At 68.1% G+C, this 55,582-nt stretch carries 59 protein-coding genes, 1 pseudogene and 1 riboswitch (2 of these 61 only partly in view); of the genes and pseudogenes, 28 read left to right on the forward strand and 32 right to left on the reverse strand.

Annotated elements, in window-relative coordinates; all coding sequences use genetic code 11:
* The 21 genes and pseudogenes from O9271_RS04610 to O9271_RS04710 all read right to left on the reverse strand — a co-directional run.
* Positions 1-624 carry the 5' portion of a flagellar biosynthetic protein FliR gene (locus O9271_RS04610; RefSeq protein WP_298266504.1) on the reverse strand. It extends 201 nt beyond the left edge of the window, so 624 of the gene's 825 nt are visible here — the first part of the coding sequence; it begins with the start codon at positions 622-624; the stop codon falls past the left edge of the window.
* Positions 625-649: 25 nt separating this feature from the next.
* Positions 650-919: a flagellar biosynthesis protein FliQ gene (gene fliQ, locus O9271_RS04615; RefSeq protein WP_291260267.1), complete on the reverse strand. Its 270-nt coding sequence runs from the start codon at positions 917-919 to the stop codon at positions 650-652.
* Between the two features lie 294 nt (positions 920-1,213).
* Positions 1,214-2,974, reverse strand: a complete 1,761-nt coding sequence (fliP, locus tag O9271_RS04620) for a flagellar type III secretion system pore protein FliP (RefSeq protein WP_298266506.1) — start codon at positions 2,972-2,974, stop codon at positions 1,214-1,216.
* 48 nt (positions 2,975-3,022) lie between these two features.
* Complete coding sequence (gene fliN / locus O9271_RS04625) at positions 3,023-3,463, reverse strand: flagellar motor switch protein FliN (RefSeq protein ID WP_298266509.1); 441 nt, start codon at positions 3,461-3,463, stop codon at positions 3,023-3,025.
* An 11-nt stretch (positions 3,464-3,474) separates the two neighbouring features.
* Positions 3,475-4,482, reverse strand: a complete 1,008-nt coding sequence (locus O9271_RS04630; RefSeq protein ID WP_298266511.1) for a FliM/FliN family flagellar motor switch protein — start codon at positions 4,480-4,482, stop codon at positions 3,475-3,477.
* Positions 4,483-4,508: 26 nt separating this feature from the next.
* On the reverse strand, positions 4,509-5,072 hold the full coding sequence (locus tag O9271_RS04635; protein ID WP_298266513.1) for a flagellar basal body-associated FliL family protein: 564 nt from the start codon (positions 5,070-5,072) through the stop codon (positions 4,509-4,511).
* 368 nt (positions 5,073-5,440) lie between these two features.
* Positions 5,441-6,961, reverse strand: coding sequence for a flagellar hook protein FlgE (locus O9271_RS04640; RefSeq protein WP_298266515.1), 1,521 nt, complete (start codon positions 6,959-6,961; stop codon positions 5,441-5,443).
* Positions 6,962-6,974: 13 nt separating this feature from the next.
* On the reverse strand, positions 6,975-7,631 hold the full coding sequence (locus O9271_RS04645) for a flagellar hook capping FlgD N-terminal domain-containing protein (protein ID WP_298266517.1): 657 nt from the start codon (positions 7,629-7,631) through the stop codon (positions 6,975-6,977).
* A 179-nt stretch (positions 7,632-7,810) separates the two neighbouring features.
* Positions 7,811-9,883, reverse strand: a complete 2,073-nt coding sequence (locus O9271_RS04650) for a M15 family metallopeptidase (protein ID WP_298266519.1) — start codon at positions 9,881-9,883, stop codon at positions 7,811-7,813.
* A complete protein-coding gene (locus O9271_RS04655; protein WP_298266521.1) occupies positions 9,880-10,530 on the reverse strand; it encodes a hypothetical protein in 651 nt (216 codons plus the stop codon). Before O9271_RS04655 ends, O9271_RS04650 begins: the two co-directional genes overlap by 4 nt.
* A 33-nt stretch (positions 10,531-10,563) precedes the next feature.
* On the reverse strand, positions 10,564-11,040 hold the full coding sequence (gene fliJ, locus O9271_RS04660; RefSeq protein WP_298266523.1) for a flagellar export protein FliJ: 477 nt from the start codon (positions 11,038-11,040) through the stop codon (positions 10,564-10,566).
* A 10-nt stretch (positions 11,041-11,050) separates the two neighbouring features.
* Positions 11,051-12,439 (reverse strand): FliI/YscN family ATPase, encoded by a 1,389-nt coding sequence (locus O9271_RS04665; protein ID WP_298266525.1) that lies wholly within the window; start codon positions 12,437-12,439, stop codon positions 11,051-11,053.
* A gap of 12 nt (positions 12,440-12,451) precedes the next feature.
* The gene (locus tag O9271_RS04670; RefSeq protein WP_298266526.1) at positions 12,452-13,102 is read right to left on the reverse strand and encodes a FliH/SctL family protein; all 651 of its coding nucleotides are present in this window, start codon (positions 13,100-13,102) and stop codon (positions 12,452-12,454) included.
* A gap of 10 nt (positions 13,103-13,112) precedes the next feature.
* Positions 13,113-14,153 carry a flagellar motor switch protein FliG gene (gene fliG, locus O9271_RS04675; protein ID WP_298266528.1) on the reverse strand — a complete coding sequence of 347 codons (1,041 nt, stop codon included), beginning with the start codon at positions 14,151-14,153 and terminating at the stop codon, positions 13,113-13,115.
* A 15-nt stretch (positions 14,154-14,168) separates the two neighbouring features.
* Entirely contained in the window at positions 14,169-15,089 is a 921-nt protein-coding gene (locus O9271_RS04680; protein ID WP_298267236.1) for a flagellar M-ring protein FliF C-terminal domain-containing protein, read from the reverse strand.
* 84 nt (positions 15,090-15,173) lie between these two features.
* Positions 15,174-15,800, reverse strand: a pseudogene (fliF, locus tag O9271_RS04685) (flagellar basal-body MS-ring/collar protein FliF); the annotation flags it as partial.
* A 13-nt stretch (positions 15,801-15,813) separates the two neighbouring features.
* Positions 15,814-16,125, reverse strand: a complete 312-nt coding sequence (gene fliE, locus O9271_RS04690; protein ID WP_298266530.1) for a flagellar hook-basal body complex protein FliE — start codon at positions 16,123-16,125, stop codon at positions 15,814-15,816.
* Positions 16,126-16,152: 27 nt separating this feature from the next.
* A complete protein-coding gene (locus tag O9271_RS04695) occupies positions 16,153-16,533 on the reverse strand; it encodes a hypothetical protein (protein ID WP_298266532.1) in 381 nt (126 codons plus the stop codon).
* Between the two features lie 135 nt (positions 16,534-16,668).
* Positions 16,669-17,292 (reverse strand): flagellar basal body rod protein FlgC, encoded by a 624-nt coding sequence (locus O9271_RS04700; protein ID WP_298266534.1) that lies wholly within the window; start codon positions 17,290-17,292, stop codon positions 16,669-16,671.
* Complete coding sequence (locus O9271_RS04705; protein ID WP_298266536.1) at positions 17,292-17,591, reverse strand: hypothetical protein; 300 nt, start codon at positions 17,589-17,591, stop codon at positions 17,292-17,294. The genes O9271_RS04700 and O9271_RS04705 overlap by 1 nt, the downstream gene beginning before the upstream one ends.
* A gap of 259 nt (positions 17,592-17,850) precedes the next feature.
* Complete coding sequence (locus O9271_RS04710; RefSeq protein WP_298266538.1) at positions 17,851-19,353, reverse strand: sigma-54 dependent transcriptional regulator; 1,503 nt, start codon at positions 19,351-19,353, stop codon at positions 17,851-17,853.
* Positions 19,354-19,614: 261 nt separating this feature from the next.
* Between O9271_RS04710 and O9271_RS04715 the strand changes: the two genes are divergently transcribed.
* Together O9271_RS04715 and O9271_RS04720 are read left to right on the forward strand one after the other, a co-directional pair.
* Positions 19,615-20,526: a flagellin gene (locus tag O9271_RS04715; RefSeq protein WP_298266540.1), complete on the forward strand. Its 912-nt coding sequence runs from the start codon at positions 19,615-19,617 to the stop codon at positions 20,524-20,526.
* A gap of 5 nt (positions 20,527-20,531) precedes the next feature.
* Entirely contained in the window at positions 20,532-21,026 is a 495-nt protein-coding gene (locus O9271_RS04720) for a flagellar assembly protein FliW (RefSeq protein WP_298266542.1), read from the forward strand.
* A gap of 155 nt (positions 21,027-21,181) precedes the next feature.
* Here O9271_RS04720 and O9271_RS04725 read toward each other — a convergent pair whose 3' ends face one another.
* On the reverse strand, positions 21,182-22,618 hold the full coding sequence (locus O9271_RS04725; RefSeq protein WP_298266544.1) for a tetratricopeptide repeat-containing glycosyltransferase family protein: 1,437 nt from the start codon (positions 22,616-22,618) through the stop codon (positions 21,182-21,184).
* 408 nt (positions 22,619-23,026) lie between these two features.
* Between O9271_RS04725 and O9271_RS04730 the strand changes: the two genes are divergently transcribed.
* From O9271_RS04730 to O9271_RS04800, 15 genes are all read left to right on the forward strand, one after another.
* A complete protein-coding gene (locus O9271_RS04730) occupies positions 23,027-23,794 on the forward strand; it encodes a flagellin (protein ID WP_298266546.1) in 768 nt (255 codons plus the stop codon).
* Between the two features lie 89 nt (positions 23,795-23,883).
* Entirely contained in the window at positions 23,884-25,944 is a 2,061-nt protein-coding gene (gene fliD / locus O9271_RS04735) for a flagellar filament capping protein FliD (RefSeq protein ID WP_298266548.1), read from the forward strand.
* A gap of 67 nt (positions 25,945-26,011) precedes the next feature.
* Positions 26,012-26,416, forward strand: a complete 405-nt coding sequence (fliS, locus tag O9271_RS04740) for a flagellar export chaperone FliS (RefSeq protein ID WP_298266550.1) — start codon at positions 26,012-26,014, stop codon at positions 26,414-26,416.
* Between the two features lie 32 nt (positions 26,417-26,448).
* Positions 26,449-26,910 carry a hypothetical protein gene (locus O9271_RS04745; protein ID WP_298266553.1) on the forward strand — a complete coding sequence of 154 codons (462 nt, stop codon included), beginning with the start codon at positions 26,449-26,451 and terminating at the stop codon, positions 26,908-26,910.
* Between the two features lie 10 nt (positions 26,911-26,920).
* On the forward strand, positions 26,921-27,190 hold the full coding sequence (locus tag O9271_RS04750; protein WP_298266555.1) for a hypothetical protein: 270 nt from the start codon (positions 26,921-26,923) through the stop codon (positions 27,188-27,190).
* Positions 27,191-27,305: 115 nt separating this feature from the next.
* The gene (locus tag O9271_RS04755) at positions 27,306-27,593 is read left to right on the forward strand and encodes a flagellar biosynthesis anti-sigma factor FlgM (RefSeq protein WP_298266557.1); all 288 of its coding nucleotides are present in this window, start codon (positions 27,306-27,308) and stop codon (positions 27,591-27,593) included.
* Positions 27,594-27,654: 61 nt separating this feature from the next.
* Positions 27,655-28,026, forward strand: coding sequence for a response regulator (locus tag O9271_RS04760; protein WP_298266558.1), 372 nt, complete (start codon positions 27,655-27,657; stop codon positions 28,024-28,026).
* Positions 28,027-28,036: 10 nt separating this feature from the next.
* Positions 28,037-28,702, forward strand: a complete 666-nt coding sequence (locus O9271_RS04765; RefSeq protein ID WP_298266560.1) for a hypothetical protein — start codon at positions 28,037-28,039, stop codon at positions 28,700-28,702.
* A gap of 199 nt (positions 28,703-28,901) precedes the next feature.
* The gene (locus O9271_RS04770) at positions 28,902-30,260 is read left to right on the forward strand and encodes an ATP-binding protein (RefSeq protein WP_298266562.1); all 1,359 of its coding nucleotides are present in this window, start codon (positions 28,902-28,904) and stop codon (positions 30,258-30,260) included.
* Between the two features lie 172 nt (positions 30,261-30,432).
* Entirely contained in the window at positions 30,433-31,017 is a 585-nt protein-coding gene (locus tag O9271_RS04775; RefSeq protein WP_298266564.1) for a hypothetical protein, read from the forward strand.
* A 3-nt stretch (positions 31,018-31,020) separates the two neighbouring features.
* Entirely contained in the window at positions 31,021-31,275 is a 255-nt protein-coding gene (locus O9271_RS04780; RefSeq protein ID WP_298266566.1) for a hypothetical protein, read from the forward strand.
* Positions 31,275-32,657: a TIGR01777 family oxidoreductase gene (locus tag O9271_RS04785; protein WP_298266568.1), complete on the forward strand. Its 1,383-nt coding sequence runs from the start codon at positions 31,275-31,277 to the stop codon at positions 32,655-32,657. The genes O9271_RS04780 and O9271_RS04785 overlap by 1 nt, the downstream gene beginning before the upstream one ends.
* An 81-nt stretch (positions 32,658-32,738) precedes the next feature.
* Positions 32,739-32,999 carry a hypothetical protein gene (locus O9271_RS04790; RefSeq protein ID WP_298266570.1) on the forward strand — a complete coding sequence of 87 codons (261 nt, stop codon included), beginning with the start codon at positions 32,739-32,741 and terminating at the stop codon, positions 32,997-32,999.
* Positions 32,983-33,954, forward strand: a complete 972-nt coding sequence (locus O9271_RS04795) for a prohibitin family protein (RefSeq protein ID WP_298266572.1) — start codon at positions 32,983-32,985, stop codon at positions 33,952-33,954. The genes O9271_RS04790 and O9271_RS04795 overlap by 17 nt, the downstream gene beginning before the upstream one ends.
* 8 nt (positions 33,955-33,962) lie before the next feature.
* On the forward strand, positions 33,963-34,463 hold the full coding sequence (locus O9271_RS04800) for a hypothetical protein (protein ID WP_298266574.1): 501 nt from the start codon (positions 33,963-33,965) through the stop codon (positions 34,461-34,463).
* A gap of 42 nt (positions 34,464-34,505) precedes the next feature.
* Here O9271_RS04800 and O9271_RS04805 read toward each other — a convergent pair whose 3' ends face one another.
* The 5 genes from O9271_RS04805 to O9271_RS04825 all read right to left on the reverse strand — a co-directional run bounded on the left by O9271_RS04805 (position 34,506) and on the right by O9271_RS04825 (position 38,250).
* Complete coding sequence (locus O9271_RS04805; protein ID WP_298266576.1) at positions 34,506-35,570, reverse strand: dihydrodipicolinate synthase family protein; 1,065 nt, start codon at positions 35,568-35,570, stop codon at positions 34,506-34,508.
* 1 nt (position 35,571) lies between these two features.
* Positions 35,572-36,600, reverse strand: a complete 1,029-nt coding sequence (locus O9271_RS04810) for an NAD(P)-dependent oxidoreductase (RefSeq protein WP_298266578.1) — start codon at positions 36,598-36,600, stop codon at positions 35,572-35,574.
* A gap of 58 nt (positions 36,601-36,658) precedes the next feature.
* A complete protein-coding gene (locus O9271_RS04815) occupies positions 36,659-37,438 on the reverse strand; it encodes a lysophospholipid acyltransferase family protein (RefSeq protein ID WP_298266580.1) in 780 nt (259 codons plus the stop codon).
* Between the two features lie 9 nt (positions 37,439-37,447).
* Positions 37,448-37,696, reverse strand: coding sequence for a CDGSH iron-sulfur domain-containing protein (locus O9271_RS04820; protein ID WP_298266582.1), 249 nt, complete (start codon positions 37,694-37,696; stop codon positions 37,448-37,450).
* Positions 37,697-37,812: 116 nt separating this feature from the next.
* The gene (locus O9271_RS04825; protein ID WP_298266584.1) at positions 37,813-38,250 is read right to left on the reverse strand and encodes a SufE family protein; all 438 of its coding nucleotides are present in this window, start codon (positions 38,248-38,250) and stop codon (positions 37,813-37,815) included.
* 75 nt (positions 38,251-38,325) lie between these two features.
* Between O9271_RS04825 and O9271_RS04830 the strand changes: the two genes are divergently transcribed.
* From O9271_RS04830 to O9271_RS04840, 3 genes are read left to right on the forward strand one after another with little or no spacing between them, the layout of a single operon-like run.
* Positions 38,326-39,297, forward strand: coding sequence for an HlyD family efflux transporter periplasmic adaptor subunit (locus O9271_RS04830; RefSeq protein ID WP_298266586.1), 972 nt, complete (start codon positions 38,326-38,328; stop codon positions 39,295-39,297).
* Positions 39,294-40,055, forward strand: a complete 762-nt coding sequence (locus tag O9271_RS04835; protein ID WP_298266588.1) for an ABC transporter ATP-binding protein — start codon at positions 39,294-39,296, stop codon at positions 40,053-40,055. The genes O9271_RS04830 and O9271_RS04835 overlap by 4 nt, the downstream gene beginning before the upstream one ends.
* Entirely contained in the window at positions 40,052-41,185 is a 1,134-nt protein-coding gene (locus O9271_RS04840; RefSeq protein ID WP_298266590.1) for an ABC transporter permease, read from the forward strand. The genes O9271_RS04835 and O9271_RS04840 overlap by 4 nt, the downstream gene beginning before the upstream one ends.
* A gap of 32 nt (positions 41,186-41,217) precedes the next feature.
* Here O9271_RS04840 and O9271_RS04845 read toward each other — a convergent pair whose 3' ends face one another.
* Positions 41,218-42,201 carry an aldo/keto reductase gene (locus O9271_RS04845; protein ID WP_298266591.1) on the reverse strand — a complete coding sequence of 328 codons (984 nt, stop codon included), beginning with the start codon at positions 42,199-42,201 and terminating at the stop codon, positions 41,218-41,220.
* A 120-nt stretch (positions 42,202-42,321) separates the two neighbouring features.
* Here O9271_RS04845 and msrP point away from each other — a divergent pair, with 120 nt between their 5' ends.
* The 4 genes from msrP (at position 42,322) to O9271_RS04865 (ending at position 48,091) form a co-directional block, all read left to right on the forward strand.
* Positions 42,322-43,245, forward strand: coding sequence for a protein-methionine-sulfoxide reductase catalytic subunit MsrP (gene msrP, locus O9271_RS04850; RefSeq protein WP_298266593.1), 924 nt, complete (start codon positions 42,322-42,324; stop codon positions 43,243-43,245).
* 10 nt (positions 43,246-43,255) lie between these two features.
* Positions 43,256-43,888 carry a protein-methionine-sulfoxide reductase heme-binding subunit MsrQ gene (locus tag O9271_RS04855; RefSeq protein ID WP_298266595.1) on the forward strand — a complete coding sequence of 211 codons (633 nt, stop codon included), beginning with the start codon at positions 43,256-43,258 and terminating at the stop codon, positions 43,886-43,888.
* 101 nt (positions 43,889-43,989) lie between these two features.
* Positions 43,990-46,839 (forward strand): EAL domain-containing protein, encoded by a 2,850-nt coding sequence (locus tag O9271_RS04860; protein ID WP_298266597.1) that lies wholly within the window; start codon positions 43,990-43,992, stop codon positions 46,837-46,839.
* A gap of 22 nt (positions 46,840-46,861) precedes the next feature.
* On the forward strand, positions 46,862-48,091 hold the full coding sequence (locus tag O9271_RS04865; RefSeq protein WP_298266599.1) for a hypothetical protein: 1,230 nt from the start codon (positions 46,862-46,864) through the stop codon (positions 48,089-48,091).
* Here O9271_RS04865 and O9271_RS04870 read toward each other — a convergent pair.
* Genes O9271_RS04870 through pnuC form a run of 3 tightly spaced genes read right to left on the reverse strand, consistent with a single transcriptional unit; the run spans position 48,076 to position 49,715 of the window.
* Positions 48,076-48,516: a DUF6526 family protein gene (locus tag O9271_RS04870; protein ID WP_298266601.1), complete on the reverse strand. Its 441-nt coding sequence runs from the start codon at positions 48,514-48,516 to the stop codon at positions 48,076-48,078. The two genes, O9271_RS04865 and O9271_RS04870, sit on opposite strands and share 16 nt — an antisense overlap.
* A gap of 15 nt (positions 48,517-48,531) precedes the next feature.
* Entirely contained in the window at positions 48,532-49,077 is a 546-nt protein-coding gene (locus tag O9271_RS04875) for an ATP-binding protein (protein ID WP_298266603.1), read from the reverse strand.
* A gap of 8 nt (positions 49,078-49,085) precedes the next feature.
* Positions 49,086-49,715 carry a nicotinamide riboside transporter PnuC gene (gene pnuC, locus O9271_RS04880; protein WP_298266605.1) on the reverse strand — a complete coding sequence of 210 codons (630 nt, stop codon included), beginning with the start codon at positions 49,713-49,715 and terminating at the stop codon, positions 49,086-49,088.
* 26 nt (positions 49,716-49,741) lie between these two features.
* A riboswitch (TPP riboswitch) is annotated at positions 49,742-49,847 on the forward strand.
* On the opposite strand from pnuC, the gene O9271_RS04885 reads away from it, so the two are divergent.
* Positions 49,839-52,004: a TonB-dependent receptor gene (locus tag O9271_RS04885; RefSeq protein ID WP_298266607.1), complete on the forward strand. Its 2,166-nt coding sequence runs from the start codon at positions 49,839-49,841 to the stop codon at positions 52,002-52,004. (Overlaps the previous riboswitch by 9 nt.)
* 99 nt (positions 52,005-52,103) lie before the next feature.
* Entirely contained in the window at positions 52,104-53,651 is a 1,548-nt protein-coding gene (locus O9271_RS04890; RefSeq protein ID WP_298266609.1) for a M20/M25/M40 family metallo-hydrolase, read from the forward strand.
* A gap of 37 nt (positions 53,652-53,688) precedes the next feature.
* Here the strand turns inward: O9271_RS04890 and O9271_RS04895 are convergent, their stop codons facing one another.
* Positions 53,689-53,862 (reverse strand): DUF2256 domain-containing protein, encoded by a 174-nt coding sequence (locus O9271_RS04895; RefSeq protein WP_298266611.1) that lies wholly within the window; start codon positions 53,860-53,862, stop codon positions 53,689-53,691.
* Positions 53,863-53,900: 38 nt separating this feature from the next.
* Between O9271_RS04895 and O9271_RS04900 the strand changes: the two genes are divergently transcribed.
* Together O9271_RS04900 and O9271_RS04905 are read left to right on the forward strand one after the other, a co-directional pair.
* On the forward strand, positions 53,901-55,220 hold the full coding sequence (locus tag O9271_RS04900) for a GAF domain-containing sensor histidine kinase (RefSeq protein ID WP_298266613.1): 1,320 nt from the start codon (positions 53,901-53,903) through the stop codon (positions 55,218-55,220).
* A 39-nt stretch (positions 55,221-55,259) separates the two neighbouring features.
* Positions 55,260-55,582, forward strand: partial view of a 2-oxoglutarate dehydrogenase E1 component gene (locus tag O9271_RS04905; protein WP_298266615.1) — the 5' end (the start) only. Its footprint extends 2,452 nt past the window's final position; 323 of the gene's 2,775 nt are visible here — the first part of the coding sequence; the start codon lies at positions 55,260-55,262; its stop codon lies off the right edge, out of view.

The following is a 55,582-nucleotide window of genomic DNA, read 5'->3' on the forward strand; positions in this document are numbered from 1 at the left end:
GAGCACGGCCAGCGCGATGTTGGTCAGCAGGATGGCGGCGATGATGGGCGCGGCGAACTGCAGGCCACTGGCGAAGATCTGCGCGCCCGCCTTCACGAGCGGCAGGAGGCCGCGATCGAGGGCGAGCGGTCCGCCGAGCGGCATCACGTGGAAGCTCTTCGCCACGGCCTCGATCATCAGCAGGTGTCCGCCGGCGAGCAGCAGCAGCGTGACGGCGAGCAGCTGCATGAAGCTCGCGAACAGCGCGCCCTGGGTATTGCTGAGCGGGTCGAAGATCGCCGCGCCGGAGAGACCGATGGTGTTGGTGGCGAGTTCCCCTGCAAACTCGACTCCGGCGACCACGAGGGCGGCCGCGAACCCGAGCGCGAACCCCACGACCGTCTCCGCGAGAAACGTGGCAGGGGTGATCGCGAGCCCCGTGGGATCGGCAGATTCAAGTGCCGCGGGCAGCAGGAGCACGGCGAACATCACGATGAGTGCCGCGCGCAGTCGCATGGGCACGGACTTGGCCGACCAGGCGGGTGCCACCAGCAACAGCCCACCCACGCGTAGCGCCGTCAGCACCGTGGCGGTCGCGACGCCGGGCGCGAAGAGGTCGGGGAGGCCGAAGATCAGCGAGTTCACGGGCCGGTCGACGGGTGGAGACGGCTCAGGCGACCATCGCGGGAATCCCGCGGATGATCGAGGACGTGAACTTGATGAGGATCTGGAGCAGCCACGGCATGCCGACGATGAAGGCGCCACCCACCAGAATGAGCTTGGGCACGAACGTGAGCGTCTGTTCCTGGATCTGCGTGACGGATTGCATGATCGAGACGACGAGCCCGACCCCCAGCGCAATGAGCAACAGGGGGGCCGCGATCATGAGGGCGGTCATGATGGCGTCGCGGGTGAGATCGATGACGAGTTGATGGGACACAGGCGGTCGGGCTTCAGGAGTCGAGCGAGGCTGCCGAGACCACCTTGTGCAGGGATGGTGCCAGCATGGTGATGAGCCCGCGGGAGTGCGTATCAGCTTGTATTGCAATGTGTTACGAGATCGCTGGCGACGCGGATCCAGGCGCGGTGTCCCGGCAAGTCTTGCCGGGTCTGATGCATCGCGCCGCGCCTACCAGACGGCGGACGGTAATTGCTGCACGGTGTGCACCCGGCCTCGGGGCCCGTCGGGCACCCCGCCCGGGCGCAGCCCCGTCCGGGGCGCGGTGGGAGCGGGCTACTTGAAGCTCTGTACCAGGCTCGTGATGGTGAGGCTCCATCCGTCGACGAGCACGAAGAGCAGCAGCTTGAACGGCAGCGAGATCATCGCTGGGGGCAGCATGAACATGCCCATGCTCATGAGTACGCTCGCCACCACGGTGTCGATGATGATGAACGGCAAGTAGATCGCGAAGCCAATCTGGAAGGCCGTACGCAGTTCGCTCGCCACGAACGCGGACATCAGGACATGCAGCGGCACGTCGTCCACAGTGGCGGGGCGCGGCAGGCGACTCAGTTCGACAAAGGTCCGGACGTCGCTCTCCCGCGTCTGCTTGAGCATGAAGGTGCGCATCGGCTTCACGCCTGCCGACATCATTTCCACCTGGGTCATCTTGCCATCAAGCCAGGGCGTGATGGCCGTGCGATTCATCTCGGCGAGCGTGGGCCCCATGACGAAGCCGGTCAGCAGCAACGCCATGGCCGCGAGCAGCTGGCCGGGCGGCGCGCTCTGTGTACCCATGGCCTGCTTGAGGAACTGCAGCACGATGAGAATGCGGGTGAAGCCCGTCATCATGAGCAGCAACGTCGGGAGCAGCGTGAGCAGCCCCATCATGATGACAATGCCAACGGTGCCGTTCAGGCGCAGTCCCCCGTTTTCGGCGTCGCCGCCCAGCTGGACATCCATCTGCGGCATCATGCGCATGATGGCCTCATCAGCGGCGATGGGCGCCGGTGACGCGCTCTGGGCCTTGGGTGGCACGTCGGTGGCGCTGTCCAGCACCACGCGGTTCATGGGCTGACGGGGCGCGGTGGCCTGCGCCGTCACGGCGGCCCCATTGCCTGGACGTGGAACCGGCGGCGGTTGGGTGGCGGGCCCGATGGCGCGGGGGGTCGTGAGGCGCGCGGCCGGGCGCGGCGGCGCGGCCGGCGGCTGGCCGATCGTGATGGGGACGAGCGGCGCGAGGTCGAGCTTTGGTATGTCGATCACGAGCGGCGCGGTCGCCGGGGTCGCCGTACGGATGGCCGTGGGGGGCGTCGAGGCGGACGCCGGCGGCACCACGGGCGGCTGCACCACGGGCGGCTGCGTCGCGGGGGTCTGGGCCACGAGCGTCGAGGCGGACGCCATCGTGACGCCGGCGAGCAGGGCCGCCACTCGGGCGGCCCCACCCAGCGACAGGTCGAACAGAGACCCGAAGTCACGAGCGGCGGACGACCGTCGGACGGGCGACGCGTACGTCAGCGGGGTCCCACGGCTCGTGGTAAGGGGCGCCGTGAGAAAGCGCGGGATCTCGGCGCGCTCGGTGAGGGACAGGGGCGCGAAGGCCGGGCCCCCCACTGGCGCCGCCGTGTCGGGGCGCGCCACCTCGTGAGCAGGGCCAGCCTCCGTCTCGAGCTGTTGGCCAAGCAGGCGCCCGAACTGGCCGGCAAAGAAGGCCGGCACGAGCGGGCGGTACGCGGCCGCCGCCTGAGCGCTCGACCGGTGCGGCACCGGCACGGCGCTACTCGCAATCACCTGCTGCCGATCACGCTCGTCGAGCTCGAAGAGCGTGGTGACCCCGCCTTCTCCCACGGCAAGCGCCACGACCTTTTCGCCGACGCGCACGACGGTCAGCCCGGTCTTCGGCCCCAATGGGACCCGCTGGACCACTTCCACGGGAACGCGCGTCTTGGCCGACAGGGACCCCATGCCCCAGCGCTTCAGCGCCCACAGGCACACGGCCCCGAGGCCGAGGACGAAGGCGAGGGCGGCGATCACCCCGAGTGACGCGATCAGCATGGACGGCCGAGATTCAGGTGGGAAGGTGAACGACGACGGTCATGCGCCTCAGGCCGCGCTCGCGGGAGCGGCGGTCGCGGCAGCGCTTGGCGTTGCCAGGATGCGCGTGATGCGCACCCCGAAGTGCTCGCCGAGCACCACGACCTCGCCCTCGGCAAAGCGACGATCGCCCACGAAGATGTCGATCGGTTCGCCGGCGAGGCGGTCCAGCTGGATGACCGAGCCCCGGCCCAGGCGCAGGATCTCCTGCACCATCATGCTCGTCCGTCCGAGTTCGATGGAGACGGGCAGGGTGAGATCGAGCAACATGCTGATCGGCACCTCGGTGCCACCCAGCATGGTCTGCTTGAAATCGGCAAATTGGGGCGCGTGCATAGCCGGCGCGACGGTGGCCGCGCCCGCGTCGGGCATGATAGTCGAGATCGGCTGCCCGGCAGCCTTGGCGGCCTGCGCGCTCGCGACCAGGGCATCAATTTCGGCGGTGTTCATCGGCAGAGGGGTCAGGAATTCGACGGGGGAGAGGGGAGCGCGTCCAGGATGCGCACCGCGAGATTGCCGTTCACGCGTCCGGCGTGCCCGATGAAGCGGTCCTGCGTACCGGCGCGTACAATCACGCGCGCGTCCTTCGGGATACCCGTGGGGATGATGCTCCCCTCGATGATCTGCGACAGGTCGCGCATGCTGAGCCGGAAGTCGGGCAGGCGCGCCGTGAGCGGCACCTTGGTCGCGCGCAGCGCGGCTTCGCTGCGCTGGCGTGTCTGCTCGCGTTCCCGATCGTTGGTGGAGAGCAGGGCCAGACGCTGCTGACCGCTCGACGTGAAGAACTTGTCGAGGACGGTCAGGGGAAGGCACAGCAGCAGCAGGCTGCTGACGTTGCCGGTGCTGAACTCGAGGTTGGCCACGAGCACCGGATCCTCGCGGTTGATCACCTGCAGGATTTCCGGCGAGGACTCGAACCCCGTGATGCTGAGGTCCAACGGCACGTGGTCCTGCCAGATCTCCTCCAGCAGCGCGGTGATCTTGTCAGCCACGCTGCGCACGGCCATGCGCTCGATGGGGGTGAGCACCCGCGTCAGCGACGCGCCGGCTCCCTCTCCACCGAAAAAGCGGTCGACCAGGAACGTGCTGAACTCGGGGCCGATATCGAGGACGCCTTTCTGGCCCGTGCCGGTGATGTCGAAGATGTACGAGGTGCAGGGCATCGGCAGTGAGAGCGTGAACTCGGCGAAGGAGAACTGCTCCACACTCTGCAGCCGCACCTCGATCTGGCCGCGCATGCGCGAGATGAGCCACATCTCGAGCCCCTTCACGAGGCGCTCGTACATGGCCTCCAGAGTGCGCAGACGTTCCTTCGACACGCGGTGCGGACGACGAAAGTCGTACACCTGCACATCGAATGGCGACGGTGCGAGCGCCGCGACCGGCGCGTCCAGCGCACCGTCTGTTCGGGGCGCGTTCCCGCCGAGCAGGCGATCGATGTCGTTCTGGGAGAGGGCTTCCGTGCTCATTGCGGTCGAATCGACATGAAGGGCGCTTACTGGACGACGAACTGCGGGAAGTAGAGGCTCTTCACGGCCTTCTTGCCGAACTTCGCGTTGATGACGGTCAGCAGCTCGGCCTTGAACTGTTCGCGGCTTGCGATCTCCGTCAGCTCCTCCACCGTCTTCACCCCCAACGCGGTGAGGATGAGGTCGCGCAGCTCCGCATCACGGGCCGCGAACTCCTCGCTCGCCTTGCTGCTGCCGGCTTCGATAGCCACCGAGAACAGCAGGTAACGGCCGCCGCCGCTGGCGGCGGGATTGAGCACGAGGTTCTCGAGCAGCAGCAGCGCAGGGACTTCTCCCTCCGCCGGTGCCTCGCCGCCCTCGGATGTCGCAGCGGCCTCGTCGGCGGTGCTATCCGCATGCTCGCCATCGGCGTGTGCCACGACGGGAGCGCTCTTGCCCATCTTCTTGGCAACGATCGGGCCGACAAAGGCGGCGCCGGTGCCACCCCCCACCAGCAACCCCACGGCCACCATGCCGATGAGGACAGGGAGCTTGGGCTTAGCCGGGGCAGCGGCGGCGGCGTCGGGTGCCGGAGTCTGTTGATTAGCCATGGAACGGTGCGGGCGGAGGTGAAGACGTCACGCCCAGGGAAAGCAGGGGTCGTGCCACGCGTGTGTATCTCCGCCGGTGGCATCGTAAAATGTTGTCCTGCAATATCTTGCGTTATTTTCGCGAGGGCCGGCCATCGGCTGGTTTCAGCGGAATGCACCCGGCAAAAACCGCACGGCCTCGTCGAGGCGGCAAGAAATTCCGCCGAGCGCTCGCATTCTGGATTAAGGAAATCATTCGGCACCCCGATCGCGGCAATGGCGACCGTGCGCCAACCGCGGCATTGGCCCCTGCCCCCTGCCCCCCGCCCCCCAAGAGGGAGCGGCGGGCAGACGGCAAGGTGCCTATCCTGCTGCCTACGGCCTACTCATTACCGCTTCAAGTTGATCAGCTCCTGCAGAAGCTCGTCGCTGGTCGAGACGACTTTGCCGTTCGCCTGGAACCCGCGCTGCGCCACGATCATGTTCGCGAATTCCTGTGCCAGGTCCACGTTGGACATTTCGAGGGCGCCGCTGGTGAGCTGCGACTGCGCGCCCTCGAGGGCGAAGCCGAGCACCCCCGAACCCGAGTTGGCCGATTCCTGGTACATGTTGTCGCCAATGCGGAGCAGGCCCGACGGATTGTTGAAGTCGGCCAGCACGATGCGCGCGAGGGGATTCGTGGTGCCGTTCGTGAAGAAGCCGGTGATGAGACCGAGCCGATCGATCGAGAAGTCCTGCAGGGTCCCGGCCGTGAAGCCGTTCTGGTCGCGCAACACGGCGGTGCTGGCGGTGGAGGCGAACTGCGTGAGGCCATTCACCCCGCCCCCCAACTTGAGGTCGATGCGCACTGCGTTGGCGCCCGGCACGGCGAAATTGAGCGACGCGACGACGTCCGTGTTGAGAATGCCCGACTGGTCGAAGTCGAACGTCCCGCTGTTCTCGCTCGGCGTGGCCGTGGTGGGGCTCATGAAGTACCCCACGCGGATCACGGCGTTCGAGGGCATGCTGCTCGTGAACTGCAGGGCCGGCGGTGGGCCGGCAGTGAAGGAGAAGTCGGCAGGGGAGGCGTACTCCACGCCTGCCGGGCTGGACACCCGTACGTTCGCGGGCAGGATCTCGTAGCCGGCCGGTGGGACGGGCAGAGGGACGTTGCCCGGCGGCGAGCTGCCGTTCGTTTCGACTTCGAAGGTCTGTGCTGACGCCTTGGGATCGATCCGCCAATTCCAGGTGTTCGGGCCCGTCTTCCACATCTGCAGCTTCACGTCGTGCCGCGTGCCCTGTGAATCGAACACGCCGATCTGCGTCTCGGTCCACGCCTTCTCGTTGATCGGATCGGCGCGGACCAGCGGATCATTGAAGTTGCCCTGGAAGATCGTCGCCGAGGCGTTGAGGTTACCGGCGAGCGTGGCTTCGGTGGTGGGCTTGGCCGACACCCGCTGGCCAAAGGGCAGCTTGATGTCCCGCATGCCATCCAGTGGCAAGCCGTTCTCGTACATGCGCCCCTGTACGATGAAGCCGTTCGCCGGGCTCACCAGCTGGCCGATGGCGTCGATCTGGAAATTGCCGGCGCGCGTGTAGAAGCTCTGGTTGCCTTTGCGCACCACGAAGAACGAGTCGCCCTGAATCGCGATGTCGGTGTTGAGCCCCGTCGTTTCGATGTTGCCCTGATTGAAGATCTGGTCGATGGAGCCGACCTGCATCCCGAGGCCGATCTGGATGGGATTGATACCACCCTGATCACCGGGGGGACGGCTCGCACCCTGCAGGAGCTGCGCGAAGCCTTCCTTGAACGTGACGCGACCTGCCTTGAAGGCCACCGTGTTGACGTTGGCGATGTTGTTGCCGATGACGTCCATGCGCACCTGGCTGTTGCGCAGGCCGGAGACGCCGGCGAAGAGAGAGCGAAGCATGTGTGAGTGATCCTCAGGCGCGGATTTGCGTGAGTTGCGACATCGGCAGGGTGAGCGAGTCGCCGATGATTAGGATGGGGTTGCCGTTCTCATACTTCATACCGGTGATCCGGCCGGCCGTGAACGTCTTGACGGCCTGGAACGGGCCGCCGGTGGCAGCGACCTCGAACTTGTAGGTGTACTGCCCGGCCGGGAGCTTGGGGTTGGAGAACAGGTTGCCCAGTTCGAACGACTGCTGGCCGGCCTTCGTGACCTCGACATTCGCGGTGCCGACGACCTCGCCCTTGCTGTTGGTCACCGTGACGCGTCCGGTGCCGACGCGGGTCCCCGTGTCCACCACGAGTGGCCCCAGGCCGTCACGATCGACGAAGACGGTGTTGCCCGGCGTCACCCCGATCTTGCCGACAGTGCCCATCGCCATCTGCCCCTCGATGAGTTGCGCGAGCTCGTCGGCCCGGGACTCCTGGGTTTCGCCAAGCGTCGTGATGGCGTCGACGATCTCCGCATCGCGGGTCGCCTGGGCCTCCAAGCTCTTGTTGATCTGGAGCAGTTGCTCGACGGAAGAGAACTGCGCCAGCTGCGCAGCCATATCCTTGCCATCCATCGGATTGAGCGGATCCTGATTCTTGAGTTGGGAGACGAGCAGCTTGAGAAACTCGTCGCGCCCCATGGCTTTCGGATTCGCCGGCAGCGCCCGGGGTGCGGAAGGCTGGGCTGGACCAACCGGTGGCTGAGCGGGAGTGGCTGGACCAACCGGTGGCTGAGCGGGAGTCGTGGGGGTGGTAGGGGGGGGGGTCGGGCCGGTCGTATTGAACGCCGGCGGCGCGAACGGGGGGCGAACGGCACTGATCATGTTGGCGTACCGAAGAGGAAGTCGGGGCGCGGGCGCTGGCGATCCTGCTGCTGATCGCGCTGCTCCCGCTGATCACGGGCGCGCGCGCCCTGCTCGCGGCGCGTCTGCTCCTGGTCCCACTCGCGCGCAGGGTTGCGTTCACGTTGCCCGTTGGCGTTGGAACCATCCTGCGCATTGGCCGACGTGGCGACCGTCACCTTCGCGGGATCCCGGTCGCTGCTCACCGCCCGTAGGGTCTCGGTGGTATCCGGCGGCATGCGTCCGCTGATCGTCACCGAATCACTTTCGAGACCATGCCGGCCCAGCGCGTCCTGCAGGTCGGCCGTGCGCAGCCGGAGGCGGTCGGCCGTCGCGGCGTCGGTGCTGATCTGCGTGCTCACGACGCTGCCGCGCAGGTCCACCGTGACCTGTTGCGTCACGCCGTTGGCACCTTCGACGTTGAGCGTCATGCGACTGAGTGGCGATGCCGGAGCGTCGGCCCGCAGTGCCTGAATCTCCGACACGCGCTGCGCCTGCGTACCAGTGATGCTTGCCGACGCACTGGGGGCTGCAGACGACCCGAGGCGCTCGCTGGCGGCCATCGCGTGGGCGCCGAGCGACAACGCGCCATAGCTGTCGGCGCCCTCGCTCCGCGTCGCGCGCTCGGCTTTGCGGCTGCTGGCGAGCGACGAGGCGTGCTCGCCGTGGCCACCCTGTCCGGACGACTGTCCGTGGGGCTGCTGGTCGGTGTGAGTGGCGAGCGACGCGCCGGTCGCACTGGAGACCGCGCCCGCCACGACCGGAGTCGTCGGACCGGCCGCGTCGGCAGGACGGGCAGTACTGGCCACCTGGGCTACGCCGGCCACCTGGGCGACCCCGGCGGCACTCGACGGGCCGACGACGGCGGCACTCCGCGCCGACGTTGCGGCGCGCTGCGCGTCCACGCGCGCGGTCAGGTCGGCGGGCATGTCCGGCCCCTTCGCCAGTTCGAGATGGCCAGGATCCTTCATGCCGAGTGTTCGCAGTCCTTCCTCGCGGGCGATGCGCTGCAGTCGCGCGTACCCGGTCGGGCTGTCCCACGAGCCGTCGATGATCACGTCCACGGCCTCGCCGCGCGTGTGCGCCGAGTCGCGGGTCCAGGTGACCACCGGTCCGCTGCGTGTGCGCCCCTGTGCGTACAGCCAATCCTGGCGCTCCTGGGAGCGGGTAGACTCCACGACCTGCACATCGTGGCCGTACTCGTTCCTCATGCGATCGATCACGCGTTGCACACGGCCGCGCAGTTCGGCCGAGACCGCCTCGAGATCGCGCGTGGGCGAGGTCGGTTCGGTGGCGCTGGCCACAGGTGCAGCGACCCGTGCCCCTTCCGCGAGGGTACCGGCCGCCGCGAGTGAGCCGCTATCGACTTCCGCCAAGAGCTCTCGCGCCAGCGCCTTGGCGCTTTTGCGCGCACCCGCCGTGTCTGCGAGCTGTAGACCGGCACTGGTGCCGGCCTGCGCGAGCATGGCATCGAGGGCGGCGCGGACGTCCGCCCCGCGGGCGTCGCCGACCGCCAGCAGCTGCTCCACGGAGGCGCCGCGCCCCGTGGATGCCCCCACGAAGGCATCAAGGGGGCGCGCATCAGTGACCGGTGCGGCGAACATAGGCGCCGCCACCACTGGCGCGGCCATCATTGGCGCGGCCACCACTGGCGCGGCCACCACTGGCGCGGCAGCGGCGCTGCTCGGGTGCAGGATGTCGCTGCGCGCCTCCCGGGGTAGTTGCAGCAGACCATGCCGCAGGGCCTCCTCCGCCGCAGTGCCGTCCTCGGGCCCTGCCCCGAAGCCCAGGGAGAGCTCCTGCTCCGGGAGTGGCGGCACGGGATCGGCGCGCCGCACGTCGCTCTGGCCAGCCAGCAGGGCCAGCAGCTGCGCAAATGCCGTCCGGCCGGTAGGCGGGGTCCCATCGTTGTCGGCGAGCGACGGGCCATCGACCACGCCGTCGCGGCGACCGACGCGCTCGGCGCCGGGCGCCAGACCAAGGCGGTCGGTACGTGGGGGCTGGTGGGTGTCCGCCCGGTGCGTCGGCGACATCAAAAGCAGGTCGCTCATGGCTTGACGACGCCCTTGGTGATGGCAGCCGAGCGTGCTGCCGGCAGCGTGGAGAGGATGGCCGCGGCCTGACGGTCGCTCATCATGGCGAGGATGGCGCGAATGTCCCCGTCGGTCATCTGTTCGAGCACCTTGGCCGCGTCCTTGGGCGTCATGGCGCCGAAGATCTTGGCGAGCCGGGCCTCCGGGAGCGTGGTCTGTAACGCCTGATCCCGCGCCGCCTTTGCCGAGGCCGCCGCGTTGGCCGTGCTCGCCACCGGCTTCGCGTCGGGGGCCGGCTTCGTGACGGGCGCGGGCTTCGCCTCCGGTGCCGCGTGCGACGCCTCGGCGGCGGCCCGGGCCACGGCGGCCGGGCCCTTCTCTGGGGCGCCGTGCACGGCCGGCGCGTGGACCGTCCCGCTCTGTCGCGCGGCTTCGAGTGCCCGCAGGCTGTCGGCCGGCGTCATCAGCGCCTGCTCGGCCAACGATGCGCTGTCGCCGCTGGCGGCATGGCCGACACTATCGTGCGCCGCCGAGTCCGCCTTCGCCTCGGCCATCGCCGCGCGGCGCGTCGAATCGGCGACGAACGTGGCGGAGGCCTTCATGTACGCGTACCCCGACCCGCCGCCAAGTCCGGCCAGCAGTCCGATCGCTATCGGGATGAGCATCGCCTTCATCAAATCATTCCGTTCGTGGAGGGGTCATCCGGCATTCTCTGCCGGGGCAGTGGTCGTTTCTTCCTGCTTGCGCGCAAACTGCGTGAGGGCCGCTTCGTCCATCTGCGCCCGGTCCCGAGCCGCTGTTTCCGCACGCCACACCTCGGTGTGACGCTCCTTCAGTCGGTCGAGAACGCGCCGGTCCCGCGCCGCTTCCTCGAGTGTCATCCTGGCCTTGTGGACCCCTGCGTCCGCCAGCTCGCAGACGTCGGTGGCGACCACCAATCGTTCGTCGAGAGAAGCGAGAACCGTGCCAAGCTGCTGGAGATGGCCGATCCGTGTTTCACGCCGCGCGACGTGGTGCAAGTGGGCGTGCGAGTCGGCGCGCAGGGCGGCGATGGCCTCCCGGGCCTGCACCGCTTGCACCGCCACGTCCTGTGCAGCCGCGAGCTCGCGCGCCTTCGCCTGTTCGTGTTGTTCGCGCAGCTCGAGGAGGCGCTGCAGTCGGAACCGGAAGTTCACCGATCGTTGCCTAGCGGCGGCGCACGGACGCGTCGATCGCCTCGGCGATCTGCGTCAGCTGGGCGTACGTGTCGCCGTAGTGGGTGATCTCATCGGGGCGCTGCTGCAGGAACTCGAGGACCTTGTGCCGATAGGCAATGGCGGCGTCCACGTACGGGTCACTGCCCTGCTGATAGGCGCCGACCATGATGAGGTCCTCCTTTTCCCGATACGCTGCCTCCAGGCGCAACATGGCCCCGCCGGCCCGCCGCTGGGTCTCGTTGATGATGTGATCCTTCACGCGGCTCTTGGAATCGAGCACGTCGATGGCAGGAAAGTGATTCTGCGCCGCCAACCGCCGGGTGAGCACGATGTGGCCATCGAGGATCGACCGTGTGGCGTCGGCCACCGGCTCGTTGAAATCGTCGCCGTCCACGAGGACCGTGTAGATGCCGGTGATGCCCCCGCGCTCGCCGTTGCCGGCCCGCTCGAGCAGCCGCGGCAGGTTGGCGAACACGGATGGCGGATAGCCCTTGGTCGTGGGCGGTTCACCGGTGGCGAGACCGATTTCGCGCCACGCCATCGCGACGCGCGTGACCGAGTCCACCATGAGCAGCACCTGCTTGCCCTGATCGCGGAAGTATTCCGCGATGGCCGTGGCCACGAGCGCCCCGCGGGCGCGCACGAGCGCCGCCTGATCGCCGGTCGCGACGATGACGACGGAGCGGGCGAGGCCTTCCGCGCCGAGCGAGTGTTCAAGGAACTCGCGCACCTCACGGCCACGCTCACCAAGCAGGGCGATCACGTTCACATCGGCCTGCGCATGCCGCGCGATCATGCCCAGCATGGTGCTCTTGCCCACCCCGGACCCGGCGAAGATACCGACACGCTGGCCGCTGCCGATCGTGAGCAGTCCGTCGATGGCGCGCACGCCGGTTTCCAGGGGCCGCTCGATCGTTTCGCGCTGGAGGGGATTGGGGGGCTCGGCGGAGAGCGGCACGCGCTCCACCGTGTCGAGTTTGCCCTTGCCGTCGATGGGATGGCCGAGCCCATTGAGGACGCGACCAAGGAGGCCGGGGCCGACGTCGACACCGAAGGAGCGCCCGAGCGGCTGCACGCTCGCGCCGGCGTGCAGTCCGTCGAGTTCGCCGAGCGGCATGAGCAGGACGCTGCGCTCGTTGAACCCCACCACTTCGGCGAGCACCGAACGATCGCGGGAGTGGCTGGTGATGCGGCACAGCGATCCGAGTCCCGCGTCGATGCCGGTGGCTTCGACCACGAGGCCGACGACGCGGGTGACGCGGCCGTACTCGGCAAAGCGTTCGGTGTGCGCGACGCGGTCGATGAGCAGGTCGAGGGTGGGGGTGCCGGGGGCGTGGTGGTCAGCGACGAGGTCGGGGGTGACGAACGCGGGAAGCATGAGCCGTCTCCGTCAGGCCTGGATGCGGGCGATGCTGCGATACAGGCGTTCAAGCGCCGTATCCACGCGGCCGTCGACGATGCGCTCCCGCCCTTCGGTGAGGCAGCCACCGCGCTCGATCGAGGCGTCGCCGATCCAGCGCAGGGCTCGCGCCCCGCTACCGTCGGTGTCCGTGTCGAGAACGGCCTGGCACGTGGCGAGGTCCTCCGGTGCCACGCGAATCGTGATTTCCTGATCCAGCGGATACTGCGCGACCGCGTGTCGAACGAGCGTCGTCACGAAAGACGGATCGACGATGACCTCGTGGTGCACGAGGTGGCGGGCCACGCTCACGGCGAGCGCCGCGATGTTCTCCTCGATGTTGCCAACCCAGCGGGACTCGTGAATCCGCACCGACTGTGCGGCTTCATGGAGCATGCCGAGGGCGGTGCGCAACGCTGGCTCGACCATGGCCCGGGCCGCGCGCTCACCGTCGGCGCGGCCACGGGCGTAGGCATCTGCCTCGAGACGGGCCCGCTCGGCGGCGAGGCGGACCTCGCGTTCCGCCTCCAGGGCGCCGGGATCCCGCTCCTCGCCGCTCGGGCTGGACTCGGCAGTGGACGTCGACGCGAAGAACACGTCGTGGACCACGAACTCGTCGAGGGACCAGGGGGTCGCGTGCATGCGGTTCATCTCAGACGAGCAAGTCGTCGGAGCCGCCGCTCAGCACGATCTCGCCCGTCTCCTCGAGCGCGCGGACCTTGCTGACGATGTCGGTCTGCGCAGCCTCCACGTCGCGCATCCTGACGGGGCCGAGGAACTCCATGGCCTCCTTGAGGCCGGCCACGGCGCGCTGCGACATGGTACCCATGATCTTGGTTTTGAGTTCGGGGCTCGCCGCCTTGAGGGCGAGGGAGAGCTGCTTGATGTCCACCTCGCGGAGCAGGCGTTGCAGCGACTTGTCGTCGAGCGAGCCGAGATCCTCGAAGACGAACATGAGATTCTTGATCTGGTCGCTGAGCTGCGTGTCCTTCTCGGAAACCTGGTCGAGCACTTCCTTTTCGAGCGAGCTGCTGACGAGGTTGAGGACCGCGGCCACGGCGGCGGGACCGCCAACGGTCGACATGCCCTGCGAAAAGGACAGATCGGCCTCGTTGCCGATGAAGCGCTCCACGAGCGAGATCATCTCGGGCGAGACCTTCTCCATCTTGGCGACGCGATACATGACCTCGCCGCTCAGCACCGGATCGAACTCGCGGATGATGGCGGAGACGTGGGCCGGATCGAGGTGGGCCAGGATGAGGGCGATCGTCTGGGGGTGCTCGCCGCGCAGCGTGTTGCCAAGCTGCTGCGGGTCGGCCCGCCGCAGGCGTCCGAAGCGATCGCTGTCGGCAATCTGCCCCTGGATGCGCTTGAGGATCTGCTGCGCCTTGGCCACGCCGAAGGCCTTCTCGAGCACGTCCTTGGCGAGTTCGACACCGCCGGTAGTCAGCGAGTCCACGCCAATGGTGGTCTCCATCCACTCGCCCAGCACAAACTCCACCGTCTCAGGCGGTACGCGGTCGAGCTGCGCCATTTCGAGCGCTACGATCTCGGCTTCCTCGGGGGCCAGATTGCCGGTGAGCTTGGCGGCCACTTCGGCGCCGATCACCATGCAGACGATGGCGACCTTCTGACGTCCAGTCAGGCGTTCCGGCGCCCAACGGTCAGCGGAATGTTTGGCGAGAGCAATCATGGTGGGAAACCTGGCTTACTGGCGCAGCCACTGGCGCGCGACGCGCAGCGCGGCGGCGGGGCGCTGCTCAACGATGGCGACGGCCTGTTCACGTCCGGGGGTCGTCGGAATCGGCGGCAACCGGTACGGCAGGCGTACGGCCTCCTCGGACGCGTCGTCGCCTTCGTTCTGGTCACCGGACGTCTCCGGGCCATCCCCCAGCGCCAGCTGCGCCTGGGTGCCGGCTGCGAGTTCAGGATAGCCGCTGCCGCGCGCGAGGGCGTCCGGTGGCGACGAATCGCCCACGGCCTTCACCTTCTTCGGGCGCAGGATGATCACGGCCACGAGGCCGAGCACGAGCAGCACCGCCAACGCCGCGAGCGCCACCACCGGCTTGGGATTGGCCTGGATCCGCCCGATCAGGTCGGTCGCGGTGACGGCCGTATCGGCCTTCGAGACGACGGGTGGCGGCATGTCGAACGGCGCACTCACCACCGAAATGAGGTCACCGCGCGTGCTGTCCACCCCGAGCGCATTGCGCACGAGCGCCTCGATGCGCGCGATTTCCTCGGGTGTGCGCGCGGTGATGACGGGTGCCGGTGGCGTGACCGGCGCGGTGGTATCGGCCGGTGCCGCCCCGGCCGGCGCCGGGAAGGTCACCTTGTCGGCCACGAGCACCGCCACGGTGAGCTTCTTCACGTTGCCGATGGCGCCGCTGAAGTTCTCGACACTCTTGGTGTTCTCGTACGACGTGGCCGACGTGCTGTAGCCGGCCCCCTGCTGCGGTGTGCTCGGGGTGACCTCGGCCTTCTGCTCTGTGGCCAGGGCCTGCTTCTCGGGGTCCACCGCCTGCACGGTCCGTTCGATCTTGTCGAAGTTGATCACCGCGGCGACCTGCACCCGCGCGTTGCCGGTGCCCACGAGGCTGGTGAGCAGGTTGTTCGCCTTCTCCTCCATGTACGTCTCGACTTCCTTCTGCACGGCCAGTTGGCGGCTCGTGAGCCCCGCGAGAGACCCTTCGTCCTGCCTGGTCAACGCCTGGCCCCGCTCGTCCACGATCGTGACGTGCTCGGGCTCGAGTCCGCCCACGCTGCTCGCGACGAGCTGCGCGATCCCCTGCACCGTCTCCTGCCCCGGACGCGAGCCGCCCTGCATGGTGAGCGTCACGCTCGCCTTGCTCGGCCGCTAGTTGCTCGTGAACGCCTTCTCGTCCTCGAGCGCGAGGTGGACCTTCACCGCCTCGACTTCCTTCATCTTGCCGATGGTCCGCTCGAGTTCCCCCTCGAGGGCCCGGCGGTAGTTCACCTTCTGCGTGAAGTCCGTCATGCCCCACGTGGGCTTGTCGAACAGCTCGAGGCCCGGACGGCCCGCGTTGGGCACGTCGCCGGCGGCGAGGTCCACGCGCGCCCGCGCGAGATCCCCGCTGCCGACCATGATCGTGGTTCCCGTGCGATCGAGTTCGTAGGCGATCCCCGACTCAGTGAGCTTGTCGGTCATGGCCTTCACGCTCTCCACCGGAACGTCGGCGTAGAGCGGAACCATCGTGGGCGCCGTGGCCCAGCGCGAGACGCCGAAGACCAGGGCGGTGACGATCACCCCGACGGCGATGATGGCAAGCTGCCGGCCGCCACCCAGGCGGCCCAAGAGACTGTCGAGAAGCGAATTCATCGTGTGGCGCTGCTCAGGACTGCATGGCGATCACACTGCGATAGGCCTCGACGACCTTGTTGCGCAGCTCGATGATCAAATCGAGGGCCACGCCGGCTTCCTCACTCGCCGCCATGACCTGATGCAGCTCGACGTTCTCGCCGGCGGCGAACCGCTTGGTGAGATCGCCGGAGCGATCCCGGGCGTCGGACACTTCGTTGAGCACCCGGGTGAACGTGTCGCCGAAGCTGTTGTCGCTCTCACCAGTGATGGGGACTGCCGTCGCGAGCGGCCGGTCCTGTCCGAGGGTGAGATTGCGGGTGTAGAGATCGAGGCGGGTCTGCATGGGGGAATCCGGAGAGCGGAGCGTCAATCAGGCGCGCACATCGAGGCGCACGCCGCGCGCCGCCGGGGGCGTCTGCGCGGTCGTGGCATCCTTGAAGCGACTGTAGGTGAGGGGCCCGAGACTCGCCGTCTTGGCGAAGAAGTTCCGCTCCTCGGCGGTGAGCACCCCCCAGAAGGCCGGGTCGGTACCCGGGGGCGCCTCGGCGGGCACGGCCGACTGGGCGGCCCCTTGTCCGGCGATCGGCATTTGCGGCTTGAGCGCATTCGCGGTGGCCGACGTGCGGGGCTGCGGCAGTCCCGGCTGCGACACGACGCCGTTGTTGCCGGCGTTCGCGGGGCGCGCCGTGTCGGTGCGGGTGGCACCGAGGTTGGGAAGCAGCGGAGTGGAGTTGATGCCGTTGATGCTCATGGACGGGACTTACAGCGAAAGAGGGAAGCGGCGGGCCGGGACCCGAAGCGATGTCGGAGAGGAGGAAACGGAGGAGGAAGTGACCTCGAACCGAGTCCCGGACCCGCCGCCACGACGGCGGCGATCAGGTGTGGCTCAGATGTCCAGCGCGGCGCGGAGCATGGATTTCGCGGTGCTGAACACCGCCGCGTTGGCTTCGTAGATGCGTTTGGCGTCCATGAGCTTCACGAGTTCCTGCGTGGTGTCGATGTCGGGGTAGCGCACGTAGCCGGCCTCGTTCGCGTCGGGATGGCCGGGCTCGTACACGAGCCGGCCCTGTCCCTGGTCTTCGGCGATGCCGGCAACACGCACACCGTACTCGCCGCCGAGGGGGCCGTTCACACCACCGGCAGCACTCAGCACGGGCACTTCGATGGGTTTGGGCCCGTCTGCCGTCACCGGTACGTCGAAGGCCGGCGAGCCGAAGACGCCATTGCTGGCGACGCTCGAGCCCATGGCCTGGGCCGCCGGCGTCCCCGGGTTGTAGACGGCGGTCTGCGACGTGGCTGCCTCAAGCACGACGTCGCGGCGCCGGTACGGCTGGCCGTCGGGACCGCGCGTGACGTCGGCGTTGGCAATGTTCTGCGCGATGACCTCCATGCGCTGACGCTGGGCGGCGATGCCGCTGGCGGCGATGCCCATGGATTTGAACATGGGGCGCACCACCTGCTGCCCGGGGACGGGCAGGAGGGCGGGCTGGCGGATCGGCTTGATCGGCATCAGCCGTTACCTCCCTTGATGGCGGTGCGGAGACTGGCGTAGGTCTTTTCGAGGAGGCGCGACGTCGCGAGGAAGCGGAGCTGCTCGTCGGCGAGCGCCACCATTTCGTCTTCCACGTTGACCGGGTTCAGCTGGGGCTGGGGCGTGCCGGCCTTGGCCTCGAGGGCAAAGCCGTCGCCATTCTGCAGCGTGGCCTTGGAAACGCGATCGGCAATGCCGCGCGAGCGCTCGACGCTGCGATCGAGCGACGATTTGAGCTGCGGCGCCGAGGTGACGCGATCGATGAGTCCAAAGAGCATCTGACGTACCGGAGTGAAAGGGCGAACGTATCCGGTACGGAGCAAAGCAATGTGCGGGCCAAACCGCCGAGGCCGACGGAGTTGGCCCGTAAAGCATTTCAATTCAACAACTTGACAGGCTGTCAGCGTCGAGCGGGCCGACTCGACCGCCCATGACCATTGCCGGCAAAACGGAAAGTTTTGCCGGATCGAGGGTGATCCAAGTTGCCGAGGTGGTGGCGACGGCGTGCCCGGCCACCGGGGCCGGGCACGGGACCCGTCAGTCCTCGCCGTCGTCCTTGCCGGGGCCGTTCAGCTTGTTGCGCAACGTGCGCACGCTGATCCCCAGGAGTTCGGCGGCCTTCGTCCGGTTATTATCGGCAGCATGCAGCGCGTGCTGAATCAGCACGCGTTCCGCCTCGGCCACATTGAGGGAATTGAGGGCGATGCTGCCGGCGGCGCCGACGGCGGTGGCGGTGCTGCCCCCCCCAACGGCCTCCCCAACGGCCCCCGGCGCCGCGGCCGCACCGGATACCGCCAGCACGGCCGATGAGCCGACGCCCGGGGTGGTGAAGGCGCGCGGGCGCATGTTGGGCTTGCCGAGGGAGTGGGCCAGACCGAAGCGCGTGCCCTCGAGGCAGTGCGGCTGGATGATCGGGTCCGGAGTGAGAATGACGGCCCGCTCGATCACGTGCTGCAATTCGCGCACATTGCCTGGCCACGGGTAAGACTGGAGCGCCTCGAGCGCGTCGGGGGAGAGCCCCTCGATCTTCTTGCCCAGTTCCGCGGCGACGCGCATCGCGAAGCGCAGTGCCAGCACCGGGATGTCCTCCGGCCGCTCCCGCAGGGGCGGGATGAGCACCGGGATGGTACTCAATCTGTAGTAGAGGTCCTGCCGGAACGTCCCGTGGTCGGCCTCCATGGCCAGATCCCGGTTGGTGGTGGCCACGATGCGCACATCCACTTTGATGGGGGTCGTGCCGCCGACGCGTTCGAATTCCTGCTCCTGCAACACGCGAAGCAGCTTCGCCTGCAGGTCGAGTCGCATTTCCGAGATTTCGTCGAGCAATAGCGTGCCGCGGTTGGCGCGCTCGAACGCCCCTTCGACCCGCTTGATGGCGCCGGTGAAGGCACCCTTTTCGTGGCCAAAGAGCGCCGACTCGACCAAGCCTTCCGGCAGCGCCGCGCAGTTGAGCTTGATGAAGGGCTTGTCGCGGCGCTCGGATTGGTCGTGAATCGCCCGGGCGAACAGTTCCTTCCCGGTGCCCGACTCCCCCTGCAGCAGCACCGTGGCTCGGGTGGGGGCGGCCATGCTCACGGTCTGGAGAATGCGGCGGATGCTGGGTGAATCGCCGATGATCTGCCGTTCGTTGCGGAACTGCATGACCTCCTTGCGGAGCGATTCGTTTTCCCGGCGCAGGCGAACGAACTCCAGCGCCTGGTCGACCGCCAGCTCCAGCTGCTGGGGGCGCACTGGCTTCGTGATGTAGTCGATCGCGCCAGCCTTGATGCTCGCTACGGCATGCTCGATGCTGGCGTGCCCCGTCAGCATGATGAGCGGAATGTCGTACCCCTCGCGCGTGAGGAGCTGGATGAACTCCAGCCCCGTCAGCCCCGGCATGCGGTAGTCGGAGATGATCAGGTCGATCGCACTTTGCTCGAGGATCCGGAGCGCTTCCGGGACACTGCGGGCGCCTACCGGAGTGTGACCGGCGTGCGCGAGGGCGTCCTCGAGGATCAGGCCGACTGCCGGCTCGTCGTCGACGTAGAGGATCGTGGCCATGAGGCAGGGCTGGAGTCGCGTGCGGAAAAAGTCACCCGGCAAATTTATCCGCCTGCCCAAGAAAACGCTAAAGGTTGATTGTCGCAACTCCTTGCAATTGGCTCAGCTAGCACGATTGGGCGTCCCGCACGCGGTCTGGCGCAACCCTTGCAGACGGGGCACGTCAGTTAAGCCGCTCCCCGGCGCACCGATACTTCCCCGTACAACCATCCTCCCGCCATTCCCGGCCGGGGATCGTTCCGTCGTTCAGCCCCGTCGCCCATGCGCGTCACCAACTCGACCATCACCCTCCGCAGCCAGCTCCGCGTGCAGCAGACGCTGCAGGCGATCGATCGCGTGCGCGAGGACATCTCCAGCGGTGTGCGCGTTCGCAAGATGTCGGACAGTCCCCTCGACGGGGGGCAGCTGGTGCGCATCGGCAGTTCCATGCGGGCCATCGGCCAGTTCCGGCGGAATGCCGATGGTGGGATTTCCCGGGCGCAGGCCGAAGAAACCGTGCTCGACCAGCTGGGTAGCGCGCTCACGCGGGCCAGCGAGCTGGGCGTGGCGCAGGCCAACGCGACGGCGAACGCCGCAACCCGTCTTGCCGCGAAGCGGGAGGTCGATCAGCTCATCAATCTTTCGGCCAACCTGGGCAACACCCGCTACGGCGACGAGTACCTTTTCGGCGGGACCCGCGCCACCGAGGCGCCCCTGCAGACGCCGGCGCCGGCCACCGGCAGGTTCTCCCGCCTGATCGACAGCAGCGGCAATCCCGTCAATCCGAGCGGCGCCATCACGATCGAAGTCGGCGACGGGCGATTCGTGACGCCGAATCACAACGCCACGCAGATCTTCCTTGACTCCGATGCGCTCGATGCGCTGCGCGCACTCTCCGATGCCCTGGGGGCGAACGACGCCGCGGCCATTCGCGCAGCGACCGATCGGGTAACGAGCGCCAACAGCAACGTACAGGCGCTGGTGGCCACGCAGGGCGCTCGCATCAACGAAATGCAGAACGCGCGGACCGGCCTCGACACCCTCGAGTTCGATCTCACGGTGTATCGCTCGGACCTCCGGGATACCGAAGTCGACAAGGCGATGGTTGAACTGGTCGGCAAGCAGACGTTGTACCAGGCGGCCATGAGCGCGACCTCCCGCATCCTTGGCCTCACCCTCACCAATTACCTCTGACCCACATGAGCACTGCTGCCATGGAACAGTCTCGCGGCCCCGTAGCGATTGCTCACCCCCTCGGCGCGATGGAGGTGCCCGCCGACGCGGTGATGCGCTTCACCACGCCGATGTGGGGCTTCGAGCCGCATCGCGAGTTCGCGCTGTTGCCGGCAGCCCGTCAGGGGCTCTGGTGGTTCCTTTCCACCACCGACTCGGCGACGACCTTCGTGCTCGCCGATCCGTTCGTGGCGGTCGACGGGTACAGCATCGATCTCACCGACCACGAGCGCGATGAGCTGGCGCTGGTGAACGAATCGGATGCGCTGGCGTTGGTGCTGGTCGCCCTGCCCGGAGCGGCCGGCGGGTCGGTCACCGCCAATTTCCGCGCTCCGCTCGTGTTCAACCTGAGCACGTGCCTGGTGAAGCAGGTGGTGAATCGGGACGAGCAGTTCGGTCTGGCCGAGGCGGTCGACCTCTCGCGGTATCCGCTGCAGGACGATCCCGTGGCCCAGGGCTGATCGCGCCGCAGGCGCATCGAGCTCCTGAACTGGTCGGCCGGCGAGAATGGCAACCGGCATGGGGGTACCTCTTCGGGGAATCCAGGCGAGATCGGAACGGTCTCGCTGCGACCCGTCGTCCGGGCGGAATTCACGACCGCCGCCGCGGGCCGCGCTCAGCCGCGATCCCGCAACTGCCGGACCGCGGCCATCACGTCGCCCAGCACGCCATCCCACCCCGACGCATCCCGCTGACGAAGCATGGTGTGGCTGTCGTACCACGGGGAATGCTCGCCGCTCACCCCCCAGCGATAGTCGGGGCAGAACGGCAAGCAGAGTAACGTGCGTACGCCCGTGGCACCCGCCAGATGCGCCACGGAGGTGTCGACGGTCACCAGCAGGTCGACCCGCTGCAGCGCATGGGCCGTGTCGTTGAACGAGTGGCACTGGGCTCCCACGTCGACCAGCCGGTCCTGCAGCTCCGGCGGCAGGGCGCTGGCCACCGCGGGGGATTTCTGCATGGCCACGAACCGCACGCCGGGCAGCTGCAGCAGCGGGGCCAGCTGGGCCCCGCGCATCGAGCGACGATGATCGTTGGTGTGCTGGGGATTCCCCGCCCAGGTGAGGGCGACCGTGGGCACCCCGTCGCGCGGGAGCTGCTCGGCGAGGTGCGGCGGGCATGCGCCCTGCGGGGCGAGATAGGGCGCGCCGTCGAGCCCCTCCGGCCCGATCGCGAGCGCGTGCATCAGCGACATGAGGGGGATGTGCAGGTCATGGTCGGGCAGCGGGGTGCCGTCGACACTGCACTCGGCCACGCCGGGCGCCGCGCTCAGGAGAGGCAGCAGGGGCTCCATGGTTCTCAGGTGCACCGTGGCGCCGCGCGCGGCGAGGGTGGCGGCGAAGCGGGCGCACATGATGCTGTCACCCAATCCCTGCTCGTGCACGATGAGCAGCCGCTTCCCGCTTAGGGGTTCGCGCCCCGTCCAGCGGGGGGTCTGCGGGCGTTCGCGGTACAGCACCTCGACCCCGATGGCCTCTTCGCGGTGCTCCATCTCGGCCCAACCGGCCGGCCATGCCCCCAGCGCCACCAGCACCATGCCGTACTGCATGCGGGCCCGTGCGTCGTTCGGTGCCAGGGCGAGCGCGGCGGCGTACACGTCCCGGGCGGCGGCGGCGTCGCCCATGTGCTTGAGGATTTCGGCCAGGTTGTGCATGGCCGCCACGTTCGTGGGGTCGAGCGCCAGCGCGCGCTCGACCGAGGCGAAGGCGAGGGGCTGATGCCCCATTTGCGAGAGGACCGCGGCCACGTCGTTCGCCGCCGTGCTGTCGTGCGGGCAGAGCGTCGCCACGGCGTGGAACTCCCGGAGCGCGTCTGCCAGCCGTCCGACGCGGCGATAGAGGACCGCCAGATCGTGATGCGGCACGTGCTCGTTGGGCGCGACGGCGACCACCTCCTCCAGCATGGCGATGGCTGCCGGGGTATCCCCGGCGCGCTCCACCTCGCGCGCCTCGCGGTACCGCGCCTGCCAGCGCGAAGCGGACGGGCGTTCCCCGGGGCGCGCGTGGGCGGCGAGTCTGGCGTTCCGAGGGGGGCGTGGCGCGGGGGGTCGCATGCGGAGCGGACGGGGCGGAGGGGGAGATCGGCTCGGACGCGAGCCATTCACGTTTCCGTCACCTCGAGCACGAATCGTGCCAATGCAAGTACTTGTAAAATAAACACTTGCGAGACATTCCGGTGGCCAATCGGCACGGGCTGCCGCCTGCGCCCTGTCTCTGGTCGGCAGATCCTGCCGAGTCCGCGCGGGCGGGGAGGCGGCGGAGCCCCCCGGTGTGACGCCGAGCGCCGAGCGCGGGACGGGTGTGCCGGGAGTGTGAGACGTTGGGCCAGAACTCCGGTCGGAATCGCTCGTCCGCTCAAGTTCCGCGGTCCGGCTCCGAGACTGTGCACTGACCGCGCTCCGGACGTCGGACGCGGAACGAGGCACGGATGCCTCGACACACACATCACGGAGGATAGTACCATGCGTATCAATACCAACGTCGGCGCCCTCACGGCTTCGCGCAACGCCTTCGTCAACAACATGGCGATGGACAGCAGCATGCGGAAGCTCGCGTCGGGCCTGCGCATCTCGCGCGCCGCCGACGACGCCGCCGGTCTGGCGATCGCCAACAAGCTGCGGACGCAGGGCCGTGCCCTCGCCCAGGCGGCGGCGAACGCCGAGCAGGGCAACGCCATGCTCCAGATCGCGGAAGGTGCCGCCCAGATCATCGGCCGCATCATCGAGCGTCAGAAGGAGCTCATCGTGCAGAAGAACAACGGCACGTCGAGCACGGCAACCATCGCCACGATGGACGCCGAAATCGCGAGCCTCTCCACGGAAGCCACGCGTATCCAGAACTCGTCGAACCTGCAGGGCACGGCGGTGTTCGGGTCGATCGTTTATCAGGTGTCCGACAGCAGCACCAACGGCACGATCACCATCAATGCCAGCCTCACGCAGTCGGCGCTCACCGGGTCCTCGACCCTGGCCGATGCCGACGCGGCGCTCGACGTCGTGAACGCGGTGCTCGGCAACATCGGTGCCGGTCAGAACGTGCTCGACTACACGGTGCAGAACCTCAAGTCGGCGGTCGTGAACGTCCGCGCGGCCGAGTCCACCATCCGTGACGTCGACATGGCCGAGGAAATGGCCAACTACACCCGCAGCAACATCCTCACGCAGGCGGCGCAGGCCATGCTGTCGCAGGCGAACCAGGGCAGCCAGGGCATTCTCCAGCTCCTTCGCTAAACCCGCGTTCTCCTGACGTGAGATTCCCCGGGGCCGGCGTTTCTGCTGGTCCCGGGGACTGGCCTTAGATGCACAGCTGAGAGGAACCCATGTCCACCTCGATGAACATCGGGGGCCTGAGTAGCGGCATGCAGTGGAACGACATCGTCGATTCGACGATCAAGGCCCTGGAAGCCCGCTCGGTAACCCCGATCACCAGTCGGATCACCGCCCGCAGCGAACAGAAAGACGCGTGGACCAAGCTGCAGAAGCTGGTCGAAACGCTCAACACCAACGCCCGCGCACTCCGGCGCACGGGCTTTGGTGGTTTTTCCGCGTCGGTCCCGTCGAGCCCGTCGACGTCGCGCACCCTCCTGTCGGCGACGCCCACGACCAACGCGACCGCCGGGCGGTACCGCGTCGAGGTGTTGCAGCTGGCGGATACCGCCAAGTGGTCCGGGCGCTCATTCAGCGACGTCACGGCCGCGCGCAATCTCACGGGATCGTTCTCGATCAACGGGACCGCCATCAGCGTGGCGGCGACCGATTCGCTCGAGGCCATCCGGACCAAGATCAACGAGGCGAACGCCGGGGTCACGGCCTCGATCGTGAACGAGGGTGGGACGGCGGGGCGCCTGGTCCTCACGGCCAACTCGGCCGGCGCGACCAACGTGACGGCCGCTGACATCACCGGCACCATCACGCGCGACCTCGGGTTCGTCGACACGCGCTCCAAGCCCATTTCGTCCGCCACGATGGCTGCGGCGGCGGCGATGGGCATGTCCGTCTATCCCCAGCCGGCTCAGATCCGCGTCGGCGACGTGGTTGTCACGGCGGACCTGGCGACGGAATCGATCGCGAGTATTGCGGCCAAGATCAACGCGGCCGGCGGCTCGGCGTCGGTGGAGTCGGAACAGTATGGCAACGAGACCCGCTACCGCCTGGTGGTGGATGGTAGCGTTTCGGCCGTGGCCGGTGATCCTTCTTCCGAGGATGTGATCGACGCGCTCGGATTCCAGGCCGGCAGTGCCGGGCTCGTACGGCAGACGATGCAGACCGGGGTTTTCATTCGCACCGCTGGGGCCAGCGAGAACCTGGCCACCACCTCGTCATTGCTGACGGGGCTCAAGGTGGACGGCGTGGATCCCAATCTCGCGGTTGGTGACGCGATCAACATTCGCGGCACGCGCGGCGACGGCACGGCGGTGACCTTCGGACTGGTCGTCCAGAACGGCGACACCATGCAGACGCTCCTCAACCGGCTCAACGATGCCACGAGCGGCTTCGGGGCCGGGGCGCGCCCTGCCACGGCGGCGCTCGGGGAGGATGGGCGGATTCGCCTCACCGACCAGACGGGCGGCGCCTCGCGGCTGTCGCTCGCCCTGAGCATCACCCGGGCCAGCGGCTCCACCGCATCGCTCGCCACCGCGACCACGGCGGTGGTCGGGCGCAGTCGCGAACTGCAGCGCGGCCAGGATGCGGTGATCCGCGTGGATGGCCGGGAGGTCGTGCGGTCGTCCAACACCATCACGGACGCCATCAACGGCGTGAACCTCAACCTCCTCACGGCCGAGCCGGGCACGGCCATCGATGTCACGGTGGATCGCGACGTGAAGGGTGCCACGGACGCGGTGAAGGCCTTCCGCGATGCCTACAACGACATCCGCAAGTTCTTCGACGAGCAGCGAGTGCCCGGGGCGCCGCTGTATGCCGACAGCACGTTGCGGCGCGTGGTGGACAGCTTCACGGCGTCGCTGCGCACCCAGGTGGCCGGCAATGCCACCTACAGTTCCGCCGTCAGCGTGGGGTTGGTGCTCGACCGTAATGGTCTCCTCACCTTCAGCGAGGACACGTTCAAGACGGCCATGACGTCGGCGCCCACCCAGGTCGAGACGCTCTTCGGCATGACCGGCCTGGGGACAGCGTTCGTCACGGCCACCGACGCCGCGACCTCGTTCGGGAACGGTTCAATCAGCGTGCAGCTCGATACCATCACGCAGAGCACCATCACCCTCCGGCGTCGCGAAGCCGACGCGCAGAAGCGGCTCGAGGCGCGCCGGCAGCAGCTGATCATCCAGTACACCCGTATGGAGGAGGCCGTGTCGAAGCTCAAGCAGCAGAGCGGGTCCCTGCTGGCGAGCATGCAGGGACTTCAGGGCAACAAGCAGTAGCCGATACTCGAAAGCGTGGGGCGATGTGCGTCGCCCCGAGCCCCCTCCCCTGAGCCACTTCGGTCCAATGTCCTACGCCTCACAGTCGTCGAGCTACCGGGAAATGGAGATCCACGCGGCGTCGCCGCACAAGCTCGTCGTCATTGTGTTCGAACAGCTGGTCGTGAACCTGGAGCGCGCGCGCATCGCCATGGAGCGCAACGACGTCGAACTGCGTCTGACGTCGTTGCGTCGCGCGCGCGACATCGTGACCGAGCTGCTGGGTACGCTCGACTTCGAACAGGGCGGTGCGCTTGCCAACCAGCTGGCCGACCTGTACCAGTATCTCCTGTACGAGTTGGTCGACATCGGGCAGCGCGGTGACGTCCACGTCATGCGCAAGCTCGTCAACATCGCAAGCCTGCTGCGGGACGGCTTCGTCGGTGCGGCCGAGCAGCTGGCCTCCGAGAAGGCCGCGCGCAAGAGCGCCTGACCCGACACGCCCCCCGAACGGCATTCATTCGCATGCGCCCCGTCGACGCGTCGCTCGCCCTCTCGGCCCGCCGCTCCAACGCCGCCCGCTCCGCGCTCGCGCTGTGCATCAGCGCCGATGCGCTGGCGCGCGAAATGGAAGGCGAGGTGGCGTCGACCGTCGATGATGACCGGTTCTTCGCGCTGCTGGCGCAGCACGAGCTGCTGCTGCAGGATCTGGCCGAGCAGCTGGTGGTGCTCCGGCAGGAGCGTCCCACCGCCGACAGCGCCCTGTTCGCGGCGACCGAGCGGGTGGTGGACGACGCCGACGCGCTGGTCGGGGACGTGTGCGCGGCCGTGGAGACCACCCACCACCTCACGATGGAGCTGGCCGCCAAGGTGGGCCGCCGGGCTGAGGCGTTGCGCAACGAACTGGAGTCCGTCCAGCGGGCCTCGACCGCTGGGGCGGCCTACGGGACGGCCGGGGGCGCTCGGCTCGTGGACCGCCGGCGCTGAGGATGCTCCCGTGAGCATCGCCTTCGAACGCTTCGATCAGCTGCTGCAGGAGAAGCTGGACGAACTCGACGCCGCCGCCGAACAGGATGCGCTCTTGGCGACCGACGAGGTGGAGCAGCTGCGGGTGCGGGCGGCCCATCTCGTGACGGGCACGGTGGGGCGGCCCTGGGCCACCGGGGCGCCGGTTCAGTTCCAGCCGGATCCGGCGATGCAGATGGCGTCGCCGCCCACCCTCGACATCCGGTACCCTGCGCGCCCCGTGAAGCGGATCGTCGGATGACCCCCGCGGCGCACGTCGGCGGATGGGGGTATCGCGTTCTGGTGACCGGAATGAACCCGGCTGCTCAAGTTACCGGTCGGCGCTGCCGATAGTCTCACAGAGGAGGAGGATCCTGATGATCAAAATCAACGGTTACATCGACTCGCTGCGGGTGGCGCCGGTGGGCACCCCGGCCGGTCCGCGTCCCGCGCAGGAAGTCAGCCAAGTCCCGGATGCCAAGCCGGTCAAGGCGGATTCGGTTCGCATCTCGGATACAGCCCGTCGGCTGAACGCGGAGCAGAACGACCCGTTCGACCCCGAGCGCGTGGCCGAACTCCGGCAGCGGGTGCTGTCCGGCGCCTACAACACCCTCGATGTGGTGGACCAGGTCGCCCGGCGTATGCTCACACGTGGTGATCTCTGACCCGCTTGCGGTCCTCCGTTTGCGCCTTCTCCCCTCTGGCTGACGTAGGAGGCCGGCCCCCATGAAGTTCCTCGTGGTGGACGACTCGGCAACCATGCGCCGGATCGTCATCAACTCGCTGCAGCGCATCGGCTTCCATGACACCGTCGAAGCCGGCGATGGGCTGGAAGCGCTCGCCCGGTTCGACAGTTCGGTGCGGTTCGTCATCACCGACTGGAATATGCCCAACATGTCGGGAACGGAGTTTACCAAGGCGCTCCGCCTGCGGGCCGACGGCCGACAGGTGCCCGTGCTCATGGTGACGACCCGGTCGGCGAAGGAGGACATCCTCGTCGCTATGGCCGCGGGGGTGAGCAATTTCATCGTCAAGCCCTTTACCCCGCAGGTGCTGAAGGAGAAGATCGATGCGCTCCTGCCGGCGGCGGCGGCCTGAGGACCGTGCCATGACCGATGCCCGCGCCCACGCGGCGTACTACGAATCCGAGGCGGCGCTGCGCCTCGTCGATCAGGAGCTCGATCAGCTGCGCGATTCGACCGATCCGGCCGCGAGCGTCGCCGAGCTGCCGCTGATCCTCGAGCGCGCGAATCAGCAGATTCACACCGTGCTCGCCCATCTGCGTGACGTGCGCGAGGCGCGGCAGCGCAGCGCGTGCGGGACGCTCCAGTATACCCACGAGCGGATCCGGGCCGTCACGGCGGCCACCGAGGACGCGGCGACCGATATCCTCGACGCGTGCGACCGTGCCCGCCACATCGTGGATGCACTCGATGTGATCGATACCACCGAGCCAGCGGACCCGGGCAAGGCGAAGGCGCTGCGCGCGACGCTGCGGGACGAGCTGTTCCGGATGACGGGTGCCCTGCAGTTCCAGGACATCACGGCGCAGCAGCTGGCACACGCCTCGACCGTGCTGATGGACATGGAAACCCGCCTGACGGACCTCGCGACCCTGTTCTCCACGACGCTCAGTGTTGCTGCGCTGCCGGCCAGCTCGGGCGCCGTGCCGGAGGCGATGACCTACGATCCGAACGCCACGACGCGCAATGCGGAAGCACGGCAGCATCTGGCCGACGAGATCTTCACGTCGGCACAGGTGTCTGCCGCCTGACTGCCTCCGATCGCCGCGTGTGACTCGCCCCCCGGGTCGCACGTTGTTCGACGACGGCCCGTACCATCCGGTACGGGCCGTTCGTTGTTCCGGGGTATGCGTGGGCGGTAAAGCCGGACGGCGTACGCGTCGATACTCGCCGTTAATGACCGAGTGTGCTGACTGCCTTCCCACGGGATCCCTGTCGTTGCCATCACCGATGTCTGCCCTCAACCTCCACGACGAGGCCACGCTACCGCTGCCGTCCACGGCCGGCGGGGCCGGCATCGACCGGCTCCCCGCGGATGCCGATCTGGATCTGCTGCCGGAGTTCCTCACGGAGAGCCGCGAGTGCATGGCACACGCGGAGGCCGCGCTGCTCGCGCTCGAGGTCGATCCAACCGACGGGGAGGCGATGAACCGGGCGTTCCGCGCCTTTCACACGGTGAAGGGGACGGCAGCATGCCTCGGGCTTGCGCGCATCACGCGCTTCGCGCACGAGGCCGAGTCGCTGCTGAGCCGTGTGCGCGACCGGGAGCTCACCTTCACGCGCGACTGTGCCGATCTGGCCCTGCAGTCAACCGACATGCTCAGGGAGCTCTTCTCCGGCGTGGATCGGGCCCTCCGTGGTGACGGCGACATGCCCGTCCCGTCGGGGTATGTCGCACTGCACGACGCGCTCGCCAACTATGGGCCAACCCGTGTGGCCGCCGGGGAGGCCGAACCGGCGCGCGTCGGCGTCGACGACATCTTCCCGCCAACGCTCGTCGCCGGTGCGCCCGCTGGCCGCGCGCCCGCTGCCGGCGTCCCCGATGCGGGAGCGCTCGTGTCCACCATCCGCGTCCGGAGCGATCGATTCCATCGGCTCATCGATCTGGTGGGCGAACTCGTGATCGTCCAGGGGCAGATCGCCGGCGACGAGGCTATCCGGAACGGCACGCCGCGCAAGTTGCTGCGCCATGTCCTGCACACCGGGGCGATCGTGCATGAACTGCAGACGCTGGCCCTGTCGATGCACATGGTACCGCTGGGGCCGATCTTCCAGCGGCTGGCGCGCGTGGTGCGTGACACCGCCACGCAGGTCGGCAAGTCGGTTCGGTTCGTCACCGTGGGGGACGACCTCGAACTGCATCGAACGGTCGTGGACCGATTGGGCGATCCGCTGGTCCACATGGTACGCAACGCGGTCGACCACGGGATCGAGCCGTCATCCGAACGCACGGCGCACGGCAAGCCGGCGCACGGAACGGTGCGCGTCCACGCCTATGGCGCGTCCGGCCATGTCGTGGTGGAGCTCAGCGACGACGGACGTGGCCTCCACCGGGACACGATCCTGCGCAGGGCCGTCGCGATGGGGCTCGTCGGGAGCGACACGCGCCTGAGCGACCGTCGGGTTTTCAATCTGCTCTTCGCCCCCGGCTTCTCGACGGCCGAAGAGATCAGCGACATCTCCGGCCGGGGGGTGGGGCTGGACGTGGCGCGTCGGAACCTCGAGGGCATCGGCGGCCGCGTCGACGTGGTGTCGGTCCCCGGCAAGGGCACGACGTTCATCATCCGCCTGCCGCACTGGCGCGGCTGAGGCACGGGTCCGGGGCAGTTCGGCCGGCGCCACGCGTGACACGCTGCGCGCTCGGCTCCATGTTGTGGGGAGACCGCCCGCAGCCGGTCCGCGACCCGGCGGCCCCGGCGTTCCCGGCGGCCCCTGATGCCGGCCACCGAGAATCGCTGCCTTTTCACCGGAGATCCCCCTGATGCGCCGTTGCCCCGTCGTGGTCGCCCTCGTCGGCCTCGTGACCATGGTGTCCTGGCTGGAGGCACAGCCGGCGCGCACTGCGGCTGAGCAGATCACCGCCGCCGTGCTCCCGCTCCCCAAGGAAATGCGCGAGGGCGCCGGGGTGATGGGATATCGAACCCCCGGGAAGCTGGAAGTGCTCCGCCCCACCCGGAACGGCATGCTCTGTCTGGCCGATGATCCGGCCGAGGCCCAGTTCCACGTCTCCTGCTACGCCGACAGCATGGAGCCGTTCATGGCCCGCGGGCGGGCGCTCCGCGCGCAGGGCGTGACGGGGGCGCAGGTGGACACCGTACGCTTCGCCGAGGCGAAGTCCGGGGCGCTCAAGATGCCCACGGCGCCGGCAGCGCTCTATCAGATCTTCGCGCAGTCGTACGATGCGGCCACGGGCAGCGTGAAGGGTGGGCGCTCACTGTTCGTGGTGTACGTGCCCTTCGCGACCGCCGCCTCCACCGGGCTCAGCACGGTGCCGTCGGACACCAAGCCGTGGCTCATGCTGCCGGGGACCCCGAAGGCCCATATCATGTTCAGCGCGAGCATGTAGGGCGTGCCCCGTTCCGGCCTACCGGCCGCTTGCGGTACGCCCGCCTGCGCCGGTTGCGCCTGTGGCCTGTCCTCGGACCCGCTGCGCGCCGTGCTCGACCTCGGGGTGCGCCAGGGCGCGCAGCGCATCTATCGCACGCGTGCCCTGCCCGATGCGGAACGTCTCACGAAACTGGCGCGGAACTGGCGCCCCTGGGCGAGCGTTGCCAGTTGGTACTGCTGGCGTGTGCTGGATCTGGAGGATGCCGGAGGCTGGTGATGGCGGAGTTTCGCAAGCGGGTGCACGTGCCGGTGCCGGTAACGCAATTGTTCGCCTGGCACGAGCGCCCGGGCGCCTTCCAGCGGCTGTCCCCACCGTGGGATCGCCCCGAGGTGGTATCGCAGGTGGGCGGCATTCGCGATGGCGCGCGTGTGGAGCTGCGCGTGCATACCGGGCCGGTACCCACCACGTGGCATCTCGAACATCGGGATTACCTCGAGAACCGCCAGTTTCGCGACGTGCTGCTCGCGGGGCCGTTTCGCTCGTGGGTGCACACGCACGCGTTCGAAGCAGACGGTGAGCACGCGAGTGTGCTCGATGACCACATTGTCTACGAACTGCCGTTGGGCGCCCTCGGCGACGTGGTCGCCGGCCGCTTCGCCGACAGCACGCTGGCCCGGGTTTTCGCCTACCGTCACGCGGTCACGGTCGGCGACCTCGAGCGTCACGCCGAATTCGCGGCGCGGCCGCGCCTGCGCGTCGCGATAACCGGGGCTACCGGCTTCATCGGCACACAGCTGGCCGCGTTTCTCAGCACCGGCGGCCACGACGTGCTGCGCATCGGGCGCGGCCCCGTCCAGCCGGGAAAGGTGGACATCAGCTGGAACCCCGCGCGCGGGGTCCTCGACCCGGCGGCGCTCGACGGGGTCGACGCCGTCATCCATCTGGCCGGCGCAAACATTGCCGAGCGCTGGAGCGACGCACACCGGCGTGCCATTCGCGACAGCCGCGTCGAGGGCACGTCGCTGCTGGCGCACACCCTGGCCGGCTTGTCGCGCAAGCCGCAGGTGCTGCTGAGTGGGTCGGCCGTTGGGGTGTACGGCTCACGTGGCGACGAGGTGCTCGACGAGCGCAGCCGCTTCGGTGACGACTTCCTGGCCGACGTGGGGCGCGCGTGGGAGGCGGCCACCGAACCGGCCGAGCGGGCGGGCATTCGCGTCGTGCACCTGCGCACGGGCATCGTGCAGGGCGCGGCCGGCGGGGCACTGGCCAAACAGGCCCCGCTCTTCCGGTTGGGCCTTGGCGGACCGCTGGGCGATGGGACCCAGTGGGTGAGCCCCATCGCCCTCGACGATCACCTCGGCGCCATGCACTTCTGTCTCATGCGCGACGACATTGCCGGTGCCGTGAACCTCGTGGCGCCGGAGGCGGTCACGAACGCCGACTTCACGCGGGTGCTCGCCCGGGTGCTGTCGCGTCCCGCGCTCGCACCGGCCCCGGCCTTCGCGCTGCGGCTCGCCCTGGGTCGCGACTTGGCCGACAGTACCGTCCTCGCGAGCCAGCGGGTGGTGCCGGGGGTGCTGCAACGCCACGGCTTCCGCTGGCGGCACCCGTCGCTCGAGTCCATGCTGCGTTTCGAGTTGGGCGCGTCCGGGGGCTGACGTTCCCGTTGTCTGGAACGTCGCCAGGGGCGCCTGTCGCACTTTGACACCTTTTCGCGCGTCAATCGTAGGGTCTAGTACATGAACGTGATCATCCTCGAGACCGTCCTCTTCATCGCCCTGGTGGCGGTGGTGGGGACGATTTTCGTCACCGCGCTGGGTATCACCCCGGTAGGCCGGCGTCTCCGTCAGTCGGCCAACCGCAAGCGCATTGACAAGCAGGCGGAGTTGACCTGTCCCATTCACGGGCTGCAGCAGGAGGATGACCTCGTGCGGCTGCCCTCGGGTGAACCTTTTTGTCCTCATTGCTACAAGGAAACGGTCCATGGCCACATCACTTGACGATACGCTCGAGGGGCTGAAGAGCTCCCTCGGCAGTTCCATGCGCAATTCGCTGCAGTCCAACGGCGGCGGTGGTGGCGGTGGCGCCTTCAAGAAGCTGGGCCTCGTCGCCGCTGGACTGGTCGTGGCCATCCTGCTCGTGCGCCCCACCATCGCCTACATCGAGCCGGGGCACGTGGGCATCGTGATCAATCGGGCAGGGGGCGGCGTGGACCCCAAGCCGCTGGGGCCAGGCTTCCACCTGCGCAATCCGCTGTTCACGGCCATTCAGGAGTACCCCACGTTCATGCAGACGCTGGTGCTCACGCGGGAAAGCACCGATGGCTCGCCGAACAACGACGAAATCAATGTGAACTCCATCGAGGGGCAGCCGCTGTCGCTCGACGTGTCCATGTCCTTCGAACTGGAAGGGACCAAGGTGCCGGCACTCTACCAGACGTTCCGCACCGACGTGCAGACCATTTCCCACGGCTTCATCAAGCAGGCCATCCGGCAGTCGCTGCAGGAAACGGTGGGGCAGGAGATGATCGCCGACATTCTCGGCCCGAAGAAGGCCGAGACGGTCACGCGTACGCAGGCGGCGCTGCAGAAGCGGCTCGACCCGTACGGCATCGCCGTGCGGCAGTTCACCCTCAACGAGTTCCGGGCGCCCAAGGCCGTCATGGACGCCATCTCGCTCAAGAACGTCATGTCGCAACAGGCGCTCACCGCCCAGAACGAACTGCAGAAGAACACCTTCCAGGCGCAGGGTGACAGCATCAAGGCGGCGGGGCGCGCCAAGGCCATTCTCACCGAGGCCGAAGCGCAGGCCAAGGCCAACGACCTGCTCTCGCGCAGCATCACCAACACGCTGGTGCAGTACGAAATGGCGAAGCGGTGGAACGGCCAGATGCCGCAGGTGACGGGTGGCGCGATGCCGATGATGCAGTTGCCGGGGACCTCGAAGAACCCGTAAACTGCGGCATGCCGATCATTCCGTTCGACGCGCTGCCAAATGAAGCGCGCGTGTGGGTCTTTGCAGCGGCGGCTCCCATCACGGGGGCCGCCGCTGAGATGTTGCTGGCCGCCGTGGACGCCCATTTGCGGGATTGGCGCGCACATGGCGTGCCGCTGGTCTGCGCGCGCGACTGGCGCGACGATCGGTTCCTTGCCATCGGTGTGGACGAAGCGGCCAGCAACGCCTCCGGCTGCTCCATCGATGCCCTCTTTCACGCATTGCGCGCGCTCGAGGTGCAGCTCGGTACCTCGATGGTGGGCACGGGCGCGGTGTATTGGCGTGACGCGCAGGGCGCCGTGGCGGTGGCCGATCGGCCCGCCTTCCGCGCGGCTGGCGCGGCGGGCACGATTCACGCCGACACCCACGTGTTCGATCCCACGGTGGTCACCGTCGGTGCTTGGCGCCGCGAGTTCGAGAAGCCGGCCGGTGCCAGCTGGCACGCTCGGCTGCTCCCTCAGGTGGGTTGAGCAACTCGGGGGAGGCCTCGGAGCCTCGGACGAGCAGTCTCCCTAACTCAGCCAGCCATCCCGATGCTCGGCCACGAACGCATCGTCCGTGAGTTCCGGATACAGCACGGGCAATCGCGCCAGCATCTCCGCCTGCCCCGGTGACAGCCGTTCGTGCGTGTCGTACGTCCAGGTGCCGCGCACGAGTCCCTGCAGGCGCAGGATCTCGAGAATGCCAGGAAGACAGCCGCTGTAGCTGTTCGCGGCGTCGAAAATCACGGCGTTGGCCATGGTGAGCGCCGCGCCGCGCGTGAGCCACTCGCGCGGCATGCTCGCCTCACCACGTGCGCGCCATGCCTTGATTTCGTCGAGCATCTGCACGGCGGTGTGGGTCCACGCGGCCCACTGTCCGAGCAGGCCGCCCACGAAGTGGCGCGTGTAGGCACGGCCCCCGCTCGACACGGGAATGTCCGTGAGCAGATCGGCCACGATCGCATCGTCGTTGCCGGTGTACAGGGCGATATCGTCGCGCCCCGCATCAGCGAGTGCGCGCACCACGTCGAGGGTGGCGTAGCGATCGAAGGGTGCCACCTTGATGGCCACCACGTTCGCGATTTCGGCGAACTCGCGCCAGAACCGATAGTCGAGCCGTCGGCCACCGACTGCCGGTTGGAGGTAGAAGCCGAACAGCGGAATGGCTTCGGCCACACGCCGGCAGTGCGCGAGAATCGCTTCGTCGGTGGCGTCACGCCACGCACCGAGCGAGAGCAGGCCGCAGTGATAGCCGAGGGCGAGCGCGATCTGCGCTTCGCGCAATGCTTGCGCCGTATCGCCGATGAGCCCGGCCACCCGCACGAACGGCCGCGATGTACCGGCCAGTGACGCATCAGCTGTCTCCGCAGCAAGCTCGAGCACCGGGCGATAGAGACCGATCTTCGGGTCGTGAATGGGAAAGCCTGTGGTGTGCACCCCCACCGCCATCCCCCCGGCACCGGCGGCCACATAGTAGCGCGTGAGCGCCCGCTGATGGCGCTCGTCCATGTCGCGCATGGGGGTCAGCGCCAGTGGGTGGGCCGGAATTACGTGCCCGCCCTGCAGATGCGCGCGCACATTGAACGCGAGGTTCATGTCAGAACCTCCCATCACGTACCTCGAACTTGGTGGGCTTGCTCAGCAGGCGTCCACCGTTGCGGATCCATTGCACGGCCCATGCACAGAGGGTGTCGAGGGGCAGCGCCGTGTACGGGAGATACTCGGCGAGCCGGTCCACGTTGCCGATGAGTGCATCCGGTTGCTCTTCGCCGACGAGCCGGGGCGTGATCCCAGCGTGCCGGCCGATACGTTCGGCCAGCTCATGCACACGCACCATGGGGCCGGTTACGTTGAGCGCCAGCGCCGGGTTGTTGGCCATGAGCAGCCCGCGCAGGGCGAGGCGATTGGCGTCCCCCTGCCAGATCATGTTCACCCAACCCGTCGTCACGTCCACCGGTTCGCCTTCGAGCACGCGGCGCGCAATTTCGGTGATCACCCCGTAGCGCAGGTCGCACGCGTAGAACAGCCGATACAGCAGCAACGGCGAGCCACTGCGTCGCGCCACTCCCTCGAATACCCGCTCGCGGCCGATCGTGCTGGCGGCATATTCGCCGTCGGGCACCAGCGCATCGCCCTCCTGCGACCCGCCGCGCGTCACCAGCGACCGGCCATATACGTTGCCGGTGGAGAAGCAGACGATGCGGCTCTGCGCATACCGCTCGGCCGCGTGCACGCTGGCCACCACGTTGTGTGTCCACGTGCCTACCGGATCACCGGCAGTGCCGAACTTCTGCCCGGCCATCCAGATCATGTTCGGTGCATCGGGGAGCATGGCCACGGCGCGCGGATCGGCGAGGTCGGCGCGGATGACCTCCACACCCTGCCCCTCGAGCTGGGCGGCGGCGGTGGCATCGCTGAAGCGGGAGACTGCCATCACGCGTCGCGACCGATCGGCAATCGCACGACGCGCCATACGCGCCACCGTCGGTCCCATCTTGCCGCCGGCGCCGAGGATGATCACGTCACCATCGAGCTGCTCGAGCGCGGCGACGGTCTCTTCGTCGGGGGCGGCAAGGCGCGCCTCGAGCGAGTCTTCGGTGGTGGGGGCGCTGTCGACGGCGGACATTCCCGGAGAGTTGAGAGATCAAGAAGCCACGGATAACGGGGACGAGCCGGTATACCAGCTACACCGCAGCCGTCGCCTCCGTCGCCACGGGCGGCATCGCAATGCCCAGTTCGGCCGCCAGCGCGCGCCGACCGGCGTCGATACGCTCCCGCGCCATCTGCTTGAGCCGGCCGATGTCGTCCATCGTCATGCCTGCGGTGTCGATGGGCTCGAGTACCTGTGCCACCGCATGTGCGCGAAGAAAGCGAAACGTGCCCTTGGCCATGGCGTTGCGTGTTCCGGCCACGGCGATCGGGAGCACCGGCGCCTGACTCTCGATGGCCAGGCGGAAGGCGCCGTCCTTGAACGGCAGCATCTCCTGCGTCTTGGAGCGGGTGCCCTCGGGGAAGATCATCACGCTTACGCGCTTGGCCAGTCGATCACGGCATTGCGCGATGGCGTTGATCGTGCTGTCACGATCTCCGCGCACCAGTTTGATGTCCCCCGCCATCTGCATCATCCAGCCCATGCAGGGGATCTTGAACATGGTGTCCTTGCTGAGCCACTTCATTTCCCACGGGAAGCAGCTGATGAGGAACACGTCGGCATAGCTCTCGTGGTTGGCGACCACCACGTACGGCCGCCGCGGATCCGCCAGCGTCCCGCGTGTGCGGAATCGCCAGAGTCCGTTGAGCCGCATGGCGGTGACGCCGACCAGGCGGAAGGCCCGCCCGGCGGCGTAGCGCCCCTTGTCGAACGGTGCGGTGAACAGCCAGATGAGCGCGACGACGGGCGTCCCGAGAATCACGACCAGTACCGTTTCCACCCACGCCCACCAGTTCAGCGCCGTTCCCCGCATCGTCGTGCCTCAGCCCTGCGTTGGCGTGGCGTCGGTGGGCGCCACGGCATCGAGGGGATCACAGAAGCCGGCCTCCTTGTGTGCGCCATCGCAAAAAGGCTTCACCTTGGACGCGCCGCAGCGGCAGAGCGACATGGGACGACCTTCCGCGCGCGGCGGGATGACGTTCCCCTCGTGGTCGACGAGGACAATCTGGGCGGCGTCTTCCGCGTTGATGCCAAGTGAACCGTTCTTGCGGACCGTGATGGTGATGGGCATGGGGGTAAATGGAGGGGGGTAATGACAAGGGAGGAGGCAGGGGGCAGGGGAGCAGGGGGAAGGGCGAAGGAGCCTGATACCTTCATCCTCACCGCCTTCTTCTGCTTCCGGAGCGATCAGTCAGTCGTCGCGAACCGTTTGAGACGAGCGATCATGGCATTGAGACCGCTTTCGCGCGCGCCGAGGCCAATGTCCTGCATGAGCAGGCGCACGAGGTCGGCGGGGAGCGCGAGGGTGACGGCGGGTGGCTGGTCGTTCACCCCGGCGAACACGATTGCCAGCACGGCCGCCACCGTGGGGGACTGGCGGGCATTCACATCGGCGTAGAAGTGCAGCGTACCGTCGTCCCGGTGCTCGGGGAAGATGTCCACGCGTGTCTGGCACTCGGGCACGGTGAACGCGGCACGGTCGAGAGCGGCGAAGCGCTCGGGGAGCGGCTCGAGCTTCTTCGACCAGGCAAGCAGCGCCTGCATCTTGTCCTCACGCTCCAGCAGTCGAAACTGCTTCAGCGTGCGGGCCAGTGCGGGGGGCAGATCGAGGAGGGCATTAGACATGACATTGAAAGGTAGCAGGACGGGGGAGGGGTGGCGGGTCTGGCTCCGGGTGGCGCGGGCGTGCTGATTTGGGGGATGACCAATCGCTGCGTACGCCAGATGGGGCTGCGGTGTCTGCTCCCGGCCCTCGTGACGGCCTGCTCGCCGAACTCGGGGCTGGATACCGCGGTCGGCACTCTCGAGATGGTGGAAGTGAACGTGGGTCCCCTGCAGGTGGCGCGGGCGGTTCGCGTGCTGGTGCAGGAGGGGGACGCGGTGCGCGCCGGGGACACGCTCGCGGTGTTCTCCACGCCGACCCTCACTGCCGCGGTGGCCCAGGCGGAGGCGCGGGCGGCGGCGGCCGATGCGGCCGCACAGGAGCTGGCCAACGGTCCCCGGCCGGCAGAGATTGCGCGGGCCGAACAGGAACTGGCGGTGGCCGACGCCGACGCCGCACGCGCCGCGGCCGATCTGGCACGGCTCGAGCCGCTCGCCGCGAAGGGCGACGTGAGTCGTGCCACCCTCGATGCCGCACGCGCCGCCGCGCGAAGTTCGGCCAGCCGTCGCAACGCGGCGCGCGAAGCGCTGCGGCTGGTGCGAGATGGCGCGCGCAGCGAACGGCGCCGCGCGGCCGCCGCCGAGGCACGCGGGGCGCAAGCGTCAGTGGACGCGTGGAAGGCGACGGCCAGCGACCTCGTGCTCGTGTCGCCGGTGGACGGCGTGATCTCGAGCCGCAACGTGGAGCCAGGCGAAGTGCTCGCTGCAGGCCAGAGCGCTCTCACCGTGGGGCAGCCCACCCGTCCGTGGGCGCGCATCTACGTGTCGCAGTTCGTGCTGCCGCGGCTCAAGGCTGGGGACACGCTGGCGGCACGCCTCGACGGCGACAGCACGACCTTTCGGGGGCGTATCACGGCCATTGCCACGCGCGCCGAATTCACGCCGCGCGTGGCGCTGACGGAACAGGAACGGGAAGATCTGCTCTTCGGCGTGAAGGTGGAGTTCGCGGATGCCGGTGACCGGCTGCGGGCCGGCATGCCGATTACGGTGACCCTGCCGCCCGCGAAGTGAATACGCCGCTCGTGGTGCGCACCCACGCCTTGCACAAGCGTTTCGGGACGCTCGTGGCCGTGCATGGCCTCGACCTGGAGATCCGGCGCGGTGAGGTGTTCGGCCTGCTGGGGCCCAACGGTTCCGGCAAGACGACCACCATTCGCATGCTGTGCGGTCTGGTGCTCCCCACGAGCGGTACCGCCGAGGTGGCCGGGTTCGACATCACCACCCAGCCCGAGCAGGTACGCCGTCGCATCGGCTACATGTCGCAGCGCTATGGCCTCTACGACGAACTCACCGTGGCGGAGAACCTGCGCTTCTACGCCTCCGTGTACGGGCTGGTCGGTCGCGCGCGCGATGAGCGGCTGGCCGAGCACATTCAGCTGCTGGGGCTGGGCGAGCGACTGCGACAGCGCGCCGGCACGCTCAGCGGCGGCTGGAAGCAGCGGCTCGCGCTCGCCTGCGCGACCGCGCACCACCCCGACCTGGTGTTCCTCGACGAACCCACGGCCGGTGTGGATCCCGCGGCGCGGCGCACCTTCTGGCAGACCATCTACGATCTCGCGAACACGGGCACCACCGTGCTCGTGACGACGCACTACATGGACGAGGCCGAACGGTGCATGCGGCTCGCCTTCCTGTCGCGCGGTCATCTCATTGGCCTGGGGACACCGGCAGAAGTGGTGCAGCAGTTCGGCGCGAAAACAGTGGAAGACGTGTTCGTGATGCTGCAGCAGCGCGATGAAGCCGCAGCGCACGCGGGCGGGTTGCCGTGAGCGCGTGGCTGGACCGCCTGCGCCGATGGACGGTGTGGCCCATGCTGTGGAAGGAGTTCCTTCAACTGCGGCGCGACCGCCTCACGTTCGCGCTCATGACGGGGCTGCCGGCCATTCAGCTGGTGCTCTTCGGGTATGCCATCCAGACGGATGTACGTCGGCTCCCCACCGTGGTGGTGGATGAATCGCGAACCAGCGAGAGCCGTGCGCTGGTGCAGGTGCTGCAGAACACCGACAATTTTCGCGTGATCACGCGGGTCTCGGATCGCGCCGAGGCCCGGCGCTGGATCGAGCGCGGTGCAGCACGCGTGGCGCTCGTGATTCCCCCCGACTACCAGCGCAACATCCGTGGCGGGCACACCGGGGTGGCGCAGCTGCTCATCGATGCGGCCGACCCGCAGTCGAGTGGGGCCGCCATTGCCGGCGCGCAGCTGGCGGCGCAGGCACGCGGGGCGCAGCTACTGGCGCAGCGATACCAACTGCGCTCGCCGGTGGAGATCCGCGTGCGCCCCTGGTACAACCCCGCGCAGCGGAGCGCCACCTTCATCGTGCCGGGGATCGTGGGCATCCTGCTCACCATCACCATGACGCTCATCACGAGCACCGCCATCGTGCGCGAACGCGAACGCGGCACGCTCGAACAGCTGATCGTCACGCCCATCGGCAAGTCGAGCCTCATGCTTGGCAAGCTCGTGCCCTTCGTCATGGTGGGCTACGTGCAGATGAGTGTCATCCTCCTGCTGGGCGTGCTGTTCTTCGGCATCCCGGTGCGCGGCAACCTCGCGCTGCTGTACGCCCTCGCGCTCGTGTTCATCGTGGCGTCACTCGGCGTGGGGTTGCTCATCAGCACCGTGGCGCGCAGTCAGGCGCAGGCCATGCAGCTCAGCTTCTTCTTCATGCTCCCCAACATCCTGCTGAGCGGCTACATCTTCCCGCGCGCCGCCATGCCCGAGCCGGCGCAGTGGCTTGGGCTGCTGCTTCCGCTCACCTTCTTCCTCGACATCCTGCGCGGGGTGCTGCTGAAGGGCGTGGGCGTACGGGATCTGCTGGTGCAGCTGGGCGCGCTGTGCGTGCTGGCGGGAACGCTGTTCACCGTGAGTGTGCGGCGGTTCTCGAAGACGCTGGACTAGGGTGGTGGCGTGGTGCGCCGCCACCCCAACCGTCAGATGATGCCCCGCACCGGCTGCGGCCGATACGGCGCTTCCAGCAGGCCCATCTCCTCCTGCGACAACTCGAGCGATACCGCCCCCAGCGCTTCCTCGAGCTGGTGCACCTTCGTCGCGCCGACGATCGGCGCGGCCACTTGTGGCCGGGACAGCAGCCACGCCAACGCGATCTGCGCCATGGGCACCCCGCGGCCGTCGGCCACCCGACGCACGGCCGCCACGATGTCCCAGTTCACCTGGTCGTCGTAGAGCCCGTGCCCGTAGCTGTCGGTTGCGGCGCGCACCGTCGACTCGCGGTCCGTGACGCCGCGGCGCGCCCCCGCCAACAGCCCCCGAGCCAGCGGGGACCACGGCATGAGCCCCACCCCTTCTTTCGCGCACAGCGGGATCATCTCCCGCTCTTCTTCGCGGTACAGCAGGTTGTAGTGGTTCTGCATGCTCACGAACCGGGCCCACCCGTGGCGTTCACTGGCGCTGAGCGCCTGCGCGAACTGCCAGGCGAACCCCGAGCTGGCGCCGATGTACCGCACCTTGCCGCTGTGCACGAGATGGTCGAGCGCGGCAAGTGTTTCCTCGATGGGCACGACCGGGTCGAAGCGGTGAATCTGGTAGAGGTCGATCGTCTCCACGCCCAGCCGGCGGAGGCTCGCCTCGCACCCCTGCACGATATGCTTGCGCGACAGGCCGCCCATGTTGGGGCGGTCCGAGAGGGGGAAGAACACCTTGGACGCAATCACCAGCTCGTCGGGGCGGCCATAGTCACGCAGGGCGCGCCCCGTGACCTCCTCGCTCACCCCCAGGGAGTACATGTCGGCGGTATCGAAGAAATTGATCCCCGCCTCGATCGCCCGACGGAAGAACGGCCGGGCGGCGTCTTCATCCAGCACCCAGGGGCGCCACGCCGACGCCCCATAGCTCATGCAGCCGAGGCAGAGGCGGGAAACCGAGAGGCCGGTGGTGCCGAGCGAGCTGTAGCGCATGGGGAGAGGACCGGGGGGAATGGCACAAATCCGGGGATTCGGGGCAGGGGCGGGGTGTCGGGAACCCTTCGCGCGCCTCAACGCTAAGATACAGGTCTCTCACTTCCGACGAATCCGCCCATGCTTATCCGCCGACCCGACGACATTCCGTCCTCCGAAATCACGCCGGAGTCTGTCTACCAGAACCGCCGACAGTTCATGGGGACAGCCGGGGCGCTCGCGCTCGGTACGGCGCTCACCCCGTCGGCAGTGCAGGCACTCGCCGCGACCGGCGGTGTGCAGGAGGACAAGGTGACGCCCGAGGAGGACGCCACCACGTACAACAACTTCTACGAGTTCGGGACCGGCAAGGAGGATCCGGCGGAAAACGCCAAGGGATTCAAGACCACGCCGTGGACGGTGACCGTGGAAGGGTTGGTGAAGAATCCCAACACGGCCTGGGATCTCAACGACCTGCTGGCCAAGCTCACCCTGTACGACCGCACCTACCGTATGCGGTGCGTGGAAGGGTGGTCCATGGTGATTCCGTGGCGCGGGGTGCAGCTGCGGGATGTCCTCACCCGCCTCGAGCCGCTGCCCAGTGCCAAGTTCGTGCAGTTCACCACCCTGTACGACCCGCGGCGTATGCCGGGGCAGAAGTATCCGGTGCTGCAGTGGCCGTACAAGGAGGGGCTGCGTCTCGACGAAGCCATGCACCCGCTGACGCTGCTGGCCACCGGCATGTACGGCAAGGCGCCGCTGCCCAACCAGAACGGCGCTCCACTACGCCTGGTCGTTCCGTGGAAGTACGGCTTCAAGGGCATCAAGAGCATCGTGAAGATCCGCTTCACCGACAGCTTGCCCTTCACCACATGGAGTGACGCCATTCCGTCCGAGTATGGCTTCTACGCCAACGTGAACCCGCAGGTGGATCATCCGCGCTGGAGTCAGGCCAAGGAGCGCCGCATTGGCGAGTTCCTGCGCCGTCCCACGCTCATGTTCAACGGCTACGCCGACCAGGTGGCGTCGCTGTACACCGGCATGGACCTCCGTCGGAACTACTGACCCGTTGCCCGTGGACGCCTCACGCGCCGAGCGAACCGTTCGGCGCTTCATCCGGCCGGCCCTGTGGGCGCTGGTTCTGCTGCCGGCGCCCGTGCTGGTGGCCCAGCTGCTGCTCGACCAGCTGGGCGCCGACCCCATCGACCGGCTCGAACGCCTCACCGGCGAGTGGGCGCTGCGCTTTCTCATCGCCTCGTTGGCGGTGACGCCGCTCATGCGCCTGACCGGGTGGGGATGGCTCGTCGCGCAGCGGCGTTTTCTGGGGCTGGCGGCGTTCTTCTGGGCGCTCGGTCACCTGAGTGTCTACACCGTGCTCGACTGGTTCTTCGATTGGCCGGAGATCCTCAAGGACGTCACCAAGCACCTGTACATCACGCTGGGCATGGCGGCGTTCCTGCTCATGGTGCCGCTCGCCCTGACCTCGACCAAGGCCGCCATTCGCAAGCTGGGGGGGGCTCGCTGGAACCGGCTGCACTCCCTGGTCTACCTCTCGGTCATCGGCGCCTGCCTGCACTTCCTGTGGGCCGTCAAGAAGGACATTGCCGAGCCGGTGCTCTATGGTGGTATTGCCGCCGTGCTGCTGGCCGTCCGGGTCGTCCAGCGTCCGGCGTCGCGTGGAGTACGCATCGCCCCGCGCGAGGGGTGATGGACGCCGGTGAGCCGGCCGCGGTACGGATTGCAACAACGTGACGGTGTTGCCGGGTGGGGCGTCCTGACAGGGATCACTCTTCCCCCGCGTTTCCCTTCATGAAAGCAACACGTGGCGTCGAACGCCGACGCCAGCGAGTGCACGGGTCCTCCGACCACCGCCCCAACACCACCGGTATTCTGGCCGGCGGCGTGCCCGCCGTGACGGTGGCACCAACGGGGGTGCGCAGGGAGCGCGCGGTGATGAGCCTGCTGCTGCTGTTTGCCGTGGCGGTGGCCAGCTGGTTCGCCCTGAGCGATCGCCAGCACGCCGGTGGCCTGCTTGCTCGCCTCCTGCTGCCGGTGCCCGTGGCGGTCTTGGCGCTGCTGCTGGCCAGGCGGGCGTCGGCCCAGCTGTCGCTCGACCTCGGGACCCGCCGTTTCTGGCGCATCATGATGCTGGCCATCGCCTTGGCGCCCGCCGAGCAGTTGGCGCTCGGCATGCCCGTGGCCGTCGGTGAAACGTGGGCCGAACTGCTGCTCGTGGGCACGGCACTTGCCTCCCCGCTCGCCACGTTCGGCGCCCTCATGCAGCTGCCGCCTGCGCCACGATCGGCCGTGGACCGGCTCAAGTTGTTTCTCGACATGGCCACGGTGGCGGTGGGTGGTCTGCTGCTGGCGTGGTTCACCATCACGACCACCGAGGGGCTGACGGCCACGCCCACGCGCCTCTGGTTCGTCCTGCAGCATCTGCAGGGGGTACTCGACCTGCTGCTCGTCCTGGTGGCGTCGATCGTGTGGCGCCGGACCGTGCTGGAGCACCACGCCAATACTCTGGTCCTCGTGGGGGCGGCGCTGCTCGCGAATTTCCTCGGCCATACCGCGTCGGTCGCGCAGATGCTCGATGGCACGCCGCGCCCCGATGTCACGCACATGGTCACCCCGCTCTCGGTGAGTCTGCTCGCCGCCGCGGCATGGGTGAGCGCCGTCGGCGGCATACCGCACGACACGCGCAGGCCGCGGGAGCGCCGGGTGACCACGTCGAGCCTGCTGCCGTACGCCGCGACGCTGCCGGGGTTCGCGCTGCTGCTCAAGGTCGCGCTGGAGCAGGCTACGCAGCCGATGATTGGTCTCGTCTTCGGCGCCGTCCTGCTCACCGTGCTGGCGTTCGCGCGGCAGATCGTCTCCTCCCGGGAAGCGGTGATGGCGCTGGCCGAAGCCGCCGCGCGCGAGAACGAGGCGCGCTTCCAGGCACTCGTGCAGCATTCGAGTGATGTCATCATGATCGTCGATCCCGATGGCACCATTCGCTTCGCCAGTCCGTCCATGACCACGGTCTTCGGTCATGACCCGGCGAAGCTGCTCGGTACGAACCTGACGCAGCTGCTACACCCGGACGATCTCGACGTGGGGGTATGCTTCCTCGAGGAGCTGGCAGGGTCCACAAGGCGGACCGGTGACCCCACCCAGGGGACGCTGAAGCGCGAATGGCGCCTCCGCAACGCCAACGGGGACTGGATGACCGTGGACAACGTCGGTACGAACCTGCTGCGTGAGCCCGTCGTGGGAGGGCTGGTGCTCAACACGCGTGATGTCACCGAGCAGAGTGTCATCAAGCAGCAGTACATGCACCAGGCGTTCCACGACCCGCTCACCGATCTGGCCAATCGCAGCCTGTTCCTGTATCAGGTGGGGCACGCCCTCGCGCGCCACGCGCGCCTGGGGCAGCCGGTCACCGTCCTCTTCCTCGATCTCGACAACTTCAAGACGGTCAACGATTCGCTCGGCCATGCCGAAGGCGATCGGTTGCTCGTGGAGGCCGCACGGCGGCTCGCTGTCTGCGCGCGCACGAGTGACCTCATCGCCCGTCTGGGTGGTGACGAGTTCGCGGTGCTGCTCGAGGCTGCCGAATCAGAGGACGACGTGCTCGTGTTTGCCAACCGCATCGGCGAGGCGCTTTCGCGCCCATTCATCCTTGCGGGGAAGGAAGTGTTCGTGAACGCCAGTATCGGCATTGCCCGCTCGGTACGTGGCGAAGGGTCGGACGAACTGGTGCGTAACGCCGATGTGGCAATGTACGTGGCCAAGACACGCGGCAAGGGGCAGCACGTGCTCTTCGAGCCGCAGATGCATCAGGATGCCCTTGAGCGGCTGGTCGTCGAAGCGGACCTGCGACGGGCCATCGAGCACGACGAGTTTTTCCTGCAATACCAGCCCATCGTGCAGCTCGCCACGGGCGACGTGATTGGCGCCGAGGCACTGGTCCGATGGAAGAGTCGTGATCGCGGCACGGTCCCGCCTGGCGTGTTCATTCCCATCGCCGAGGAGACGGGGCTGATTGTGCCGATCGGCCGGTGGGTATTGCGCCGTGCCTGTCGGGAAGCCCAGCGCTGGACAGGCGAGCGTAATTACCCCTGCCGCATCACGGTGAACCTGAGTGGGCGTCAGCTGCAGGATGCGCAAATCGTGGACGACGTGCGTGCCGCGCTCGAGGAGTCGCGGCTCGACCCGGAGCTGCTCGTGCTGGAGATCACCGAGAGTATGCTGATGCACAACACGGAGCTGTCGATGCAGCGCCTCGTGGCCCTCAAGGCGCTCGGGGTGTCGCTGGCTATCGACGACTTCGGAACCGGTTATTCTTCCCTCAGCTATCTCCAGCGCTATCCGATCGACATCCTGAAGATCGACAAGGCGTTCGTGGAGGTCATCGATCAGGGAGGCGAAGGACCGGTGCTGGCTCAGGCAATCGTGGCACTTGGGGAAACGCTGCGCATGCGCACCGTGGCCGAAGGTATCGAAACGGAGGCGCAGCGCGGGGCGTTGCGCCAGCTCGGTTGCGAGCTGGGACAGGGCTACCTGTTCGCGCCGCCACTCGACGCCGAAGACTACTGGCAGTTGCTGGTGGCCCGTGGCGGGCGATCGTCGGTGGGCAGCATGCGTCGTCGCGAGCTGAGTGCCAACGCCGCGTAAGCGCGGCGCGCCCGGCCGCCCCGTGACGTCCTGGCCCGAGCGCGTCGAGGCCTTCGCCGTATGCGCCCCGGGCCTCGCGCCGTTGGTTGCCGCCGAGTGCGCCGCCCAGTCGCTTCATGTCGAGGCGGTGAGCGCCGCCGGTGTCTCGCTCCACCTGACGCTCCCCGAGCTGTTCCGCCTCAACTGCTGGACGCGGTGTGCCAGTCGGGTGATCGTGCGGCTCACGTCGTTCGAGGCCCGGGATTTCGCCACCCTCGAGAAGGCGGCGGCGCGGGTGCCGTGGGGGCGCGTCATCGTGCCCGGCGGCTCGGTGCGTCTGCGCGTCACCTGCCGAAAGTCGCGCCTCTATCACTCCGATGCGGTTGCGGAGCGTATCGCGCGCGGTATCGCGGGGACCATCACGGGGGCGCAGATCGTGGGGCGGGCCCGCGACGATGACGACGACGACGAGGAAACGGGACCGTCGCAGCTCATCGTTGTACGCTTCGACCACGACCGCTGTACGATCAGCGCCGACAGCTCGGGGGCCTTGCTGCATCGCCGTGGTTGGCGCCTCGATGTGGCCAAGGCGCCGCTGCGCGAGACGCTGGCGGCCGCGCTGCTGGCCGCGCTGCCATGGTCGGGCGACGTGCCGCTGGTCGATCCGTTCTGCGGGTCGGGGACCATCGGCATCGAGGCGGCACTTCTGATGCGCGACATGGCGCCCGGCGTGGCGCGCCGCTTTGCCATGGAGCAGTGGCCGCAGGCCCCGCTGGTGGCCTATGCCGCGGTCCGGTCCGAGGCCCGGGCGCGCGCGAAGCCATCGGCCGGGGTGCCCATCGTGCTGCGCGATCGCGATGCGGGCGCCATTGCCGCCGCGCGCGCCAACGCCGAGCGCGCCGGTGTGCTGCACGATCTCACGATCGAGCAGGGGGCGCTGTCGGAGACCAACCTGGCGGCAATCGGTACGCGCGGCGTACTGCTGACCAATCCGCCCTACGGACAGCGGGTGAGCGGCGGCGCCGACCTGCGCGGTCTGTACGCGCGACTGGGCGACGTGTTGCGAGCAGGAGGACGAGGCTGGCGGCTGGGGATGCTGGTGCCCCCCGATCGTGCGCTCGCGGGACAGCTGCGGCTGACGTTGTCCCCACTGTTGCGCACGGCGAACGGCGGACTCCCCGTGGAACTGCTGGCGTCCGCGCACGCCGTGGTATTCGACGGGTCTCCTGGCCGGAACCCGTCCGCGAACGCGGCGGCTCAGAGCCGGAAGTAGTCTGCGCGCCAGCTCCTGATCTGCTGCTTGATCTCCTTCCCCTTCATGGTGGGGTTGGCGATCACCGTTTCCACGAGCCCCGCCAACTCGGCGTCGCTGGCGAACCGCAGCGCGATGTAGTGGCGCGGCGAGAGGGCGGTCATGGCCCGCTCCGCGAGTGCGGCCGGCAGCACTCGCTGGTAGCGCAGCTGCTCCTCGAGTCGGATGATGCGATCCTGCGCGCGCAGCGGCGACAGCCGTGACACCGAGACTACGCCGAACAGGGCGAGGGCACCCACCAGCAGGTAGCCGGTATCGTACGACGGATTGTTGAAGAAACGCGTGAGGCTCCACACGAGGAAGATCAGCGCCAGCGGGCTCGTGAAAAAATGAAAGAGCGGCGTGTACTGCGCATGATTGGCATACTGCTGCGGGGGTCGCGGCATGGTGTTCGGTGGAGGTCAGGGGGAAACGGGATGCCAGTGCGTGGCCACGGCGGCGGCGCGCGCATAGCGCTCCTGCCATGAACCGCTGATGAGCGTGAAAGGTGCCGCAAAGCGGTGCAAGGTGGCCAGAAAGGCCTCGTGCAGCTCTTGGCGCCGGTCGCCGCGGTCGCGTACGCCATCCGCAATCCACGGCACGTCGATGTCGAGCAGCAAATAGTGGTCGGCCACCCAATCACGTGCAAGCGCCTCGATGCCCGCGTCACAGCCGCCGGTGTAGTGGTGACAGTAGGTCACGTGGCTCAGCAGATCGGTGTCGAAGAGCACGAGCGGCGTCCCGTCGATCGTGGCCTGCTGCAGGAGCGCCTCGTGTCGCGCCGTCTGTTCGCGCGCGATCGGCCAGTGATCGGATGCATCGAGCGGCGCGCCCTTGTGCCCGGCGTACGCGCGCACGAATTCGCTGGCGTGCGGCAGACCGAAATGCGCTGCCAGCTGGGACACGAGGGTCGTCTTGCCGGTACTCTCGGACCCGGTCACCACGAGACGGCGGGGACGTGGAGGCATCTCGACGCTCACCCGACGGCCGCCGGTGCCAGCGTCTTCCGCCACTGCACATAGCCCAGCGCGGCGAGGCACAAGAACACGGCGTACAGCAGCGCGGTCAGCGGCAGGCCGCGATTCACGAACAGGCCGATGTACGCCACGTCCACCGCGATCCACAGCAGCCAGTTCTCGAGCAGCTTGCGGGTCATCATCCACTGGGCCACGAGGCTGATGGCAACGAGGATCGCATCGAGCCACGGCAGCGCAGCGCCGGGGATCCGCGAGGTGATGGTCGCGAGGAGGACCCACGTGCCGAGCACGATTGCACCGAGCACGACGGCGAGACTGGCGGGGGTGCGTGTCACCACGACGGGGGCATGCGGCGCCCCCCCCCGCGTCCAGTGCCACCAGCCGTACAGCGAGAGCAGGAAGTACACCACCTGCAGCCCGGTATCGCTGTAGAGCCCCGTGCGCGCGAATACGATCATGTAGAACACCGCGTTCAGCACGCCCAGTGGCCAGCTCCAGATGCTCTGCCGCGTCACGAGCCATACGTTGGCCACACCCGTGACGAATCCGAAGGTTTCCGCGCACGACGAGCCATGCGCGGAGAGCCACGTGCAGAGGGTGCCGGTCACCGCAGGGTCGCCACTGGTCATGATTGGCAAAGCTAATTAGCATGTCCACCACATGACCGGGGTGCCGGCGCCGCCTGTGAGCGTCCGGCTGAGATAACACCCGCCGAACCTGATCCGGTTTGCACCGGCGTAGGGAGTCCAAACGTGTTTCGTCGCATCCTCGCGCGCCTGGTGCGCGCCGGGCGACCTGTGGTTGTCGCGTGTCGCGCATGGGCGTGCGCGCCGCACCAGGGATTCGCCCCCCGTGGCGTTCTGGCCGCTGCCGTTCTGGCTGCCGCCGCAGTCGCCACCGCCGCCGGGTCCGCCACCACGGTCCGCGCTCAGGCGCGCCCCGATTCCGCGAGATCCGACAGCGCGGCCCGGCGCATCGAGGGCGTCTCGGTACAGGCCATTCGTGCCGGCAGTACCGCGCCCATTGCGCAGAAGACCATCGAACGGGCGGCCATCGCACAGCGGCAGTTCGGCCAGGATGTGCCCATGCTGCTCATGAACGCCGCGCCCAGCCTCATGGCCCATACCGAAACCGGCACGCCATGGGGCTACAGCTACCTGCGGTTGCGCGGGCTCGATCAGACGCGCATCAACATCACCATCGATGGCGTGCCGCTCAACGACATGGAGGACCAGGTCCTCTACTTCGCGAATTTTGCCGACCTGATGTCCAACGTCCAGTCGGTGCAGGTGCAGCGCGGCGTGGGCACGAGCACCGCCGGGACGGCGTCGTACGCGGGATCGATCAACTTCGAAACAATGCCGGTAGCGCGCCAGGAGGCCGGCGGTGATGTGCAGGTGCAGGTGGGCAGTTTCGGGGCCCAGCGTGTCACCGCCGGGTTCAACAGCGGCCTGCAGAATGGGTTCGCGGCCTATGGCCGCGTGAGTGCGCTGCGCACCAACGGCTACCGCGACCACAGCGGCGTGGCGGGCCGCACCGGCTTTCTTGGCGCGGGCTGGTTCGGCCAGCGCGACATCGTGAAGCTCACCGCTCTGGTGGGGCAGCTCTACGACACGCTCAGCTACACCGGCGCCACGCGCGAACAGCTGCAGCAGAACTGGCGCTTCAATCCGCTGGCGCCCAACGAGCGGGACAAGTTCGGGCAGCAGTTGGTGTCGCTGGCCTGGTCACGCTCGCTCGCGAACGGCGGGGCGGTAAACACCACCGTCTATCGCAACTCGGCGAGTGGCAACTATGACTATTTCGAACTCCCCGATCGCTACCGCTTCAATCTCGCGCACACCTGGTACGGCGTCACCAGCGTCTACAACGTGGAGCGGGGTGCCCTCGCCCTCAACACGGGAGTGAACGCGAATACGTATCAGCGCGCGCATCGCGGCTACTTCCAGCCCGATACCGAACTGTACGACAACACCGGGCACAAGCAGGACGCGAGCGGCTTCGTGAAGCTGTCGTACACGCGCGGCAAGGCCACCTGGTTCGCCGACGGGCAGGGGCGGTGGGCGCGGTTCCGGTACGAACCGTCGGACAATGCCGGCATCACGGGGCGCAGCATCGACTGGGCCTTCTTCAACCCCAAGGCGGGGGTGACCTACGCCCTCGCGCGCGGCGTGTCGGCATTCACCAGCTACGGCTTGACCAGCCGCGAGCCGGCGCGCAACGACCTGTTCGGCGGCGAGGACGATCTCAACAGCGGCAATGTGGAGGCCTTCGGGGATTTCACGCGCGTGCGCCCCGAACAGCTCCGTGACTTCGAAGCGGGGGTCAACCTCGTGCGGCGCACGTTCGACCTGTCGGTCAACGTCTACAGCATGGACTTCCGCAACGACATCGCGCGCATCGGCGCCCCCACGGCCAGCGGTTCCATTCTGCGCCGCAACGTGGGGAGCAGCTTCCGCCGCGGCCTCGAACTCGACTGGGCGTATCGTGGCCTCGATCGTGTGGTGCTGGCCGGCAACGCGACCTGGAGCACGAATCGCATCCGGCAGTTCACCGATTCGTCGCGGGGCACGCCGGTGGTGCGTCGCCACGTGGAGCCGCTGCTCACCCCGCGCTTCACGAGTGCGCACCGGGTGGAAGTCACGCCGGCGTCGCGGCTGTGGGTGAGCGTGGAGGGGCGCTATCAGAGTCGTGCCTTTCTCGACAACACCAGCAGCCCCGATCGCGTGCTCCCCGACTTCTATACGGTCGATGCCACGGCGCGTCTGATGTTGGGGCGTACGAGCGTCACGCTGCGCGGCCAGAATCTGGGCGATACGCGCAAGTTCGGCAGTGGTGCCGTGAGCAGCAGTGGGCGGGTGCGCTACTTCATCCTTCCCGCGCGCGCGCTGTTCCTCACGGCGGCGTACGAGTTCTGATCGGGAAGGCGCGGAGCAGAAGAGGCGCGGGGAGGGCGGCCGAGCGGCGGTCCCTGCGTCTCCCTTCCTCCGCGCCTTGCCACACCGTATGGTGAGGCCATGCGCCCACTCCTCACCGTTCTCACCGCCGCCGCGCTCCTCGCGCCCGCCATCGCCACCGCGCAGCCACTTCGTCCGCAGGTGGACGCGTGGCGGAAGCAGCATGAACGCCAGATCCTGGACGAAGCGTTCGCTCTGCTCGCCATCCCCAATGTGGCCAGCAACCAGGACGATATCGCGAAGAACGCCGCGTTTCTTACGCAGGCGTTCGCGAAGCGTGGGGTCGCCCTCACGCCGCTGCGGGCACCCACGGGCGGCAGTCCCGCGCTCTTTGGCGAGCTCAAGACGCCGGGGGCCACGCGCACGGTGGTGTTCTACGCGCACTACGACGGGCAGCCCGTGGCGGGAGGCGGCTGGGAGAGCGAGCCCTTCGTGCCCAAGCTGAGTCGCTATCGCAACAGCGCCCCCACCGATGACGTGCCACTGCCGGCGCCAGGCGACACCATCGATCCCGAGGTGCGCATCCGCGCACGCTCCGCCAGCGATGACAAGGGGCCCATCGTGGCCATGCTGGCGGCGCTCGACGCCATGCAGGCGCTGCGGCAACGGGCGAGCGTGAACGTGAAGTTCTTCCTCGAAGGGGAGGAGGAGGCAGGGTCCAATCACCTTGGCGACATCCTGCGCACGCACCGCGCACTGCTGGGGGCCGACGCGTGGCTGTTCTTCGATGGGCCGGTGCACGTGAGCGGCGCCCCGCAGATCGTACTCGGCGTGCGCGGTGTGATGGGGGCGGAGGTCACCTTCTACGGCGCCAACCGGGCGCTGCACAGCGGCCATTACGGCAACTGGTCGCCCAACCCCGCTGTGGCCGCCGCGCATTTCGTGGCCGGATTGCGCAGCACCGACGGCCGTATCCTGCTGCCCGGCTTCTACGACGATGTGCCCCCCATGTCCGACGGCGAGCGTGCGCTCGTGAACGCCCTCAGTGCCACCGACGACAGCGTGCGTCGCTCACTCGGGCTTGCCCGCACGGAAGCGGACAACGCCCCGCTGGGGGCGCGCATCATGCTGCCCGCGTTGAATGTGCGCGGCATTCGTGGCGGTAACGTGGGGAATGGTGCCAGCAACGCGGTGCCGACCAGTGCGAGCGTGAGCATCGACTTTCGCCTCGTCCCGGACCAGCAGCCGGCACGCATCCGCGCCATGCTCGAGCAGCATCTGATCGCCCATGGCTACACCATCACCCGTGACGCCGGGGCGGCGGCCCGGAGTACCGACCGCAGTCGCCTCGCGCTCGTCACGTACGACAGCGGGTACACGGCCGTGCGGGTGCCGAGCACGTTGGCCAGCGTCCAGGCGGTCAAGCGGGTCATGACGCGGAGCTACGGACGGGAGCCGTTCACCCTCCCCATTCTGGGGGGATCACTGCCGTTGTTTCACTTTGTGGAGCAGCTGGGCGCCACCGTGATCACGGTCCCCACGGTCAATGCCGACAACAGCCAGCACGCCCCCAACGAAAACCTGCGGGTCGGTAACCTGTGGGATGCGGTGGCACTCATGACGGAACTCATGGTCGGCCTGGGACGCGAGTGGGGACCTCGCTCCTGACCACCGGCGCGGCACGCGGCGGCGCGCCGGAAGGCCGTCAGCCGGCGCTTTTCCCCATGCGGCACCGGTCAGAGCAGTAGCGCACACGCTCCCAGTCGCGCTCCCATTTCTTGCGCCACGAGAACGGCCGGCCACAGCGCGCGCACAGCTTGTCGGGGTGCCCGTTCACTGCCCCTGGCCGCTTGCCGGTGATCTTGCGAGGAGATGCCATGGCTCCCCAAGCGACGCGGGCCGGTACACTGTTCCCGCATGCACTCGCCATCACCGCCGCCGCGGCTCTCGGGGGGACACGCCGCCATCGACCCCGCCGACTTCCCGGCGAGCAATCAGGACCTCCTCTACTCCGACTATCGAAAGACCGAGGAGCTTGGCACCCTGCGACAGGTGGCCCGCGCGCTCGCCGCCGAGACCGATTCGCACAAGGTGCTGGAGACGTTGTGTCAACTCTCCATGGTCAGGGGACGAGCAAGTGGCGCCTCTGTGGCGCAATTAAGCGGTGATAATGGCGTATATGTAGCCGTCGCCGGCAAGGCCCAGGCGCTCCTCGATATCTCCTTTCCCCTCGAGGGCACGATGACCGGCCGCGTCGCGCGTGAGCATCGTACCCTCTCCCTTGCCAGCCCCAGCGCAAGCTCGCCCTTCTTCGCCACGCTGCTGCCCACGTTGGGCGTGGGGCCAATTCTGCTGTTGCCGCTGCTCGCCAACCAGCAGCTCTTCGGCGTGCTGTCGATCACCAGAGACGCTGGGCATCCGCTCTTCGATGACATTGATGAAGAGCGCCTGGGGGTGATGGCCGACCTCGCCGCGCTGGCGATCTGGAAGGCCCGCCTGCTCGAAGAGGCACGGTCGGCCGATGCGGCCAAGACCAGTCTGCTGGCCATGTTGTCGCACGAACTGCGCACCCCGCTGACCGCGCTGGAAGGCTACGGCGAGCTCCTCGAAGACGAGATCCTTGGCCCGCTGACTGTCGAACAGCGCGATGTGATCGTGCGCCTGCGCACCGTCGGTCGTCACCTCGGCAGCCTCATCGAGGACATCCTCACCTACGCCTCGCTCGAGGCCGACCGGCTGACGGCGCGCACGGCACCGCTCCGGGTGGACGAACTCATGGACTCGCTTCACCCCTTCCTGGAGCCCTTGGCCCGGGAGAAGGGGGTCGCGTTCGCCATCGAGCTCGAACCCGCCCTGCCGCCGCTCGTCACCGACGAGGCCCGGCTTCGGCAGATCCTGCTCAATCTCTGCCAGAACGCCATCAAGTTCACGGAGGTCGGCGCCGTGACCGTGCGCGTGTCACGTGGGTCCCCGGCCGCCGATGGATCGCCCACCACGCGGTTTGCCGTGCGGGATACCGGCGTGGGGATTGCCGCCACGGACATGCAGCGGCTCTTTCGCCCCTTCTCGCAGTTGGCAGACTCCGCGACGCGCCGTGCGCGCGGCACCGGCCTCGGTCTGTATATCGCCAGGCGGCTCGCCACCCTGCTGGGCGGGCGCATCGAGTTGGTCTCGCGCCCCGGTGAGGGGTCGACCTTCACGCTGGTCCTGCCGCAGCAGTTCCCCACCTCCCCCTGATGTGCCGCGAGCCGTTGTCGCTCCGCTAGATTTCTCCCCATGTCAGCCATCACGAGTGTCTTCAACGACGGGGTGTTCGCCGAGCAGTTCGAGCGGTACCGTCGCGATCCCGCCAGCGTCGACGAGACGTGGCGTCAATACTTCCGTATCGCCGAGTCGCTGTTTGGCGGTCCCTCGGCGTCGGCACCGGCGAGCCAGGCGGCCGGCGTCGTGGAGACGGCCCTGCTGGCCAAGGTGGCGGCGGCCGCCTCGCTGCAGCAGGCCATCCGCATGTACGGGCATTATGCCGTGCAGCTCGATCCGCTCGGCTCCCCGCCTCCGGGCGCCGACGAACTGCACCCCGAGTTCCACGGCCTCACCGA

The sequence above is a fragment of the Gemmatimonas sp. genome (assembly GCF_027531815.1).
Lineage (GTDB): Bacteria > Gemmatimonadota > Gemmatimonadetes > Gemmatimonadales > Gemmatimonadaceae > Gemmatimonas.

Bases quoted from the DNA above. Each gene is read 5' to 3' on its own strand.
- O9271_RS04665 (WP_298266525.1), bottom strand. From the start codon at position 12,439: ATGCTTCCCGCGTTCGTCACCCCCGACCTCGTCGCTGACCACCACGCC.
- O9271_RS04755 (WP_298266557.1), top strand. From the start codon at position 27,306: ATGATCAAAATCAACGGTTACATCGACTCGCTGCGGGTGGCGCCGGTG.
- msrP (WP_298266593.1), top strand. From the start codon at position 42,322: ATGCTTATCCGCCGACCCGACGACATTCCGTCCTCCGAAATCACGCCG.
- O9271_RS04695 (WP_298266532.1), bottom strand. From the start codon at position 16,533: ATGAGCATCAACGGCATCAACTCCACTCCGCTGCTTCCCAACCTCGGT.
- fliN (WP_298266509.1), bottom strand. From the start codon at position 3,463: ATGAACACCGCCGAAATTGATGCCCTGGTCGCGAGCGCGCAGGCCGCC.
- O9271_RS04775 (WP_298266564.1), top strand. From the start codon at position 30,433: ATGCGCCGTTGCCCCGTCGTGGTCGCCCTCGTCGGCCTCGTGACCATG.
- O9271_RS04760 (WP_298266558.1), top strand. From the start codon at position 27,655: ATGAAGTTCCTCGTGGTGGACGACTCGGCAACCATGCGCCGGATCGTC.
- O9271_RS04870 (WP_298266601.1), bottom strand. From the start codon at position 48,516: ATGCCGCGACCCCCGCAGCAGTATGCCAATCATGCGCAGTACACGCCG.
- O9271_RS04725 (WP_298266544.1), bottom strand. From the start codon at position 22,618: ATGCGACCCCCCGCGCCACGCCCCCCTCGGAACGCCAGACTCGCCGCC.
- O9271_RS04825 (WP_298266584.1), bottom strand. From the start codon at position 38,250: ATGTCTAATGCCCTCCTCGATCTGCCCCCCGCACTGGCCCGCACGCTG.
- O9271_RS04785 (WP_298266568.1), top strand. From the start codon at position 31,275: ATGGCGGAGTTTCGCAAGCGGGTGCACGTGCCGGTGCCGGTAACGCAA.
- O9271_RS04765 (WP_298266560.1), top strand. From the start codon at position 28,037: ATGACCGATGCCCGCGCCCACGCGGCGTACTACGAATCCGAGGCGGCG.
- O9271_RS04895 (WP_298266611.1), bottom strand. From the start codon at position 53,862: ATGGCATCTCCTCGCAAGATCACCGGCAAGCGGCCAGGGGCAGTGAAC.
- O9271_RS04860 (WP_298266597.1), top strand. From the start codon at position 43,990: ATGAAAGCAACACGTGGCGTCGAACGCCGACGCCAGCGAGTGCACGGG.
- O9271_RS04720 (WP_298266542.1), top strand. From the start codon at position 20,532: ATGAGCACTGCTGCCATGGAACAGTCTCGCGGCCCCGTAGCGATTGCT.
- fliS (WP_298266550.1), top strand. From the start codon at position 26,012: ATGTCCTACGCCTCACAGTCGTCGAGCTACCGGGAAATGGAGATCCAC.
- O9271_RS04815 (WP_298266580.1), bottom strand. From the start codon at position 37,438: ATGCGGGGAACGGCGCTGAACTGGTGGGCGTGGGTGGAAACGGTACTG.
- O9271_RS04800 (WP_298266574.1), top strand. From the start codon at position 33,963: ATGCCGATCATTCCGTTCGACGCGCTGCCAAATGAAGCGCGCGTGTGG.
- O9271_RS04700 (WP_298266534.1), bottom strand. From the start codon at position 17,292: ATGCCGATCAAGCCGATCCGCCAGCCCGCCCTCCTGCCCGTCCCCGGG.
- O9271_RS04875 (WP_298266603.1), bottom strand. From the start codon at position 49,077: ATGCCTCCACGTCCCCGCCGTCTCGTGGTGACCGGGTCCGAGAGTACC.
- O9271_RS04630 (WP_298266511.1), bottom strand. From the start codon at position 4,482: ATGAGCACGGAAGCCCTCTCCCAGAACGACATCGATCGCCTGCTCGGC.
- O9271_RS04635 (WP_298266513.1), bottom strand. From the start codon at position 5,072: ATGGCTAATCAACAGACTCCGGCACCCGACGCCGCCGCCGCTGCCCCG.
- O9271_RS04795 (WP_298266572.1), top strand. From the start codon at position 32,983: ATGGCCACATCACTTGACGATACGCTCGAGGGGCTGAAGAGCTCCCTC.
- fliG (WP_298266528.1), bottom strand. From the start codon at position 14,153: ATGATTGCTCTCGCCAAACATTCCGCTGACCGTTGGGCGCCGGAACGC.
- O9271_RS04845 (WP_298266591.1), bottom strand. From the start codon at position 42,201: ATGCGCTACAGCTCGCTCGGCACCACCGGCCTCTCGGTTTCCCGCCTC.
- O9271_RS04730 (WP_298266546.1), top strand. From the start codon at position 23,027: ATGCGTATCAATACCAACGTCGGCGCCCTCACGGCTTCGCGCAACGCC.
- O9271_RS04770 (WP_298266562.1), top strand. From the start codon at position 28,902: ATGTCTGCCCTCAACCTCCACGACGAGGCCACGCTACCGCTGCCGTCC.
- O9271_RS04790 (WP_298266570.1), top strand. From the start codon at position 32,739: ATGAACGTGATCATCCTCGAGACCGTCCTCTTCATCGCCCTGGTGGCG.
- O9271_RS04650 (WP_298266519.1), bottom strand. From the start codon at position 9,883: ATGAGCGACCTGCTTTTGATGTCGCCGACGCACCGGGCGGACACCCAC.
- O9271_RS04805 (WP_298266576.1), bottom strand. From the start codon at position 35,570: ATGAACCTCGCGTTCAATGTGCGCGCGCATCTGCAGGGCGGGCACGTA.
- O9271_RS04645 (WP_298266517.1), bottom strand. From the start codon at position 7,631: ATGGGGCGCGACGAGTTTCTCAAGCTGCTCGTCTCCCAACTCAAGAAT.
- O9271_RS04900 (WP_298266613.1), top strand. From the start codon at position 53,901: ATGCACTCGCCATCACCGCCGCCGCGGCTCTCGGGGGGACACGCCGCC.
- O9271_RS04655 (WP_298266521.1), bottom strand. From the start codon at position 10,530: ATGCTCATCCCGATAGCGATCGGACTGCTGGCCGGACTTGGCGGCGGG.
- O9271_RS04745 (WP_298266553.1), top strand. From the start codon at position 26,449: ATGCGCCCCGTCGACGCGTCGCTCGCCCTCTCGGCCCGCCGCTCCAAC.
- O9271_RS04830 (WP_298266586.1), top strand. From the start codon at position 38,326: ATGACCAATCGCTGCGTACGCCAGATGGGGCTGCGGTGTCTGCTCCCG.
- fliP (WP_298266506.1), bottom strand. From the start codon at position 2,974: ATGCTGATCGCGTCACTCGGGGTGATCGCCGCCCTCGCCTTCGTCCTC.
- pnuC (WP_298266605.1), bottom strand. From the start codon at position 49,715: ATGACCAGTGGCGACCCTGCGGTGACCGGCACCCTCTGCACGTGGCTC.
- O9271_RS04680 (WP_298267236.1), bottom strand. From the start codon at position 15,089: ATGGAGGAGAAGGCGAACAACCTGCTCACCAGCCTCGTGGGCACCGGC.
- O9271_RS04670 (WP_298266526.1), bottom strand. From the start codon at position 13,102: ATGCACGCGACCCCCTGGTCCCTCGACGAGTTCGTGGTCCACGACGTG.
- O9271_RS04890 (WP_298266609.1), top strand. From the start codon at position 52,104: ATGCGCCCACTCCTCACCGTTCTCACCGCCGCCGCGCTCCTCGCGCCC.
- O9271_RS04705 (WP_298266536.1), bottom strand. From the start codon at position 17,591: ATGCTCTTTGGACTCATCGATCGCGTCACCTCGGCGCCGCAGCTCAAA.
- fliE (WP_298266530.1), bottom strand. From the start codon at position 16,125: ATGCAGACCCGCCTCGATCTCTACACCCGCAATCTCACCCTCGGACAG.
- O9271_RS04715 (WP_298266540.1), top strand. From the start codon at position 19,615: ATGCGCGTCACCAACTCGACCATCACCCTCCGCAGCCAGCTCCGCGTG.
- fliD (WP_298266548.1), top strand. From the start codon at position 23,884: ATGTCCACCTCGATGAACATCGGGGGCCTGAGTAGCGGCATGCAGTGG.
- O9271_RS04640 (WP_298266515.1), bottom strand. From the start codon at position 6,961: ATGCTTCGCTCTCTCTTCGCCGGCGTCTCCGGCCTGCGCAACAGCCAG.
- O9271_RS04710 (WP_298266538.1), bottom strand. From the start codon at position 19,353: ATGGCCACGATCCTCTACGTCGACGACGAGCCGGCAGTCGGCCTGATC.
- O9271_RS04820 (WP_298266582.1), bottom strand. From the start codon at position 37,696: ATGCCCATCACCATCACGGTCCGCAAGAACGGTTCACTTGGCATCAAC.
- O9271_RS04810 (WP_298266578.1), bottom strand. From the start codon at position 36,600: ATGTCCGCCGTCGACAGCGCCCCCACCACCGAAGACTCGCTCGAGGCG.